This is a genomic window from Streptomyces sp. NPDC058579 (genome assembly GCF_042718575.1).
Classification (GTDB): Bacteria; Actinomycetota; Actinomycetes; order Streptomycetales; family Streptomycetaceae; genus Streptomyces.
In genome coordinates, this window is sequence record NZ_JBHXPI010000034.1 from 1 (window position 1) to 49,807 (window position 49,807).

46 protein-coding genes are annotated in these 49,807 nt (G+C 72.7%); 30 read left to right on the top strand and 16 right to left on the bottom strand.

The features are described from left to right. Window positions 1–78: 78 nt before the first annotated feature. Window positions 79–663 (bottom strand): TMEM165/GDT1 family protein, encoded by a 585-nt coding sequence (locus ACFWRO_RS28190; protein WP_384514591.1) that lies wholly within the window; start codon window positions 661–663, stop codon window positions 79–81. A 301-nt stretch (window positions 664–964) separates the two neighbouring features. Between ACFWRO_RS28190 and ACFWRO_RS28195 the strand changes: the two genes are divergently transcribed. The 3 genes from ACFWRO_RS28195 to ACFWRO_RS28205 all read left to right on the top strand — a co-directional run bounded on the left by ACFWRO_RS28195 (window position 965) and on the right by ACFWRO_RS28205 (window position 4,204). Continuing rightward, a complete protein-coding gene (locus ACFWRO_RS28195) occupies window positions 965–1,615 on the top strand; it encodes a TetR/AcrR family transcriptional regulator (RefSeq protein WP_384514594.1) in 651 nt (216 codons plus the stop codon). Next, complete coding sequence (locus ACFWRO_RS28200) at window positions 1,612–3,042, top strand: MFS transporter (RefSeq protein ID WP_384514597.1); 1,431 nt, start codon at window positions 1,612–1,614, stop codon at window positions 3,040–3,042. The genes ACFWRO_RS28195 and ACFWRO_RS28200 overlap by 4 nt, the downstream gene beginning before the upstream one ends. Window positions 3,043–3,130: 88 nt before the next feature. After that, entirely contained in the window at window positions 3,131–4,204 is a 1,074-nt protein-coding gene (locus tag ACFWRO_RS28205; RefSeq protein ID WP_384514600.1) for a PP2C family protein-serine/threonine phosphatase, read from the top strand. Window positions 4,205–4,264: 60 nt separating this feature from the next. On the opposite strand, the gene ACFWRO_RS28210 is transcribed toward ACFWRO_RS28205, so the two are convergent. Further along, a complete protein-coding gene (locus ACFWRO_RS28210) occupies window positions 4,265–5,095 on the bottom strand; it encodes a hypothetical protein (protein ID WP_384514603.1) in 831 nt (276 codons plus the stop codon). Between the two features lie 370 nt (window positions 5,096–5,465). On the opposite strand from ACFWRO_RS28210, the gene ACFWRO_RS28215 reads away from it, so the two are divergent. Together ACFWRO_RS28215 and ACFWRO_RS28220 are read left to right on the top strand one after the other, a co-directional pair. Continuing rightward, on the top strand, window positions 5,466–7,340 hold the full coding sequence (locus tag ACFWRO_RS28215; RefSeq protein ID WP_384514606.1) for an alpha/beta fold hydrolase: 1,875 nt from the start codon (window positions 5,466–5,468) through the stop codon (window positions 7,338–7,340). 41 nt (window positions 7,341–7,381) lie between these two features. Continuing rightward, on the top strand, window positions 7,382–9,181 hold the full coding sequence (locus ACFWRO_RS28220; RefSeq protein ID WP_384514609.1) for an alpha/beta fold hydrolase: 1,800 nt from the start codon (window positions 7,382–7,384) through the stop codon (window positions 9,179–9,181). 39 nt (window positions 9,182–9,220) lie between these two features. On the opposite strand, the gene ACFWRO_RS28225 is transcribed toward ACFWRO_RS28220, so the two are convergent. Continuing rightward, complete coding sequence (locus ACFWRO_RS28225) at window positions 9,221–9,643, bottom strand: cupin domain-containing protein (protein ID WP_384514612.1); 423 nt, start codon at window positions 9,641–9,643, stop codon at window positions 9,221–9,223. Between the two features lie 52 nt (window positions 9,644–9,695). On the opposite strand from ACFWRO_RS28225, the gene ACFWRO_RS28230 reads away from it, so the two are divergent. After that, window positions 9,696–10,733: a GlxA family transcriptional regulator gene (locus tag ACFWRO_RS28230; RefSeq protein WP_384514615.1), complete on the top strand. Its 1,038-nt coding sequence runs from the start codon at window positions 9,696–9,698 to the stop codon at window positions 10,731–10,733. A 23-nt stretch (window positions 10,734–10,756) separates the two neighbouring features. Here ACFWRO_RS28230 and ACFWRO_RS28235 read toward each other — a convergent pair whose 3' ends face one another. After that, the gene (locus ACFWRO_RS28235; RefSeq protein ID WP_384514618.1) at window positions 10,757–11,341 is read right to left on the bottom strand and encodes a nucleosidase; all 585 of its coding nucleotides are present in this window, start codon (window positions 11,339–11,341) and stop codon (window positions 10,757–10,759) included. Window positions 11,342–11,420: 79 nt separating this feature from the next. On the opposite strand from ACFWRO_RS28235, the gene ACFWRO_RS28240 reads away from it, so the two are divergent. After that, window positions 11,421–11,624 carry a cold-shock protein gene (locus tag ACFWRO_RS28240; protein ID WP_384514621.1) on the top strand — a complete coding sequence of 68 codons (204 nt, stop codon included), beginning with the start codon at window positions 11,421–11,423 and terminating at the stop codon, window positions 11,622–11,624. A gap of 24 nt (window positions 11,625–11,648) precedes the next feature. Here the strand turns inward: ACFWRO_RS28240 and ACFWRO_RS28245 are convergent, their stop codons facing one another. The 3 genes from ACFWRO_RS28245 to ACFWRO_RS28255 form a co-directional block, all read right to left on the bottom strand. Next, the gene (locus ACFWRO_RS28245) at window positions 11,649–12,017 is read right to left on the bottom strand and encodes a hypothetical protein (RefSeq protein WP_384514624.1); all 369 of its coding nucleotides are present in this window, start codon (window positions 12,015–12,017) and stop codon (window positions 11,649–11,651) included. Between the two features lie 91 nt (window positions 12,018–12,108). Beyond that, a complete protein-coding gene (locus tag ACFWRO_RS28250; RefSeq protein ID WP_384514626.1) occupies window positions 12,109–13,503 on the bottom strand; it encodes a VWA domain-containing protein in 1,395 nt (464 codons plus the stop codon). Then, a complete protein-coding gene (locus ACFWRO_RS28255) occupies window positions 13,500–14,369 on the bottom strand; it encodes an AAA family ATPase (RefSeq protein WP_384514629.1) in 870 nt (289 codons plus the stop codon). The genes ACFWRO_RS28250 and ACFWRO_RS28255 overlap by 4 nt, the downstream gene beginning before the upstream one ends. Before the next feature lie 297 nt (window positions 14,370–14,666). Here ACFWRO_RS28255 and ACFWRO_RS28260 point away from each other — a divergent pair, with 297 nt between their 5' ends. Both ACFWRO_RS28260 and ACFWRO_RS28265 read left to right on the top strand, forming a co-directional pair. After that, window positions 14,667–15,866: a PP2C family protein-serine/threonine phosphatase gene (locus ACFWRO_RS28260; RefSeq protein ID WP_384514632.1), complete on the top strand. Its 1,200-nt coding sequence runs from the start codon at window positions 14,667–14,669 to the stop codon at window positions 15,864–15,866. A 182-nt stretch (window positions 15,867–16,048) separates the two neighbouring features. Continuing rightward, window positions 16,049–16,417, top strand: coding sequence for a luciferase family protein (locus ACFWRO_RS28265; RefSeq protein WP_384514635.1), 369 nt, complete (start codon window positions 16,049–16,051; stop codon window positions 16,415–16,417). Window positions 16,418–16,424: 7 nt separating this feature from the next. Here the strand turns inward: ACFWRO_RS28265 and ACFWRO_RS28270 are convergent, their stop codons facing one another. Next, the gene (locus ACFWRO_RS28270; protein WP_384514638.1) at window positions 16,425–16,913 is read right to left on the bottom strand and encodes a PaaI family thioesterase; all 489 of its coding nucleotides are present in this window, start codon (window positions 16,911–16,913) and stop codon (window positions 16,425–16,427) included. A 243-nt stretch (window positions 16,914–17,156) separates the two neighbouring features. Between ACFWRO_RS28270 and ACFWRO_RS28275 the strand changes: the two genes are divergently transcribed. The 4 genes from ACFWRO_RS28275 to ACFWRO_RS28290 all read left to right on the top strand — a co-directional run bounded on the left by ACFWRO_RS28275 (window position 17,157) and on the right by ACFWRO_RS28290 (window position 19,560). After that, window positions 17,157–18,041 (top strand): YhjD/YihY/BrkB family envelope integrity protein, encoded by an 885-nt coding sequence (locus ACFWRO_RS28275; protein ID WP_384514641.1) that lies wholly within the window; start codon window positions 17,157–17,159, stop codon window positions 18,039–18,041. Window positions 18,042–18,139: 98 nt separating this feature from the next. After that, window positions 18,140–18,640, top strand: coding sequence for an NUDIX domain-containing protein (locus ACFWRO_RS28280; RefSeq protein ID WP_384514644.1), 501 nt, complete (start codon window positions 18,140–18,142; stop codon window positions 18,638–18,640). 146 nt (window positions 18,641–18,786) lie between these two features. After that, the gene (locus tag ACFWRO_RS28285) at window positions 18,787–19,005 is read left to right on the top strand and encodes a hypothetical protein (RefSeq protein WP_384514646.1); all 219 of its coding nucleotides are present in this window, start codon (window positions 18,787–18,789) and stop codon (window positions 19,003–19,005) included. A gap of 57 nt (window positions 19,006–19,062) precedes the next feature. Continuing rightward, window positions 19,063–19,560, top strand: coding sequence for a peptidylprolyl isomerase (locus tag ACFWRO_RS28290; RefSeq protein ID WP_384514649.1), 498 nt, complete (start codon window positions 19,063–19,065; stop codon window positions 19,558–19,560). Window positions 19,561–19,658: 98 nt separating this feature from the next. On the opposite strand, the gene ACFWRO_RS28295 is transcribed toward ACFWRO_RS28290, so the two are convergent. Both ACFWRO_RS28295 and ACFWRO_RS28300 read right to left on the bottom strand, forming a co-directional pair. Then, entirely contained in the window at window positions 19,659–19,913 is a 255-nt protein-coding gene (locus ACFWRO_RS28295) for a type B 50S ribosomal protein L31 (RefSeq protein ID WP_384514652.1), read from the bottom strand. A gap of 91 nt (window positions 19,914–20,004) precedes the next feature. Then, on the bottom strand, window positions 20,005–22,536 hold the full coding sequence (locus ACFWRO_RS28300) for a SpoIIE family protein phosphatase (protein ID WP_384514810.1): 2,532 nt from the start codon (window positions 22,534–22,536) through the stop codon (window positions 20,005–20,007). A 91-nt stretch (window positions 22,537–22,627) separates the two neighbouring features. Here ACFWRO_RS28300 and ACFWRO_RS28305 point away from each other — a divergent pair, with 91 nt between their 5' ends. From ACFWRO_RS28305 to ACFWRO_RS28315, 3 genes are read left to right on the top strand one after another with little or no spacing between them, the layout of a single operon-like run. Beyond that, window positions 22,628–22,921 (top strand): hypothetical protein, encoded by a 294-nt coding sequence (locus ACFWRO_RS28305; protein WP_384514655.1) that lies wholly within the window; start codon window positions 22,628–22,630, stop codon window positions 22,919–22,921. Window positions 22,922–22,961: 40 nt separating this feature from the next. Next, window positions 22,962–23,471, top strand: coding sequence for a DinB family protein (locus tag ACFWRO_RS28310; protein ID WP_384514657.1), 510 nt, complete (start codon window positions 22,962–22,964; stop codon window positions 23,469–23,471). 52 nt (window positions 23,472–23,523) lie between these two features. After that, window positions 23,524–23,790 (top strand): hypothetical protein, encoded by a 267-nt coding sequence (locus ACFWRO_RS28315; protein ID WP_384514659.1) that lies wholly within the window; start codon window positions 23,524–23,526, stop codon window positions 23,788–23,790. A 12-nt stretch (window positions 23,791–23,802) separates the two neighbouring features. Here ACFWRO_RS28315 and ACFWRO_RS28320 read toward each other — a convergent pair whose 3' ends face one another. Further along, window positions 23,803–24,021, bottom strand: a complete 219-nt coding sequence (locus tag ACFWRO_RS28320) for a DUF4287 domain-containing protein (RefSeq protein ID WP_384514662.1) — start codon at window positions 24,019–24,021, stop codon at window positions 23,803–23,805. Between the two features lie 124 nt (window positions 24,022–24,145). Further along, on the bottom strand, window positions 24,146–25,333 hold the full coding sequence (xylA, locus tag ACFWRO_RS28325; protein ID WP_384514665.1) for a xylose isomerase: 1,188 nt from the start codon (window positions 25,331–25,333) through the stop codon (window positions 24,146–24,148). 143 nt (window positions 25,334–25,476) lie between these two features. Here xylA and xylB point away from each other — a divergent pair, with 143 nt between their 5' ends. Further along, window positions 25,477–26,964, top strand: coding sequence for a xylulokinase (gene xylB / locus ACFWRO_RS28330; protein WP_384514668.1), 1,488 nt, complete (start codon window positions 25,477–25,479; stop codon window positions 26,962–26,964). A 28-nt stretch (window positions 26,965–26,992) separates the two neighbouring features. On the opposite strand, the gene ACFWRO_RS28335 is transcribed toward xylB, so the two are convergent. Then, window positions 26,993–27,916 (bottom strand): universal stress protein, encoded by a 924-nt coding sequence (locus ACFWRO_RS28335; protein WP_384514671.1) that lies wholly within the window; start codon window positions 27,914–27,916, stop codon window positions 26,993–26,995. Window positions 27,917–28,010: 94 nt separating this feature from the next. Then, window positions 28,011–28,622: a hypothetical protein gene (locus ACFWRO_RS28340; protein ID WP_384514674.1), complete on the bottom strand. Its 612-nt coding sequence runs from the start codon at window positions 28,620–28,622 to the stop codon at window positions 28,011–28,013. A gap of 132 nt (window positions 28,623–28,754) precedes the next feature. Here ACFWRO_RS28340 and ACFWRO_RS28345 point away from each other — a divergent pair, with 132 nt between their 5' ends. The 3 genes from ACFWRO_RS28345 to ACFWRO_RS28355 all read left to right on the top strand — a co-directional run bounded on the left by ACFWRO_RS28345 (window position 28,755) and on the right by ACFWRO_RS28355 (window position 31,495). After that, window positions 28,755–29,675, top strand: a complete 921-nt coding sequence (locus tag ACFWRO_RS28345) for a carbohydrate kinase family protein (protein ID WP_384514677.1) — start codon at window positions 28,755–28,757, stop codon at window positions 29,673–29,675. A gap of 118 nt (window positions 29,676–29,793) precedes the next feature. After that, entirely contained in the window at window positions 29,794–30,756 is a 963-nt protein-coding gene (locus tag ACFWRO_RS28350) for a tellurite resistance/C4-dicarboxylate transporter family protein (RefSeq protein ID WP_384514680.1), read from the top strand. A gap of 142 nt (window positions 30,757–30,898) precedes the next feature. Further along, entirely contained in the window at window positions 30,899–31,495 is a 597-nt protein-coding gene (locus ACFWRO_RS28355; protein WP_384514683.1) for a hypothetical protein, read from the top strand. Between the two features lie 40 nt (window positions 31,496–31,535). On the opposite strand, the gene ACFWRO_RS28360 is transcribed toward ACFWRO_RS28355, so the two are convergent. After that, window positions 31,536–32,894 carry a serine hydrolase domain-containing protein gene (locus ACFWRO_RS28360; protein ID WP_384514686.1) on the bottom strand — a complete coding sequence of 453 codons (1,359 nt, stop codon included), beginning with the start codon at window positions 32,892–32,894 and terminating at the stop codon, window positions 31,536–31,538. 178 nt (window positions 32,895–33,072) lie between these two features. Here ACFWRO_RS28360 and corA point away from each other — a divergent pair, with 178 nt between their 5' ends. Together corA and ACFWRO_RS28370 are read left to right on the top strand one after the other, a co-directional pair. After that, window positions 33,073–34,158 (top strand): magnesium/cobalt transporter CorA, encoded by a 1,086-nt coding sequence (corA, locus tag ACFWRO_RS28365; RefSeq protein WP_384514813.1) that lies wholly within the window; start codon window positions 33,073–33,075, stop codon window positions 34,156–34,158. A 295-nt stretch (window positions 34,159–34,453) separates the two neighbouring features. Then, window positions 34,454–35,635, top strand: a complete 1,182-nt coding sequence (locus ACFWRO_RS28370) for a Cmx/CmrA family chloramphenicol efflux MFS transporter (RefSeq protein WP_384514689.1) — start codon at window positions 34,454–34,456, stop codon at window positions 35,633–35,635. On the opposite strand, the gene ACFWRO_RS28375 is transcribed toward ACFWRO_RS28370, so the two are convergent. Continuing rightward, window positions 35,571–36,947: an NAD(P)/FAD-dependent oxidoreductase gene (locus tag ACFWRO_RS28375; RefSeq protein ID WP_384514692.1), complete on the bottom strand. Its 1,377-nt coding sequence runs from the start codon at window positions 36,945–36,947 to the stop codon at window positions 35,571–35,573. The two genes, ACFWRO_RS28370 and ACFWRO_RS28375, sit on opposite strands and share 65 nt — an antisense overlap. Window positions 36,948–37,122: 175 nt before the next feature. Between ACFWRO_RS28375 and ACFWRO_RS28380 the strand changes: the two genes are divergently transcribed. From ACFWRO_RS28380 to ACFWRO_RS28415, 8 genes are all read left to right on the top strand, one after another. Then, window positions 37,123–39,633, top strand: a complete 2,511-nt coding sequence (locus ACFWRO_RS28380) for a SpoIIE family protein phosphatase (RefSeq protein WP_384514696.1) — start codon at window positions 37,123–37,125, stop codon at window positions 39,631–39,633. 81 nt (window positions 39,634–39,714) lie between these two features. Beyond that, the gene (locus ACFWRO_RS28385; protein WP_384514699.1) at window positions 39,715–41,238 is read left to right on the top strand and encodes a carboxylesterase/lipase family protein; all 1,524 of its coding nucleotides are present in this window, start codon (window positions 39,715–39,717) and stop codon (window positions 41,236–41,238) included. An 83-nt stretch (window positions 41,239–41,321) separates the two neighbouring features. Continuing rightward, window positions 41,322–41,666 carry a hypothetical protein gene (locus ACFWRO_RS28390; RefSeq protein WP_384514702.1) on the top strand — a complete coding sequence of 115 codons (345 nt, stop codon included), beginning with the start codon at window positions 41,322–41,324 and terminating at the stop codon, window positions 41,664–41,666. Window positions 41,667–41,839: 173 nt separating this feature from the next. Further along, window positions 41,840–42,628, top strand: coding sequence for a hypothetical protein (locus tag ACFWRO_RS28395; protein ID WP_384514705.1), 789 nt, complete (start codon window positions 41,840–41,842; stop codon window positions 42,626–42,628). A gap of 139 nt (window positions 42,629–42,767) precedes the next feature. Beyond that, a complete protein-coding gene (locus ACFWRO_RS28400; protein ID WP_384514708.1) occupies window positions 42,768–44,192 on the top strand; it encodes a serine hydrolase domain-containing protein in 1,425 nt (474 codons plus the stop codon). Window positions 44,193–44,480: 288 nt separating this feature from the next. Then, a complete protein-coding gene (locus ACFWRO_RS28405) occupies window positions 44,481–45,191 on the top strand; it encodes a tRNA-dependent cyclodipeptide synthase (protein ID WP_384514711.1) in 711 nt (236 codons plus the stop codon). Continuing rightward, a complete protein-coding gene (locus tag ACFWRO_RS28410; RefSeq protein ID WP_384514714.1) occupies window positions 45,181–46,365 on the top strand; it encodes a cytochrome P450 in 1,185 nt (394 codons plus the stop codon). Before ACFWRO_RS28405 ends, ACFWRO_RS28410 begins: the two co-directional genes overlap by 11 nt. 200 nt (window positions 46,366–46,565) lie before the next feature. Continuing rightward, entirely contained in the window at window positions 46,566–49,646 is a 3,081-nt protein-coding gene (locus ACFWRO_RS28415; RefSeq protein WP_384514717.1) for a phosphocholine-specific phospholipase C, read from the top strand. Window positions 49,647–49,807: the final 161 nt, after the last annotated feature.

Genomic DNA, 49,807 nt, shown 5'->3' on the forward strand with positions numbered 1-49,807 from the left:
CCCCCGGATCGGGGCGATCCGGGGGCGTCGCGCGGTCAGAGGTGTGGTGCGGTCAGGGGTGTGGTGCGCCCGGGAGTGTCAGCCGACGAAGATCTCGGTGAGCGACCAGATGGCCAGGGCGGCCATGCACAGGCCGCCGATGCGCTGGACGGTCTTCAGTGGGACGCGCTTGGCGATGAACCGGCCCGCGACGAGCGCGAGGGCCGAGACGCTCATCAGGGCGGCGGCGGAGCCGATCGCCGTGGACCAGGTGCCGTTGGTGGCGGCGAGGTTGGCCGTGGTGATCTGCGTCAGGTCGCCCCACTCGCTGATGAACACGGCCATGAACGCGGTCGAGTAGACCGGCCAGAAGCCGGTCACCGTCTTGCCGCCGGCCTCGTCCGCATCGTCGTCGCCACCGGCGCGCAGCAGCATGAACGCGCCGAAGCCGAACATCAGGGCCGAGACGAGCTTGACGATCCAGTCGGGCAGCAGGCCGAGCAGGCTGCCGGCGCCCACGGCGATGGCCACGTGCACGAGGAACGCGGTCGAGGTGCCGAACCAGACGTACAGCGGACGCATGCGCGTGCCCATGGCGAGGGACGCGAACATCGTCTTGTCGGGAAGCTCGGCGAGGAAGATCAGCCCGAAGGCGGTGAGAATCGCCAAGGGATCGAGGTGCATGTACCGGGGGCTCTCTGCTCGTTCCGGGCCCGGGATCCGCACGGCACCACGGTGGGCGACGGGGAGAACCACTCGGCCCGGCATGACGGACCACGCCCACGGAACGCGGACATGGCGAATGCCTGGCCGAAGGTCTCGCCCGTCCGCGCTGTTCGCGTGGACCCGGTCACCGGGAACCCGAGGGCTCCAGTGTGTCGACGACCGGTTCGCAGGGCTACTCCCCTTCGCTGTCGAACAGTGTAGCGGAGACCTGTGTCGATCTTCATAGACACTGTCTACGATGACCTGGTAGACAGTGTCTATGACTGAGGAGACACAGACGGGGACGCAGGCAGGGGCAGGAAGCGGGCGCGGGATCGATCCGGAGGCCGGGGTGCGCGACCGGCTGGTCGACGCCGGGGTCGAGCTCGTGCACGCGGAAGGCGCGCAGGCGCTGTCCCTCCGGGAGATCGCCCGGCGCGCCGGGGTCTCACACGGAGCGCCGCGCCGGTACTTCCCGACCCACCTCGACCTGCTGTCGGCTATCGCCCGCGAGGGCTTCGCGGAGCTCGCGGACCGGGTGGCGGCCGTGGTGGGGGAGGAGGCGCGGGAGCGTGCGGGCGCGCGGACGCAGCTCGACGCCCTCGCCCGGGTCCACCTCGACTTCGCGCGGAGCCGGCGCGGGATGTACGAGCTGATGTTCCGGCACGACCTGCTTGAGAGCGGCCGCCTCGGGCTGCGCGAGACGAGCCTGCCGCTCTTCGACCTCCTCGGCCGGCTCGTCGCCCGCGCCCGCCCGGGGGCGGACCCGGAGCCGACCGTCGTCGCGGCCGCCCTCTGGGCGAACCTGCACGGCATCGCCCAGCTCCGGGCCTGGGGGAGCCTCCGGCTCGCCACGCGCACCGACGACATCGAGCCGCTCCTGCGGGCCGTCCTCGACGCGCACCTCGGCCCGGCCGGGGGCGCACGGTGATACGTCAACGGCGGGTGACCCTCGCCTGCAGCGTCGTGGGCGCCGCCGTCGTGGCCCTCGACGGCACGGTCCTGACGATCGCCCAGCCCACGCTCCAGCGCGACCTGGGCGCGGACTTCGGCCAGGTCCAGTGGACCAGCACCGGGTATCTCGTCGCGGTGGCGAGCCTCCTCGTCTTCGCGGGCCGGCTGGGAGACGCGTACGGGCACCGGAGGCTCTTCGTCCTCGGCACGCTCGGCTTCGCCGCGACCTCGGCCGCGATCGCCCTCGCGCCCGACATCGGCTGGGTGATCGCCCTGCGGGTCCTCCAGGGCGTGGCCGGGGCGCTCCTGCAACCGGCCACCCTCGGCATGCTCCGCGCGGCCTTCCCGCCCGACCGCCTGGCCATGCCGATCGCCCTCCGGATGAGCGCGATCGGCCTCGCGGCCGCGGTGGGCCCGCTCGTGGGCGGCGCCCTCGTCACGGCCTACGGCTGGCGCTCGGTCTTCGCCCTGACGGCAATTCCCGCCCTGGCCATCGCCCTCCTGGCGGCCGCAACCCCGACACGCCCGCCCGCGCGGGACGAGGCCGCGCCGGGCGTTGCGCCGCAGCCCCGAGCGGCGGCCTCGGCCGCCTCCTCGCTCGACCTGCCCGGCGCCGTGCTGCTGGCCGTCACGCTCGCCGGTCTTGTCCATGTGCTCGTCGCGGTCCCGGAGCCGGGCTGGAGCCCTGCGACCGGGCTCGCCCTCTGCGCCGCCGTCGCGGCCGGGGCGGTCCTCGCGCGGCACGAGCGGCGCGCCGCCCACCCGCTCCTGCCGCCCGCCCTCCTGCGGTCCCGGCCCGTCCTGGCGGGGCTCGCCACCCTGCTGGCGTCGTCGTCGGCCCTGTTCGGCGCGCTGTTCGTGGCGACGTACCTGCTCCAGGACGTCCGTGGACTCGACCCACTCTCCAGCGGCCTGTGGGTCCTGCCCCTCGCCGTGCTGATGGTGCTCGGCGCGCCCGCCGCGGCCGTCCTGCAACGCCGCTTCGGGCCGCGCCGTACGACGGCCGGAGGAGCCGCCCTGCTCGCCCTCGGCGTGCTCCTGCTGTCCCGGCTCGACGCGACCGCGACGGCGGTGCCGACCGGAGTCTGCTTCGCCCTGCTGGGCGCAGGCTTCGGTACGGTCATGGCCACGGCGACCGCCGTCGTCGTGCACCGGGCCTCCGTGGCCGACGCCGGGGTCGCGGGCGGGCTCCAGCAGACCGCCATGAACGTCGGCCCCGCGCTCGGCGTCGCCGCCGCGACCCTGCTGATGACGGTCACCGCGCCCTCGGGCGTCGTCCCCGCGATGGGCACCACGTTCCTGGTCCTGGCCGCCGTCGCCGCCCTCGGCGTCGCCGCGGCGCTCGGGCTGCCCGGACGCGCCGCACCCGCGAAGAGCCCCGACGTGCCCGCGCCCCTGCCCTGACACGCCAGAGGGGCGGCGAGACCGAGGTCGCGCCGCCCCGGCCTCGTACGATCACGCAATGCCCTCCGGTGATCCACGGGGCCGCCCCATGCGGCGGTCGCGCACGCAGATCAGCATCGGCCGGGCGCTGCCGGTCCTGGTCATGGTCCTGACGGTGCTCGCCGACCTCCTCTCCGAGAACGAGGAACGCTACGACCGCCTCCTGGCCGCCGCGCCCGCCCTCGCCGCCGTCACCTGGAGCGTTCGGGGGACCGTCGCCATCGGCGTGGTCGCCATGGTGCTCGGCGTGATCCTCGGGACGACCAGCGGCGACCCCTTCCTCCCCGACATCACCACGAACGAGTCGGCGCTCGGCGTGGTGACCCTGGTCGCCGCCTGGGTCAGCCGGGCCAGGTCACGCTACGAGCGCGAACTGCGCGAGGTCACCGCCGTCGCCGAGGTCGTCCAGCGCGTCGTCCTGCGCCCCCTCGCGCCCCGGCTCGGCCCCGTCGACCTCCATCTGCTGTACGTCGCGGCCGCCGCCAAGGCCCGGATCGGCGGCGATTTCTACGAGGCCGTGCACGTACCCGGCGCCGTACGCCTGATGCTCGGCGACGTCCAGGGCAAGGGGCTCGGCGCCGTGGAGACCGCGTCCGTCCTGCTCGGCTCCTTCCGCGCCGCCGTCAACGACGCCCCCGACCTGCCCGCGCTTGCCGACCGCCTGGAGGAGGGCCTCGGCCGGTACGGCGCCTGGGACCCCGACACCGACGCGGCCGAACGCTTCGCCACCGTCGTCCTCGTCGAGATCCCCGACGACGGGGCCGTCGCCCGCCTCCTCAGCTGCGGCCACCCGGCGCCCCTGCTCCAGCACGGCGACCGGGTGCGGTTCGTTCCGTTCGAAGACCCGTCCCTGCCGATCAACCTCTCCGGCCTCCTCGACTCCCACCACCGCGTCGAGGAGGTTCCGTTCGTTCCGGGGGACCGGCTGCTCCTGTACACCGACGGGGTGAGCGAGACCCGCGACCGGGCCGGCACCTTCTACCCGCTCCAGGACCGGATGACCCAGTGGGTGCACGAGCCGGGCGAGCGCGTCCCCGCCCTGCTCCACGACGAGCTGGACGCCTACGGCGCCCACGGCGTCGACGACGACGTGGCCGCGATGCTCGTCGTACGCCGCGAGTAGTTCGCGCGGCCGCCCTGCTCCGCTGGACCAGCCGCCCCGGTCCGCCGGGACCCAGCCGCGCTAGTACGCCGGGACCGACTCGTACAGCACCGTGTGGAAGCGGCCCGCCGCCTCCCGGCCGGTCGGGTCCGCACCCAGTCTCCGTACCGCCTCCACCGCGAAGCGCTGCTCACCCGGGTCGGTGAAGAGCCGCTGCGGGTAGGTCCGCGAGGGGTCGTGGGCGGTCCGCAGGCCGTGGGTCGCGAGGCAGTCGGCGATCGGCCGGTACGAGACCGTCCGCAGGACGAACGCGCTCACCCGCAGCGGTCGCCCCGCCCACCCGAGAAGCGCGTCGAACGTACGCCGGGTGAGATAGCTGCCGCCCCCGGTCAGCGTGATCAGGCCGACGTCGGCCATCGCGGCGCGCAGCCGTGGGCTCGGCTGTACGCCCAGCTCCAGGTTCTCCGCGAACGCGTCGTCCAGGAGCCCGACCGCCCGCGCGTACCGCACGGCGTTGTCCGCGACGTCGAGGCCGATGACCGGGGCCGCGTCCGGCCGGCGCCGTGCCGCGTAGAACTCCTTGTCCCGTACGGCGAGTTCCGCCGAGGTCAGCCCGCTCACCTCGGGGTCGGTATAGCGCGCGTACAGCTCGGCCAGCGTGACGTCGTGGTTGAGCAGCGCCGCGTTGATCCCGTACGAGCAGCACAGGTCGAGCACCGTACCGCCGTCACGCTCGGCCGCCGCGCGCCGGAAGGCGGCCTGGGCCTGCTGCGGGATCTCGTACTCCAGCGGTGCGAGGCGCCGGAAGTACGCCCGCGGGTCGGGCCGGTCGTAGATGTCCTCGAACCGTGTCTTGCCGCCGATGCCCTCCGTGTCCCCCGTGCCGGACCATTCTGTGCCGGACTCGCTCATGCGTCCCGCCTCCCTCCAAGGCCCCAGGTGGGCATCGTGCGCGGACCCCGACCCGGCGCTCGCGTCCTCATCGGGGGCGCATGGGCGCACCACCCGCACCGAGGGGTGGCTGCGGGACGGTGCCCATGCCTCCAGGATGGTCCCGGCGTCGGCCAAGCGGCGAGGACGGCCGGCGGCCACGCGCGCGTGGGCACACGGGGCCGCCCGTCCGAAACGTGGAAATCCGGGCAAGGAGTGTCGTTGACGACCGGTTCGGTGCCTCGTGCGCTGTTCCTGCGCTCTCTGGTGGCTCTGTCCGCAATGCGTTTGGCTGGGGCGGCCGTCCGCACAGCGGACACTTCGGCAGATCAGACGAGAGGAACGGGTGCTCGTGCCCCAGGAGAATTCCTTCAGCCCGGAGAATTCCTTCGGCTCGTTCGACGGATCCGGCTTCGCCACAGACAGTCAGGGGATCACTTCGGCGGAGATCGCCCAGCTCGCCGACGAGGGGGTGTGGGCCGCCGACGGATCGGTCCATCCCGTGGCCGCCCGGCTGGGCCAGGCCCTCGCGAACGCCGTCAGGAACGGGGGCGGCGACGGCCTCCTCCCCGGTGACCTCGACGAGACCGTCCGCCAGGTGCTCGCACTGGCCGAACCCGGCTTCCCGCGGATCGTGACGTCCGAGGGGTACCGGCTCTCCACCTTCAGCCTCAAGCAGCGCGGTGCCGGACCGCACCCCCTGGTCGTGGTCCCGGCCGGCTGGCACCCCTTCGGCTGGCCGCTCTTCATGTGGGCGTACCTGTCCCTGGCCCGCCGCGGCTACCACGTCCTCGCGTACACGCCCCGGGGACTCGGCTTCCCCTTCCTGCCCTCCACCTCCGAGGGCTTCGTCGATGTCGGCGGCCCGAACGACTGGGCGGACGGCTCCACGGTCATCGACCACGCCGTCGACCACCTCGCGCCGAGCACGATCGGCTTCCTCGGGGAGTCCTACGGGTCGGGCATCAGCCAGTTGGTCGCCGCCCACGACGAGCGGGTCGACGCCGTCGTCGCGCTCTCCACCTGGGGCAACCTGGCCACCAGCCTGTACGACCACGGCACCCGGCACGTCCAGGCCGTACAGGCGCTGCTCGGCCTCACCGGTGGCACCGTCGAGGACAAGTTCGACCCGGACAACCGCAGGATCCTCACCGACTTCCTGGCCGACCGGAACATGGACGACGTCGTCGACTGGGGAAACCGGCGCGCCCCCGAGTCGTACGTCGAGAACACCAACCGCTTCGGCACCCCGACGTTCGTCTCCAACACCTGGCACGAGAGCCTCTTCCCGGTCAACCAGCTCCTGACGACCTTCAACCTGCTCCAGGTGCCCAAGCGCCTCAACATCTGGATCGGCGACCACGCCGCCCCCGAAGGCCCGGGCCTGATCCGCCCGGTGGCCGACAACACGCCGCTGCGCGAGGCGTACGACTGGCTCGACCACCACCTCAAGGGCGAGCGGAACGGCGTGGACAGCTGGGACCGCGTCAGCAACCAGGTCATGTTCACCTACGTGACCGTGCCGGTCCTCGACCCGGTGACGGGCGAGCCGACCGGCAAGAACACGATCGTCGAACAGGCGCGGCGCGAGTCCGTCGCCGACTGGTCCGACGTGACCACGGGCACCGAACGCTTCGGCCTGACGGGCACCGGCGCCGGCGGAGGCGGGCAGGGAGCCGACGGCCGGCTCGTCCCGGGCGGCGAGGCGCCGGGCCAGGAGACCGGCTGGGAGCTCGGCTTCGTCGCGGGCGTCGACACCGAGGCCACCGCCATGGACGCGCTGATGAAGACGGGGCAGGCGGAGTACGCGGGCAACCCGAAGATCTACGACACCCGGAAGATCGACCGCGCCCACGCCGCCGTCTGGACGACCGAGCCACTCGCCGCACCACGCCGCGTCCGCGGTGTCCCGAGGCTGCGCCTGACGGCCCGCTCCACGGCCACCTCCGCGAGCCTCTTCGCCCACCTCCTCGACGTCGCCGAGGACGACACGGCCCGCATCATCACCCACGAGCCGGTCAACCTCCATGGGCTGACGCCCGATCAGGAGACCGCGGTGGAGTGGGAGCTGCAGGCGGCGGCGTACGACGTCCCGGCCGGACACCGGCTGATGCTCGTCATCGACAGCAAGGACCCGCTGTACGGAGACGCCTCCGTCGCCTGGACGCAGACCGTCGTCGGCTCCCCGGAGGGCGACCCCGCCCACCTCGACCTGCCGCTCGGCTGACGCCCCGCAACCGGCCACCCGTACCCAGCGAAGGAAGACACATGCAGGACGAGCACCAGCAGCAGGTCGACCCGACGCTCCTTCCCGCCGACCCCACCGTGGCCCTCAGCCGGATCGGCGCCCCGCAGGAGGCATGGGAGCCGCTCCTCGCGGCCCTGAGGCCCGGCGCGCGAGCCGCTGCCTCACCGTCGGCAGGCCTCCCCGACGAACTCGCCGCCGACATCGCCGGCTTCACCCGCATCGCCGTCTGGGAACGGGCCTCGATCCGGCGCGAGGACGGCGTCGTCCTCGACGGCGGGTTCTGGCACCACCGCGACGGACTCCCGCGCCCCCTCGTCGTCATCCCGTCCGCCTGGGGCGCACCCTGGCAGGCGTTCGCGGTCCTCGCCTTCAAGCTCTCCCTCCAGGGCTACGACGTCCTCGCCTACCAGCCGCGCGGCTTCTTCCGGTCCGGCGGGTTCATCGGCGTCTGCGGGGAGGAGGACTGGCGCGACGCCTCCGCCGCCATCGACTGGGCCGCCCGGCGGACCGGCTCCGAACCGACGAACGTCGGCTTCTTCGGCGACTCCTACGGCGCCGGCATCAGCTGCATGGCCGCCGCCCACGACCCGCGCGTGGGCGCGGTGGTCGCGCTGAGCGGATGGTCCGACCTGGCGGCGTGCATGTACGGCAACAGCACGCGCCGTATCCGTGCCTTCCAGGCGCTCCTGGCGGCCACGAAGAACCAGGACGGCGAGACGATCGGCCACCTCGACGCGGCCACCCGGGCGCTCCTCGACGACTTCTTCGTCCACCGGAACATGGACGAGGTCACGGCGTGGGCGGCGGTGCGCTCGCCCGTCACGTACGTCGACGCCATCAACGCCCGCCGTGTCCCGATCCTCATCGGCGGGCACTGGCACGAGACGCTCTGCCCGGTCGGGCAGACGCTGGACATGTTCGAGCGGCTCACCGGCCCCAAACGGCTGCTGCTGTCCATCGGCGACCACAGCGGCGCCGAACTCCCCGGCCTTGCCGGCCTGCCGAACCGGGTCGTGGACGAGGGCTATCGCTGGCTCGCCCACCACCTCCTCGGCGAGGAGAACGGGGTCGACACGCTGCCGCAGGTCGCCAACGAGGTGATGTTCACGTACACCACCGTTCCGCTTCCGGTGCCCATCACCGTGCCGGGCCTGCCGCCGATCTCCCGGCAGATCGTGCGGCCCGCCGAGGTGGAGGAGCGCAAGGCGTGGGCGGACGTCACCGGCTCCACCGAGCGGTTCCACCTCAAGCCAGCCGCCCGGCCGGACCTCCTCCACCCGCGGGACGGGGAGCTGTCCCCGGGCGTCGCGCCCACCTGGGAGCGGCCGTTCACCGCCGGCGCGGACGCCGGGTTCACCGCGGCCGAGAACCCTGTGACGACCGGGACCGCCGAGGTCTACGGCGCGCCGGTGACCTACCGGACGCGCTGGTTCGAACGGAAGAACGCGGCGATCTGGAAGACGCCCGTCCTGCCCGCGGTGAAGAGCGTCCGGGGAACTCCGCGGCTGCGTCTCACGTTCACCTCGTCGGCGGTCTCGGCGACGCTCGTCGCGTACCTCTTCGACGTGGACCCGGTCCTCGGGACGGCTCGGATCATCACCCACGAGCCGAGGACCTTCCTCGATCTCACTCCGAACGAGCCGATCACCACGCACATCGACCTCCAGGCGGCGGCGTACGACATTCCGGCCGGCCACCGCCTGATGCTTGCGGTGACCAGTCGCGACCAGCTGTACGCGGACGCGAGCATCGACCGCACGGAGATCGAGGTCCACTCGACGGCGGAGAATCCGACGTATCTGGATCTGCCGCTGTCGTAGCGGGCTCACAGCGGGCCCGTAGCCCGGCCCGTAGCGGGCTCACACCTCCAGTGCGTGGCCCGTAGTCGCGTCCACGTGGTCCGGTACGGCGTCATGGCGGTCGCCGACCGTGAGGGTGCCCGTCGGCTCGAAGAGGAGCAGGGACGCGCCGGAGGGGGCGTACGGGCGGTGTTCCACGCCCTTGGGGACGGTGAAGGCCGAGCCCCGGGGGAGGGACACCGTCCGTTCCGTGCCGTTCTCGCGCAGCGCGATGTGCAGCTCGCCCTCGATGACCAGGAAGAACTCGTCCGTGTCGTCGTGGGCGTGCCACACGTGCTCGCCCGCGACCTTCGCCACGCGCACGTCGTAGTCGTTCACGCGCGCCAGGATGCGCGGGCTCCACAGGTCCTCGAAGGACGCGAACGCGGTGGCGAGGGCGATGGGGGCACGGGAAGCGCTGGTCACAGCGGGGTTCTGGGTCATGCGGCCATCGTGCTCCGCGCCCGCCTCCCGGCGTGAGTGCTAGAAATAGCATATGCCGCAAGGATCCTCGCAACAGCCCTCGCAACAGCCCTCGAATCGGGCCGCGCAGCACGGAGCGCATCGCGTCGTCGTCATCGTCGACGAGAACTCCAACCCCTTCGAACTAGGCTGTGCCACCGAGGTCTTCGGCCTGCGCCGGCCCGAACTCGGGCGCGACCTGTACGACTTCCGGCTCTGCTCGCCCGAGCCCCGCACGCTCATGCGCGACGGCTTCTTCACCCTCACCGGGGTCGCCGAACTCGACGCGGCCGAGACCGCCGACACGCTGATCGTCCCCAACCGCCCCGACGTCGAGGTGCCCCGGCGCCCCGCCGTGCTCGACGCCGTCCGCCGGGCCCACGCGCGCGGTGCCCGGCTGATCGGCTTCTGCAGCGGCGCCTTCACCCTGGCCGAGGCAGGCGTGCTCGACGGCCGGCGGGCCACCGCCCACTGGCAGTGGGCCGACGCCTTCCGCGCCCGCTTCCCCTCCGTACGCCTCGAACCGGACGTCCTCTTCGTCGACGACGGCGACATCCTCACCGCCGCCGGCAGCGCCGCCGCCCTCGACCTCGGGCTCCACGTCGTCCGCCGCGACCACGGCGCCGAGGCCGCCAACGCGGTCAGCCGCCGCCTGGTCTTCGCCGCCCACCGGGACGGCGGGCAACGGCAGTTCGTCGAGCGGCCGGTCCCCGAGATCCCCGACGAGTCCCTCGCCCCGATCCTCGCCTGGGCCCAGGAACGCCTCGGCTCCCCGCTCACCGTCGCCGACCTCGCGGCCCGGGCGGCGGTCAGCCCGGCGACCCTGCACCGCCGCTTCCGCGCGGAGCTCGGCACCACGCCGCTCGCCTGGCTCACCGGCGAGCGGGTGACCCTCGCCTGTCGGCTGATCGAACGCGGCGAGACCCGCTTCGACGTCGTCGCCCGCGCCAGCGGCCTCGGCACGGCAGCCCATCTGCGCGCCCTGATGAACCGTGAGACGGGCCTCTCCCCGTCCGCCTACCGCCGCCGCTTCGGCCCGACGACGTCCCCGACGGTCGGGCCACGCTCCTGACCCTCACGAGCGCACCTGACGCCTCACGAGCGGTACGGAGTGTTCTCCTCCGCCCACCGCGCGAGCGCCCTGGCGCACTCCGCGACCGACTCCCGCCAGGTCCTGGCCGCGCCGTCGCCCGCCTCGTCGCTCACGTGCTTGACGATCCGGATCGGCACCCCGGCCAGGCCCGCGGCGGTCGCGAGGGCGTAGCCCTCCATGTCGACCAGCGCGGCGCGGGCGGCGAGCCGGGCCCGGGCCGCCTCGTCCGAGATGAAGGCGTCACCGGTGGCCAGGGTCAGGTCGCCGCCGTCCGGCAGGAGGACCGGGGCGCCGTACGTCTCGCCCGTCAGCGTCTCCAGCAGCTCTCCGTCCAGATCGTGCTGGATCACCGTGCCCACCACGTGCGTCCCCGTCCACCCCGGACGCAGCGCCCCGGCGGTCCCCAGGTTCACCACGCCGGACGGGCGCGGTCCGCGCCCCAGGACGGTGGCGAGCGCCGTCGCCGCGTTGACCTTGCCCATGCCGGTCAGCAGGACCGGCAGATCCGTGTCCAGGAACTGGGCCTCCTCCTTGACGGCAAGGACGAGCAGGGGCCGGTCGGCCGTGATATCTCCGATGAGTTCCATGGCGGCCACGCTACCCGCCGGGACTTCCCGCCCATCCCGAGAGACCATGGAGGTGTAGTCAAGAGCCGAGGAGCTCGTCATGGCAACTGGAACAGTCAAGTGGTTCAACGCGGAGAAGGGCTTCGGCTTCATCGAGCAGGACGGCGGAGGCCCGGACGTGTTCGTCCACTACTCGGCCATCGCCAGCACCGGCTTCCGCGAACTCGCCGAGGGCCAGAAGGTCGCGTTCGACGTCGTACAGGGCCCTAAGGGCCCCCAGGCCGAGAACGTCACCCCCAGCTGATCGGCGGGAGCAGTCACCAGCGCCTCACCCCAGCAGGTCCGTGGGGACGTGCGGGCGCAGCTCATTGAGCGCCCGTTCCGGGTCAGGGTCGGAGACGGCCAGCCGACGGAAGGGCGCGTCACCGCGGAGTTCGACGCAGATCACGGGCGTGCCGGGCTTCACCACGGCGAAGTCCCGGCCGTCCGGCAGTACGCGGACGCCCACGCACAGCCGGTCGGGGATCCACAACCCCCGTCCGCGCCGCCCGCGCAGCGCCCGCCACCAGTCGGGTTCGACCCGTACCTCGCGCAGGGCGGTCACCGGCACGCGCACGTGCCCACGGCGCGCGGCGAGCCGCTCGCGCACGGACAGCCGGACCACGATGTCGGCGCCGTCCACCGTCACCCGTGCCATCACACCTCACCACCCGTCCCATCCGTCCCGCTGGTATCCATGCCCTCCATCGTCGGGCCGAGGCGGGCGAGGTGCCAGGCGGGTCACATGGTCACACCGGCAGCAGGCGGCCGATCAGCTCGCCGAGCTGTCGCGCGTTGCGGCAGGAGTGCATGGAGACCAGTTCGGCGTACGCGAGCGCGACGGAGTCGCCCGTCGACCACAGCGCGGGTTGCTCGGGGTTGAGCCAGTGGACCCGGCGGGCCCGGTCGGCGATCCGCTTCAGCGCCGGGAGGTTCGGGTCGCTCATGTTGGTTCGGGCGTCGCCCAGGACGAAGACCGCCGTACGCGGGCCGAGGGCGTCGGCGTACCGCTCCGCGAACTCGCCCAGGGCCGTCCCGTAGTCGCTCTGCCCGTGCCAGCCCGTCACCACGGCCTCGTCGAGGATGCGCGCCCCGAGGCCGGCCGGGTCCGCCGCGCCCCGCGCGATCAGGTCGGTCACCTCGTCGACCCGGTTGACGAAGGCGAACACCCGCACCCTGCTGAACTGGTCGTGCAGCGCCTGCACCAGAAGCATCGTGAAGTTCGCGAACCCCGCGACGGAGCCCGACACGTCACACAGCAGGACGAGTTCCGGGCGGGCGGGCCTGCGGCGCCGCAGCACCGGCCGCATCGGTACGCCTCCGGTCGACAGCGAGCCGCGCAGCGTGCGCCGCAGGTCGATCCGGCCGCGCGCGGCGCGCCGCCGCCTGGCCGCGAGGCGGGTCGCGAGCTTGCGCGCCAACGGCCGTACCGTCGTGCGCAGCTCGTCCAGCTGGGCCCGTCCCGCGAGCAGGAAGTCGACGCCGTCCGGGGTGCCCGCCACCGCGCGCCGCGCGACCCGGTCCCGGCCCTGCCGCTCGGCGACCCGCTGCCTGGCCTCCGTCCGTACCCGTTCGCGGAACGCCTCGATGCGCCGCCGGATCTCGTCGTCCGTCAGCCGGTCGGTGAAGGCCGGCTCCGCCCCGCCGCCGGCCTCCCGGAGCATGGCCCGGACCCGGGCGAGCAGCGTCTCCGGGCGGAGCCGGGCGAGGGTCTGGTACGAGGACCAGCCGTCCGAGCCCGGCGCGGAGCCGTACCCGCCGAGGCCACCCACCGCCTCGCCCGCCAGCCGGGTGAGCGCCGAGCCGTCGTCGGCGGCCAGAGCGGCGGCGAGCCGCTCCCGCAGCGCCGCCGTGTCGAACGCCTGCGCGGAATCCGGGGAGGAGGGATCATCCCCGTCCGAGGCGGCCGCGGCCAGCGGGAAGTACAGGTCGAAGACCCGGTCGAAGAGCGGCCGCTGCCCCGCCTTGTGGAGCAGCGTCGCCGCGAGCGCCTCCCGCGCCCGCTCCCGGTCGGCGAACCCCACCGCCTCCAGGGCGTGCCCCGCGTCCACGCTCTCGCCCGTGCCGATCGACAGGCCGTGCGCCCGCAGCGCGTGCACCAGACCGGTGAGCCGGTCCGTCACCCCGCCCGGCGAGGTGGTCACACCGCGTCCAGGTCGAGCTTGGCGGCCGCCTTCTGGATGTCGTCCTGATGCTTGAGGATCACGCCCAGGCTGTCGCGCACCACCGTCTCGTCCAGTTCGTCGGCGCCCAGGGCGAGCAGGGTCCGGGCCCAGTCGATGGTCTCCGCCACCGAGGGTGCCTTCCGCAGGTCCATCGCGCGCAGCGCGCCCACCACCCGTACGACCGACGTCGTCAGCGCCGCGCCGAGCCCCGGAACCTTCGTCGCGACGATCCGGCGTTCCAGCTCCTCCTCCGGGAAGTCGATGTGGAGGAAGAGGCAGCGGCGGCGCAGGGCCTCGGACAGCTCGCGGCCCGCGTTGGAGGTGAGGACGACGAAGGGGCGCCGGGTCGCGGTGATGGTGCCCAGCTCGGGGACGGTGATCTGGAAGTCGCTGAGCACCTCCAGGAGGAACCCCTCCACCTCGATGTCGGCCTTGTCCATCTCGTCGACCAGCAGCACGGTCGGATCGGCGGAGCGAATGGCCGTGAGGAGCGGGCGGGGGAGCAGGAACTCCTCGCTGAAGATGTCCGTGCGGGTCTCGTCCCAGGTCTCGTCGCGGCCCGCCGTGATCCGCAGCAGCTGCTTGGCGTGGTTCCACTCGTACAGGGCGCGGGACTCGTCGACGCCCTCGTAGCACTGGAGCCGTACGAGCCTGGCGCCCGCGACCTCGGCGACGGCCTTGGCCAGCTCGGTCTTGCCGACACCGGCCGGGCCCTCCACGAGGAGCGGCTTGCCCAGCCGGTCGGCGAGGAAGACGGTGGTGGCGACGGCGGGCGAGGCCAGGTAGCCGGTCGCGGCGAGCCGCTCCGCCACATCGTCGACGGAGCTGAAGTACCCGGTCGTCATGGTTGTCTCCCCCGGAGCCTCGACATCCTGTACTGGCGAGTAGCCATGCGCGTACTCGATCAGCTCCCACCCCGCTCCACAACCGTCCGGACCATCAGTGCGGCCAAGCTCACGGGGGATTTGGTGAAGATCGGACGAGATCACCGTCGCGGCGTAGCGTGGGGGCGGAAGATCTGGCTACGGGGTCACGGAATGTGATGGACTCCTGGTCCGGCCGGTGTGGCGGGCGGGCGCGTCGCCCCGCTGGTCCAATGGATGTGTGCGCTGCTCGGGGCCCGAAGCGGCGGTGGAGGTGTCTTGTCGGAGCGAGCGGGGGAGCAGGCCTCCCTGGTCGAGGAGCAAGCGGCGGTCCTGGCCCGGTTGATAGCCGTGACGGACGCGATCGACGAGATCGGGTCGCACCCCGACGAGCAGGGCATCTGTGAGGACCTGGCCCGGTTCCTCCGCCGGCACGGGTACGAGGCGGTGGCCGTGGACGTCCGCCCCGAGGACGGGCCTGGCTGGGTACGCGCGGCGGTGGCAGGAGACCCGAAACTGATCGACCGGGTGGACCCCCCGCACGAGGGCGGAGCGCCCCTCGCGTACGCCGACGTGGCCCCCGGCGGTGTCCACGTCCAGGTGGTCGTGGCGCCCCTGGAGTCCCAGGGCCGGGCCGTCGGGTACGTGAGCGCCGTCAGCGCCCGGGCCGATCCCCTCGGCGAGCACGCCACGGCCACGGTCCACGACGCGGCGCGGCTCGCCGCCGTCCACCTGGGCCACGCCCGCCGGCTCGCCGCCACCGAGCGGACCGCCTTCCACCTCCAGCAGGCCCTCGTGGCCGAGCCGGGGCGGCCGCACCCCAATCTGGAGGTCGCGGGCCGCTATCTGCCGGTCGGCGCCAGGACGCTGGTGGGCGGCGACTGGTTCGAGAGCGTACGGCTCCACTTCGGCCGCAGCCTGCTCGTCGTCGGCGACGTGATGGGCCACGGCCTCGACGCGGCCGTCGACATGAACGCGTACCGCTCCGCCCTGCGCGACGTGGCCTCCACCGACCTCCCGCCGCACCGCGTGCTCCGCCAGCTCGACTCCGTCGTCGCCGGCGACGGCGGGCTGCGGCCCGCGACCTGCCTGCTCGTCCAGGTCGACCCGGCGCGCGGCTCGGCCACCTTCGCCAGCGCCGGCCATCTGCCGCCCGCGGTCTTCGCCGCGGACGGCTCCGCCGACCTCGTCGAACTCCCCGTCGGCCCGCCCCTGGGCACGGGCGTCGGCGGCTACGAACCCGTCACCCGTACCCTCGCCCCCGGCGACACGCTCGTGCTCTTCACCGACGGCCTGGTCGAGCGGCGCGGCGAGGACATCGACGTCTCGCTCGCCCGGCTGTCCTCGCTGCGGGTACGCCCCGGATCCGACCCCGAGGAGCTCGTCGAGGAGGTCCTGCTGCGCCTCGACGCCCACCACGCCGAGGACGACGTCGCCGTCCTGGCCGCCCGGATCCGCGAGCGCCCGGCCGCCCAGTGAACGTGGGGTGAACCGGCGAGCGGTCGCCACCGGGGCGCCGCAGTCCCACCCTCCGTCGCGCAAGGGGCTTTTGGGGCGTCGTACACGCCCTGCGTCACCCCGGTCAGGCCTGTTTCACGCCTGGGCGCGATTAATTGCGCAGGACGCTTGTGCACGGCCCTCACTCCCGGCACGCTCCTGGTATGAACACCGCCCGGCACGCCAGTGAACGTCTGATGAGCTGGCCCTCGCTGGCTCCCGGCCGCGCCCAGTGCGGCGCCGAGCTCGGACTGCACACGGCGACGCACGACATCGTGCACTTCCACGGCGAGCACGAGGCGGACGTCCACCTCACGCGCGCCATGATCGCGAAGCTCCGCCCGGCACTCCTCGGGTCGAGCGCCCTGCGCCTGCGCGCCGGCTCGGGCTGGGTGACGGTCCGGCTCGACATGGGCTCCGACATCGACCTGCTGGCGACGCTCGTGAGCGCCGCGCTGCAGGCCTCCACCGGCCGCCCGGACACGGCACCGGACGGCTGCACCCGCTCCTGCCTCGCCTCCGCGCGGATCTGACCGCCCGTCAGTCCGTCGGGAAGAGCATGCAGGTGCTCGTGGCATGCCCGAGGAGCCGGTCGGAGGAGTCGTACAGACCCGCCTCGGCGAGCGCCGTGCGCCGGCCCCGGCTCATGACCGTCCCGATCGCGCGCACCTTGCCCGTGTCCGCGGTGATCGGGCGCAGGAAGCGGGTCGAGAGGTCGAGCGAGGTGTACGCCATGCCGCGCGGGAGCGTCGAGTGCACCGCGCACCCGGCGGCCGAGTCCAGCAGCGTCGCGTACACGCCCCCGTGCACACTGCCGATCGGGTTGTAGTGCTCTTCGGCCGGTTCGAAGCCGAAGACCGCGCGGCCGTCCTCGACCTCCTCCAGTGCGAAGCCCATCAGGGAGCCGAGCGGGGCGGGAGCCAGCCGCCCGGCCACGATCTCCCGCAGGAAGTCGAGCCCCGCCATCGTCCCCGCCGCCTTCGCGGTGGCGGAGGCGTCCTCCCACTCGACCGTCCGTGACCGCTTCATGCCCACTACTCCACTCCTCGCCCTCGCCCCGAACAGACCCTGGTGTCGAACCCGACCCTCAACCTCAACTCGACGCTCACTCTGAGGCTGAGCCTGAGGTTGACTCTCTCGGCACTCGCGCCGCGCACCGACGCGAAGATCGACGCTAGACCCCCCGCCACTCCCTGTCCACGACGGCCCCCACCCCCCCGTTCGGCGGCATGACGGAGGTGTCCGACCGCCTGGGCGGGTACTCCCCGTGGCATGCCCCCCACTTCCGGTGCGCCCCACGACGGTGCCCCCGCCGAGCACGGCCACTGGTTCCAGAGGCTCCACCGGTCCCTCCTCACGTCGGTCGTCGGGCTCGCCTGGAACCGAGGCCGCGAGGTGGAGCTCATGCACCGTGCGATGGGCTTCGCGGCGCTCAGCCTCCTCACCCTCGTCCCGCTGCTCATCGTCGTGGCCGCCGCCGACCTCGCCAGCGGCCAGGGCTTCGCCCGCTGGCTCATCCAGGGGCTCGGCGTCTCCGAGGTGTCGCAGGAGGAGGTCGAGATGCTCTTCGGCCAGCCGGGCGAGGCGCTGCAGCGCACCACCGCCTTCGGCCTCGCCGCCCTCGCCGCGTTCGGTGTGACCTTCGGATCGGCCGTCCAGACCGGTTACGAACGGGTCTGGGACCTGCCGACCGCCCGCTGGCACACCATGTGGCGCCACGTCGTCTGGCTCGCCGTCCTCGTCGCCGCCCTCCTCCTCTTCATCGCCGCCCCCGTCCCCGCAGAGTCCTCGACCGCCGTCACCCTCGGGGTCGCCGTCTGCGACGTCCTCGGAGCCTTTCTCTTCTTCTGGTGGTCGCAGCGCTTCCTCCTCTGCGGACGGATCCGCTGGCGCGCGCTGGCCCCAGGAGCGCTGTGCACGGCCCTGGGGCTGTTCGGGCTGCGGATCTTCTCGCAGTTCGTGTTCTCCCCGCTCATCGCCTCCAACGCGGTCACCTACGGACCCTTCGGCACCGTCCTCGTCCTCCAGTCCTGGCTCGTCGGCGTCGGCTTCGTGGTCTACGGCGGCGCCCTCGTCGGGCGCCTGCTCCACGAGCACCTGGTCCTGCGCCGCATCGACCGGCTGCCGGCCGAACTGGCCGGCGACGAGACCCCGTGATCACACGATCCGGTGGACGTGATCGTCGCGGGCGGGGCCGAGCCGCGGCGACCGATTGGATGGAGGTTCCACCCGCCCCGTCGAAGGAGAGCCGACCCATGGCGAACACCTGGCTGCCGCCCGCCGAGTACATCGCGACGCTGCCGAGGGCGACGGCGTACGCCTGCCTGTACTTCACCGACACCGACGGCCGGCCCTTCCAGCTGCGCGCCTCCTACGCCACCGAGCTCTGGCAGTGGCCCGGCGGCAACATGGACCCGGGGGAGACGCCCTGGCAGACGGCCGTCCGCGAGTGCCACGAGGAGACCGGGATCGTCTTCCGGGGCGAACCGAGGCTCCTCGGCACCCACTTCGTCTCCCACCGGGGCGACGACTGGCCGGCCAACCACATCGGCTTCATCTTCGACGGCGGTGTCCTGACGGACGAGCAGCTCGCGGGCGTCGTCCTCGACCCCGACGAGCACAGCGAGTTCCGCGTGCGGACCATGGCCGAGTGGGAGCGGGAGATGACACCGAGGAACTTCGCCCGGCTCGCCGAGATCGACCGCGCCCGGCGCTCCGGCACGACGCTGTACGTGGAGACGGGCACCGACCTCTGAGCGGGCCGGTGAGCAGGTGCGAGCGTGGGCCGTCCCCGCGACGGCCTACGCGCGGGGCGCACGCGCGCGTGGAGCGCGCTCCCGGCGATTCCGGTCACCTGGCCCGCAGGCCGTAACCCCGGAGCGTCCCGGCAGTTGACCAGGGCATGAAGAAGCGCAGCATGCTCGCCATCGCCTCCCTCGCCGCCGGTGTCGTCACGGCCCTCGTGACCCCGCCGCCCCACGCCTCCGCCGCCGACCATGGCCTGGCCAGCCCCACGGGTCTCCTGCAGAACGACAACCCGGTCACCCCGCTCCTGGACGGCGCCGCGCCGCTGGTGAGCGAGGCGCTTCCCCAGACGCCGGACCTCGGCGGGGTGGCGTGACCCTCCGACAGGGAGCCCGTGCGCGCGCCACGTGAGCGGGAATGCCAGAATGTGCCCATGAGCAACAATGTGTACTTCGACATCACGATCGACGACGTACCCGCAGGTCGGATCGTCTTCCAGCTGTTCGACGAGGTCGTCCCCAAGACGGCCACGAACTTCCGTGAGCTTGCCACCGGCCAGCACGGCTTCGGCTACGCCGGTTCCTCGTTCCACCGCGTCATCCCGTCGTTCATGCTTCAGGGCGGCGACTTCACGCGGGGCGACGGCACCGGTGGCAAGAGCATCTACGGCGAGAAGTTCGAGGACGAGAACTTCAAGCTGAAGCACGACCGGCCGTACCTGCTGTCCATGGCGAACGCGGGCCGCAACACCAACGGCTCCCAGTTCTTCGTCACGACCATCGTGACCGACTGGCTGGACGGCAAGCACGTCGTCTTCGGTGAGGTCGTCGAGGGCCAGGACCTGGTCAAGAAGATCGAGGGCTACGGCTCGGCCGCCGGCCGCACCAGCGCCAAGATCACCATCGCCGAGTCCGGCGTCATCGAGGGCTGAGCCGTACAGGCTTAGCAGCACCCCTCCGCACGACCGCCCCCGCAGAGCACCACGTGGGGGCGGTCGGCCGTTTCTGTCGGCAGTGTCGGAAAGCCGATTCAGGAGGGCGGGTCCTCCCCGAAGCGCCGCTCGAACTTCGCGATCCGGCCCTCGGCATCCACCGTCCGCGCCTTGCCCGTGTAGAACGGGTGGCTCTCGGAGGAGATCTCGACGTCGACCACGGGATAGGTCTTGCCGTCGTCCCACTCGATGGTCTGCTCGCTCGTCGCCGTCGACCGGGTCAGGAAGGCGAACCCGGCGGAGCGGTCACGGAAGACCACGGGGCCGTACTCCGGCTGCTTGTCCTGCTGCACACGTCCTCCTCGGGATGCCTGCTCGATGGCCCCAGCCTCCCCGGCCGCGGACCCGCCGACCAGCGCCACGCGGCCGACCGGGTGAGGGCGGTCAGTCCGTCCAACGGGCGGCGAGCAGCAGCGCGATGTCGTCCGGCCGGTCGCTGGCCTGCCGGGCGTCCCGGATCAGCCGGTCCGCCGTCTCCGCCAGCGCGATCGACCCCGTCACGGAGAACGTACGGCGCAGCCACTCGGTCCCCTCGTCGATGTCGTGGCCGGGCCGCTCCACCAGACCGTCCGTGTACAGGGCGAGCACCGCCCCGGGTTCCAGGTGCAGTTCCGTGACCGGATACGTGGCGTCGGCATCGATCCCCAGGACCAGACCGCCCGCCAGCTCCAGGATCTCCGCCGTCCCGTCCGGGTGCCGCAGCAGGGGCTGCGGATGCCCGGCGCGTACGGCCTCGGCCACGCCCGTCGCCGGGTCGAGCACCACGTAGCAGCAGCTGGCGAACTGCCCGGGGTCGAGGTCGATCAGCAGCCGGTTGGTGCCCGTCAGCACCTCCTCCGGAGCATGGCCGCCGAGGGCGAAGGCCCGTACCGCGCTGCGCAGCTGACCCATCGTCGCCGCCGCGGCGACACCGTGCCCCTGGACGTCCCCGCACACCAGGGCCAGCAGCCCCCGTTTGGTCTCCAGGACGTCGTACCAGTCGCCGCCCACGTCCATGCCCTGCGTACCCGGCAGGTAGCGCGCCACCGTGTCGACGTGGTCGCGGACCGGCAGCCGGGCGGGCAGCAGCGCGTCCTGGAGTCCGCGGGCGAGCGCCGCCTCGCTGTCGTACCGGCGGGCCCGCTCCAGCGCCTGGGCGATCAGCCCGGCGAGCGCCGTCAGAACCGTGCGCTCCTCCGGACTGAAGCCGCGCGGCCGGTCGAAGCCGAGGATGCACGAGCCGACCGGCCGGCCCGAGGCGATCAGCGGCAGGAAGGCGCGCGCACCCGAGAGCGCGTCCAGGGGGAGCTCCGGATAGGCCCGGCTCATCTGGTCGATCGATTCGAAGAACAGCGGGCGGCCCGTCGTCAGCGCCTCGACACCCGGCATGTGGGCGTCGAGCCCCACACCGTCGAACGGCTCAAGAAACCCGGGAGGGAAGCCGGTCTCCCACGCCAGGTACAGATGCCGGTCGCTCAGCAGGTAGATGGCCAGCTGCCGGCCGCCGAACGCGGGCAGCAGCTCGTCGGTCACCACCGCCGACACCTGGCGGGCCGTGATCGCCTCGGTCAGCGCGATGGCGAGCGCCACGGGCCGGTACAGCGCCGACGCCTTGTCCGCCGGGGAACCGAGCCCGACGTCCGGCCGGGAGACCGAGGGAGGCTCGTAGGCGGGATCCCCTTCCGGTACGAGCACCAGGGTCACCCCGTCGTGCCCGGGATAGAGCGAGACCGACAGCCACTCCTTGTGGGCCACGTGGACCAGGAAGTGCACCGGCTCGTCGGAGAGCAGCGCGGCCCGCAGATGCTCCTCGTGGGCGGGCTGGCTGAACCAGGGCAGCACCTCCCAGACGCTCCGCCCGGCGAGGGAGGCGCGCGGGACGCCGAGGAGTGCCTCGGTCAGATGGTTCACGTACGTGACCCGGCCAAGCCGGTCGATCGCCAGGATCGCCCGGGGCAGCCGGTCGACGGCGTCGGAGCCGACCAGACCCGTGCCCAGGTCGACCAGGGATCCGGCCAGCCGCCCCGCGCGCCCGCCCGGCGCGGCGCGGGCCGAAACCTCCAGCAGGTGGAGCCCCCCGTCGGGGCCCCTGAGCCGGATCCGGCGCGCGACCCGGGAACCGGACTCGGCCGCCCGCCGCGCCATCGTCCACAGCGCGTAGGCGTCCTCCGGGGCGAGGCGCGCCGTCAGCGCCTCGATCGTGCCGGGGACGGTGTCGTCGTCGCCGAGGATCGCTCGCAGTCCCTCGTCGGCGAGAACCTCGCCGGTGTTCAGGTCCCAGTCGAAGGTGCCGATCCGCACCGGCTTCGTGCCCCCTGACGGGAGCTGGACGCACACCGGCTCATCGGGCCACTCCACGGTCGTACCGGCGTCCGCGAGATCCTTCAGGGCCGCCGCGAGCCGCTGGGCCTCCCGCGCCATCCGGCTCCGGTCCCGGGCGTTCACCGGCACACCGGGGCTCGGCGTACGCAGCACCACGAGCACGCCGAACCGCTCCCGGCCGCTCACGATCGGCGCGTACAGGGAGGCGAAGGGGAACGGCAGACTGGCCACGAGCTGCGGAAACTGCCGCATGGCCTCCTCGACGTCGGCCAGGTGCACCGGCTGGCCCGAGCGATGGGCCTCCGCGACGGGGAACGGCCGGTTCACGTGCATGCGCCACCAGGGGCGGAACAGGGAACCCGGCAGCCCGGCCAGCACGGTCATCCGCAGCAGCCCCGGGTCCCCGGAGCGCAGATACACGCATCCCGCGTAGCCGCCAACCGCCTCGATCGTCCGCAGCGCGGCCTCTGCGACGACCAGCGGCAGCGCGTCGAGCAGCCTCCCGTCGGTCTCCACGCTCCCGGGCGCTTCCTCGTTCTCGGTCGACGGGTCCTGTCCGGCCACGCCGTGCGGGATCACAATGCCAGCATGCTCCCCGGCGAAGGGGCCCCGCATCTCGGGCTGCCGGGGAGGCGTCGCACGTCCGTCGTGCGATCCGGCGCGAAGCAGGCCGGTCTGCGCGACGATGGTCGGGGAGGGAGAACGCATGGACCCGTCCGTGATGACCGCGGTGCTCGCCGCGCTGGCGCTGGTGTGCCGCGCGGCGGTGCTCGAGATGCGTACGCCCGGCGCAGGCCGACGGGCCTGGGCCTTCGTCACCGACCGGCGGGCACTGGGCACAGGGCTCGGCGTGGCGTGCGTGCTCGGCGCCGTGGGCTGGGCGACCGTCGGCGGTGGCGCGGTGCTGGTGTGGGCGGGCCTGGCCGGCGTACTGGTCGCCTCCCTCACGGCGGAGCGAGGGCGCGCGAACGAAGGGCGCCCGCCTGGGGAGCCGAGGTAAGTTCGGGGCCCGCGAAGGATCTTGACGAGGAGCCATGCCCGTGACCGTCGACCCGCGCGTCTCGCCGCCCCACCTCGGCGATGAACGCGAGACCCTGCGCGCCTTCCTCGACTACCACCGCGCGACGCTCGCGAGGAAGTGCGAGGGGCTCGACGACGACCAACTGCGGGAGCGGTCGATGCCCCCGTCCACGCTGACGCTGCTCGGCCTGGTCCGGCACATGGCGGAGGTGGAGCGGGCCTGGTTCCGCCGCGTCTTCGAGGACGGCGAGGCCCCGATGGTCTGGTCGGACAAGGTCGACTTCCAGGCCGCGTACGACGCGAGCCGCTCGACGCGGGCGGAGGCCTTCACCGCCTGGGAGGCGGAGGTGGAGAACTCCCGGCGGATCGAACGGGAGGCGGGCTCCCTCGACCTCGCCGGGTACCAGCCTCGGTGGGACCAGGAGGTCTCGCTGCGGATGGTCATGGTGCACGTGCTGCTGGAGTACGGGCGCCACAACGGCCACGCGGACTTCCTGCGCGAGGGCGTGGACGGGACCGTCGGCGCCTGAACGGACCTCCGTGACGGGGCGAGTGTCAGTGCCGGGTGCGATGCTGCGGAGTATGGACGAGCTGATGCGAGGCCGCGTGTACGGCGCCGACCATGACGACCCCTACCCCGGCCCCCGACCCGGCCACGACTACCGCGAGCTGGTGGCCGGCCCCCTGGACGGCCTCCTCCTCGACGTCACCGGCTGGACCCGCGCGCAACAGGACGAGGGCGCCGCCCTCGCCACCGAGATAGGCGCGTACGGCCCCGGGGGCCACGCCCGCTACGGCCCCCGGGAGGGCGACGACGTCCACTGGGACTGGGAGGGCGACACGCGCTAGGGGCGGGGCGCGTCAGCGGTCCTTGGACGCGGTCTCGGCGAGCGTGTGGGCGACGAGGGCGTTGGCGTGGCCGTGACCCAGGCCGTGCTCGGTCTTCAGCCAGGCGACCAGCTCCATGTGCTTGGTGAGCGGCGAGGCGTGGATGAGCTCCTTCCACTCGGTGATGGGACGTCCGTACTTCTTCTCGATCGAGGGGAAGTAGCTCGCGGGGCCCTTGACGGTCTCGGTCATGGCTGGTGTTCCTTCCGGTGCGGTGTGCTCTCGTAAGGAAGACGGTGGGCAGCCCTCGGAATCATCGGCGCGGCGGCGTGATGTGGATCACGCGGCGCGAGGTACGCCGTTGCAGGGGGTGTGGTCAGCGGCGTACGCCCAGCAGGTGTTCCAGGGCGAGTTGGTCGAGGCGCTCGAAGGCCATCGACCGCTCGGCCGCCGCCGTGACGTCGAAGTCCTCGAAGGCGCCGGTGTCCGAGAGCAGGCCGGCGAGGCCGTCGGGGGCCGTGGGCAGGGCGAGTTCGGGCAGACGGGACGCGGCCAGTGCCTCCTGGACCTCGGGGTCCGCGCGGAATCCGGCGGCGCGCTCCTTCAGGATCAGGTAGTTGCGCATGCAGTTCTTCGCGGACTCCCACACGCCGTCGAAGCCGTCCGTGCGGACCGGCTTGAAGTCGAAGTGCCGAGGACCCTGGTACCCGGCCGTCTCCAACAGGTCCACCAGCCAGAACGCCTGGCGCAGATCCCCGGCCCCGAAGCGGAAGTCCTGGTCGTACTTGATGCCCGACTGGCCGTTGAGGTCGAGATGGAAGAGCTTGCCCGCCCACAGCGCCTGGGCGATGCCGTGCGGGAAGTTGAGCCCGGCCATCTGCTCGTGGCCGGTCTCCGGGTTCACGCCCACCAGGTCGGGCCGCTCCAGACGCTCGATGAACGCAAGGGCGTGACCGATCGTCGGCAGCAGGATGTCGCCGCGCGGCTCGTTCGGCTTCGGCTCGATCGCGAAACGCAGCGCGTAGCCCTGCTCGGTGACGTACTGGCAGAGGAGGTCGAAGGCCTCCTTCATCCGGTCGAGGGCCACCTGTACGTCCTTGGCGGCGCCCGACTCGGCGCCCTCGCGGCCGCCCCACGCGACATAGGTGGTCGCGCCGAGCTCGACGGCGAGATCGATGTTGCGGATCGTCTTGCGCAGGGCGTAGCGCCGCACGTCACGGTCGTTGGCCGTGAAGGCGCCGTCCTTGAAGACGGGGTGGGTGAAGAGGTTGGTCGTCGCCATCGGCACGGTCAGGCCGGTGCGCTCCAGGGCGGCGCGGAAGCGCTTGACCACGGCCTCGCGCTCGCCCTCCGAGGCGCCGAAGGGGATGAGGTCGTCGTCGTGGAAGGTGACGCCGTACGCCCCGAGGGCGGCGAGCCGCTCGACCGACTCGACGGGGTCGAGCGCGGGGCGGGTGGCCTCGCCGAACGGGTCGCGGCCCTGCCAGCCGACGGTCCACAGGCCGAAGGTGAACCGGTCGCCGGGGGTGGGGGAGAAGGGCTCGGGGGAGAAGTCTTCCGTCATGATCTGTCCCTCTTCTGCGCGTCCACGGGGAGCAGAGGGGCGCGGCGAGGTCTGGCCCCTCTATTTGTTTTCTGAGATAACTAATACGGCACGGGGCGATCCCGCGCCAGAGTGGTCACGCGGTTCGACGAAAGGTGACACCCATGGCGGCGACGCGCACCGCACCCCCGGTCGTGATCGGCGTGGACAGCTCTACGCAGTCCACCAAGGCGGCCGTCGTGGACGTGGCCACCGGCGCCGTACGCGCCGTCGGGCGGGCCGCGCACACGGTCACGGGCGAGGACGGAGCCCGCGAGAGCGACCCCGAGCAGTGGTGGTCCGCGCTCCGCGAGGCGGTCGCGGCGGCCCTCGCCACCGCTGACGTACCCCCGAGCGCCGTCACCGGCATCGCCGTGGCCGGCCAGCAGCACGGCCTCGTCGTCCTCGACCGCGCGGGCCGCCCGCTCCGCCCGGCCGTGCTCTGGAACGACACCCGGTCGGCGCCGCAGGCCGCCGAACTGACCGCCGCGCTCGGCGGCCAGGACCGCTGGCTCGCCCGCACCGGCTCGGTGCCGGTCGCCTCCATGACCGCCACCACCTGGCAGTGGGTGCGCGCTCACGAACCCTCCGTCGCGGAGGCCACGGCGGCCGTCCGGCTGCCCCACGACTACCTGACCGAGCGCCTCTGCGGCGTCGCCGCGACCGACCCCGGCGACGCCTCCGGCACCTGCTGGTACGACACGGCGGCCCACGCCTACGACCCGGAGATCCTCCGCCTCCTCGGCCTCGACCCGGGCCTGCTGCCCGTCGTCGCCGCGAGTGGCGCCACCCCTGTCGGCACGCTCACCCCGGACGCGGCCCGCGCACTCGGGCTGCCGGCCGGCGTCGCCGTCGCCGCCGGAACGGGTGACAACATGGCCGCGGCCGTCGGCATCGGCCTCGGCGGCGCGGGACTCCTCGACCACCCGGTCGTCAGCCTCGGCACCTCGGGCACCGCCTTCGCCGCCACCCGTACCCGTCCCGCCGCCGCGGGACTGGCCGGGTTCGCCGCCGCCGACGGCACGTACCTCCCGCTCGGCTGCACCCTCAACTGCTCGCAGGCCGTGGACCGCTTCGCCGGCCTCCTCGGCCTCGACCGCGAGGACACCGCACCCGGTGACGGCGTGGTCGTCCTGCCCTACCTCGACGGCGAACGCACCCCCGACCTGCCGCACGCCAGCGGCCTCGTGACCGGCCTGCGCCACACCACCACCCCGCGCGCGATCCTCGGCGCGGCCTACGAGGGCGCCGCGTTCACCGTGCTGCGCGCCCTCGACGACCTCCTCGTCGCCTGCGGCCTCGATCCCTCCGAACCGGCCGTACGGGACCGCCCGCTGCGCCTGATCGGCGGCGGCGCCCAGGGCCGCGCCTGGCGGGAGACGATCCGGCGCCTCTCCGGGCGGCCCCTGGTGATCCCCGCCGCGACCGAACTCGTCGCCCTCGGCGCGGCCGCCCTCGCCGCCTCCGCCGCGACGGGCGAGGACCCGGTGAGACTTTCGGCGATGTGGGGCACGGGCCACGGCGAGACCCTCCCGCCGGTGGCCCGCGACGAGGAGACCTGGAACCGGATCGACTCGGTCCTGACCCGCGCGACTCCGAGCCTGCTGAGCTGAGGCTCTATCGCGAGACGCGTCGGCGTCTTCAGTCAGCCGTCGGCGACGGGACCACCGCGACCGGGCAGTGGGCGTGGTGCAGTACGGCGTGGGCGACCGAGCCCATGAGCAGCGACGCGACCCGGTGCCTCCGATGGCGGCCCACCACCACCAGGTCCGCGGTGCGGGAACCCTCCACCAGCCGCCCCGCCGCGTCCGCCGGTACGACGGTGGGGGAGACCTGGACGTCCGCGTACCGCTCGGTGAAGGGCCGCAGCCGCTCCTCCTGGAGGCCCGCGGTGTCCCGGACGAGCTCGGGAGTCTCGTCGTCCAGGGGGATCGGCGGCGGCACCTGCAGGGCCGGCGCGGGCGGTCCGACCATCAGGACCGGCGAGGGCGGCAGCCGGTAGGCCGTCACCACCTCCAGGACCACGCCCCGTTGCAGGGCCGCGTGGTACGCGAAGTCGAGGACCTCGTCCGCGGTCTCCTCCGGGTGGAGCCCCACGAGGACCCGGCCCGCCTCCGCCTCGCTCTCCGGCGGCACGGTCCGCTCCTCGTGCGGCACCACGACGACCGGGCACGGCGCGGACGAGGCCAGCGACCGGCTGACGGAGCCGAGCAGCAGGCTCGCGAAGCCGCCGCGCCCACGCGAGCCGACCACCAGCAGGCGCGCCGACCGGGCCATGTCGAGGAGGGCGTCCGACACCGTGCCGTCGAGCGACTCGTACCGCACCGGCACGCGCGCGTCCTGCCCCTCGATCCAGGCGCCGACACCGTTGAGGACCGTGTCGGGGATGTTGGGGCTCGGGCCGAGGGAGGCGATCCGGGCTTCCCCGAGCTGGAGCGCCTCGGAGCGCACATGGGCGACGACCAGGGGCGCGTCGAGCCGCTGCGCGACGCCGAGGGCCCAGGTCAGGGCGAGGCGGCTGTGCTCCGACCCGTCCACACCGACGACAACCGGCTTTTCATCCATAGGGGAATGATCACCCTGATATCGGATGTTCGCGCCCGGACGTGGCCGGGCTCGGCGAGTGCGGACGAGGCAGGTGAACCCGGGGGCGTGCCGGCTAGCGCAGGCCGGAGACCTTGAAGACGGTCTGCGCGGTCTCCCGGTCGATGCGCCGCGAGAGTTGGTCGAGGGCGGTCGCGCCGCAGAGCAGCGTGCCCTGGGCCGAGGAGATCCGGGCGTCCGCCGCCACGCGGTGCCAGAGCGCGGGGTTGGCGATGAGTACGCGGGGGTCGATCTCGGCCCTGTTGTCCTCGGTGTCGCGCAGCACCAGGCGCTGGGAGACGCCGTTCGACCAGCGGACGGACCGCAGGCGGTCGGTGCGCACGGTGTGCCGGGTCCACAGGCCGCGGACCGTGAGCACGCCGGGGGCGGCGGACACGCGCGAGGGCATGAGTATCACGAACAGCAGGGCCGCGAGCCCGATCCAGAGCACCACGCGGGCCGTGTTCAGGGAGCCTGTGCCGGCGTCGATCGTCAGGGACAGGGCCAGCAGCAGCGCCGCGCATCCGGCGGCGGCGCGGGTCTCGCCGGCCCACTCGTCGTCGTGCACCTCGTGCACGTGGTGCGTCGGCTGGGCGTTGTGCGCTGCGGGCATGGCGTGCGCCGCGTACGCGCCGTGCGCGACCGGGGTATGTCCGTCGGGGGGCGACGAGGGTTCAGGAGGTTCCATAAACGAACGGTAGGTCCGGCGCCCCGCCCCGTCGGAGCTCTTTGACGACCCGTATACGCGCTCCTGACGAGCCCCTTGCTCCACCTGTGCACCGCTGCATACTGGGCGCGGCGGGACCGAGAGGCGGCAGAGGTGAGTCGACAGAACGACCGGTACGACATCGTGGTGGTCGGGGGAAGCGGGGTGGACACGGTCATCCGTGTCGACGCCCTGCCCGTCCCCCTCGCCGACTCGGTCCACGTCGGACCGATCGAGGAGTGGCCGGGCCACACGGGCGGCAACGTGGCCCTGGGGACACGGGCCCTCGGCCTGCGCGTCGCCCTGCTCGACTGCGTGGGCGACGACGGGATCGGCGCGCTCGTACGGCAGCGGATGGCCGACGGGGACGTCGAGTTCCACCCGGTGATCTCGCCCGCCGGGACCCGGCGGGCGGTGAACCTCGTCGACGCGACCGGACGCCGGATGTCCTTCTACGACAGCCGGGACCCGGCGGACTTGCGCATGCCGAGGGAGCACTACCTGCCCCGGCTGCGCCACGCGCGCCATGTCCACGTCTCGATCATGAACTTCGCGCGCTTCCTGTACGACGACCTCGAGGAGCTCGGCGTGCCCGTCTCCACGGACCTGCACGACTGGGACGGCCTCGCGGACCACCACCGGGAGTTCGCCCTCCGCTCCGACCTCGTCTTCCTCAGCGCGGCGGGCGCGGGCGACGGTACGACAGCCTTGATGCGGGAGATCCTCCGCGAGGGCCGCGCCCGGACCGTGGTCGCGACGGCGGGCGCGGACGGCTCGTACGTCCTCACCCGGGACGGGGGCTCGACGCCGCGTCATGTCCCTGCCGTCGCCCCGCACGCGCCGGTCGTGGACACCAACGGCGCCGGCGACGCGTACGTCAGCGGCTTCCTCTACGGCCGGCTCGCCGGTGAGCCCGTCCTGACCTGCGCCCGGCTGGGCGCGATCTCCGGAGCCCACGCCTGCACGGCCCCCGGCTCCACGGCGCTCATCACCCCCGAGGCGCTCCTGGCGACGGCAGCAGGCGCAGGAGGCTGACCAGCGGCGTGCGGCCCGTTCCGGCTGACGCACCGCCCGTTCCGGCTGACGTCCCGGCCGTCCGTGTCCTCCCGTGTCCGAGTGGCGGGGACGGCGGCCAGCCGGTGCGATAGGGGGCATGAAGGAGCGCGTCGCCCGTTGGTGGGCCGAGTTGCCGCCCGCCGCGGGCGCCGCCGTGATGGCCACCGGCATCCTCTCGGTCGGCTTCCACCTGACCGGCCTTGAAACGGTCTCCCGCGTACTGCTCTGCCTCGCGGGCGTGGTGTGGGTAGTGCTCGCGGGCGACTTCGCCAACCGGCTGCTGCGCAGCAGGCCCCGCTGGGTCGCCGAGGCCGACACCCCGCCCGCCCTGACCGCCGTCGCCGCCACGACGGTGCTCGGGGTGCGCGTGGCGCTCCTCGGCTGGACCACGGCGGCCGCCGCCCTCCTTGCGCTGTCCGCCGTGCTGTGGGCACCGCTGCTCACGGCGGTGCTGAGGCACGTGGGGCGCCGGATGCCCGGCGGTGTCTTCCTGATCTGCGTCGCCACCCAGGGACTCGTGGTCCTCGGAGCCGCCCTGGCCGTCCCGGCGGAGGAGTGGCTCGCCCGGACGGCCCTGGTCTTCTTCGTCCTCGGCCTGCTGCTCTACGCGGCCGCCTTGTTCCGCTTCGACTTCCGCCAGGTCATCGAGGGCGCCGGTGACCAGTGGGTGGCGGGTGGCGCCCTCGCCATCTCCGCGCTCGCCGGTTCCAAGCTCCTCGCCACCGGCGTGTGGGCAGGCACGGGGGCCCACACCGTCCTGCGGACGGTCACCTTGATCCTGCTGGCCGCCGACCTCGCCTGGTACGTCATCCTGCTCGGGGCCGAGCTGCTGTCGCGCCGCCCGGGCTACGACGTACGACGCTGGGCGACCGTCTTCCCGATGGGGATGACGGCGGTCGCCTGCCTGTCGACCTCGACGGCGACCGACATCCGCTGGCTCGACGGCCTCGGGCAGGTGCTCCTGTGGATCGCGACGGCGGCCTGGCTCGTCACGCTGGTCATGATGGTCCGCGCGCTGCCCGGGCGGGCGGTCGCCCCGTCGGGACGGTACGGGCCTTGAGCGCCGGGCTTTGAGGACCGGGCCTTGAGGGCCGGGGCATGCGATCCGTTCGTCTTCCCGGGAAGCGACTTTCGATGACTGCGGCGGGTGTTCCCGGCGGGCGACCATCGTCGAGAAGGAATCGACGAGCGTGGAGCACACCATGGGTCTCGAGCAGGCGCAGCAGCAGTTTCACATCAGCCAGAAGATCACGCCCATGGCCAACCGCTACGTGGTCCACACGGCCGGACCGGACGGCGCCGAGGGCGAGATGGTCGCGTTCGCGCACCAGAAGCGCATGGCACTGAAGGAACAGATCACGTTCTACACGGACGAGTCCCAGAAGCAGGTCCTCTTCACCTTCCAGGCCCGGCAGATCGTGGACCTCGGCGCGACGTACGACGTCCGCGCGGCCTCGGGCAGCCAGGTCGGCACGTTCCGCAAGAACTTCGCCGCCTCCCTGCTGCGCAGCACCTGGCACATGAGCGAGGAGCGGGCGACGGCCGAGTCGACGGGCGTCGAGCGGAACATGACCGTGGCCGTGCTGCGCCGGGTCTGGGACATCATTCCCTTCGTCGACATCCTGCCGTTCGCCTGGCCGTACCACTTCGACTTCGCCCGGTCGGACCGCCCCGTCATGTCCGTGCGCAAGCGCCTCGGCCTGCGGGACAGGTACGTCCTGACGATCCACGACGAGCACCTCGACCGCCGCCTGGCGATAGCCCAGGCCGTCGCTCTGGACGCCCTGCAGTCCAGGTGACGGCCTGTCCGCCACACCCCGACGGGGGCGGTGGCGGGTGCTACCGGAGGGACGCCTGGTGGAGTGCGTCCGGGCCGATCGGCAGCGCGGGCAGCGCCTGCGTCCCCGGCGAGCGCTGGGGCGTCACACCGCGCGGGGGAGCGGGGGTGCCGGCGAGGGCGCCGTCCACGTGGGCGTACAGCGCGTCGGTGACGGGGTCCGGCAGCGGACGGCCCTCGGAGTCGAAACGCTGGTACTTCATCAGGTTGTAGCCGATGGCGACCTGGCGACGGCCGTCCTCGGACGACAGGGCCCAGGTGCCGGCGCCGAAGACACCACCGTCATGACCCCAGTACCAGCCGCCGCTCGGCATCTTCAAGGTGTAGATGCCCAGGCCGTAGCCCATGCGCACCTCCTCGCCCGGCTCGGTCTCGTAGGCCGGGACGGTGGTCTTCATCTCGCGCAGCTGCGCCGCGCCGAGCAGCCGGCCGCTGAGCAGCTTCCGGTAGAAGTCGTTGAGGTCGCTCGTCGTCGACACCAGGGCGCCGGCCGTGCCCGCCCACGACATGTCGTAGGCGCTGTAGTCGCGCGCCGGGTCGATCAGGCCGAAGAAGGACTCGTACATCCGCGCGTGCGGGCCCTTGATCGCCGGCGAGCTGGGGAAGTAGGTGTGCCGTAGGCCGGCCTTGCGGATGACATTGCGGGTGATGTACGCCTCGGCCTTCTGGCCGGTCACCCGCTCCAGGATCAGCCCGGCCAGGATGTAGTTGGTGTTGGAGTACGAGTGGGTCCCGCGCTCCGCGACGGGCGGGGCGGCGAGACCGAGGCGGGCGAGTTCCTCGGGGGCGATCTTGCGCAGCCGGTTGTCGTCGAGGGTCTTGCCGGGGTTCTCCAGGATGCCGGGGAAGGCGGGCAGGACGTAGTCGGCTATGCCACTGGTGTGGTTGAGCAGCATCCGGACGGTCACCTGCCGTCCCCGTTCGTCGGAGACGATGTCGGGGATGTAGCGGGCGACCGGAGCGTCGAGGTCGATGCGTCCGGCGCCGGCCTGCTGGAGGACGGCGACGGCCGTGAAGGTCTTGGTGATGCTGCCGACCCGGTGCTCGAAGTCCGGCCGAGTGGGGCGGTTGGTGTCGATGTCGGCGAACCCGGTGGCTCCCCGCCACTGCGCCGAGCCGTCACGCACGGCCGAGTAGGCGCCGTACATGCCCGCCTTGTGGAAGGCGTCGAGCGAGCCGCGCAGCGCGGGGCGGTCGAGACGGTGGCTGCCGACCCCGGCCGCCGAGGCGGCGGAGACGGCGGTCGTGGGGGAGCCGGGTTCGGCGGTGACGGCGGCCTGCGCCGGTAACGCCGTGACGGAGAGCGCGACCAGCGTGGCGGCGGCGACGACGGAAAGGGGGGCCCTGCGGGACGAATGCATGGAGAGATCCTGTTTCGCTCGATCGGCAGTGGTCTCATACTCGTCGCGTGCGTCCGGCCCGCCCTCAGCCCTCGGGAGGATCTTGCGCACAGGAACGGGTGACATTTGTCAGGAGTCCCGTCCGCGGTGCGTCGGTGGCAGACTGGCCGCTGATCGTTCCAAGGAGTTCCGCGTGCCCATAATCCGCAACCTGAGGCGCACCGTCCGCCGTGCCTACCGCCGGACCGTCGACCTGAGCCACCCCGCCCGCTCGCCCCTGGGCAGCTCGGTGGTCAACTGCGTGCTGTACGAGGACGGGGCGCGGCAGCGCGGGTCCTGTCCCGCGGACGAGGCGGTGCGACGGGTCCGCAAGTCGGGTGACGGGTTCGTCTGGATCGGTCTGCACGAGCCGTCCGTCGAGGAGTTCGCCGGGCTCGCCGAGCTGTTCGGACTCCATCCGCTGGCCGTCGAGGACGCCGTCCACGCCCACCAGCGGCCCAAGCTGGAGCGGTACGACGACACGCTCTTCGCCGTCTTCAAGACGGTCCGCTACGTGGAGCACGAGGAGCTCACGGCCACCAGCGAGGTGGTCGAGACCGGTGAGCTGATGGTCTTCACCGGGCCGGACTTCGTGATCACCGTCCGGCACGGCAGCCACGGTTCGCTCGGCCCGCTGCGCGAGGCGCTGGAGGCCGACGCCGAACATCTCGCCAAGGGCCCCGCGGCCGTGCTGCACGCCATCGCCGACCATGTCGTGGACGACTACCTGGCCGTCGCCGACGCCGTGCAGGACGACATAGACGCCGTCGAGACGGCCGTCTTCAGCGAGCAGGCCTCCCGCGGTGACGCCGGCCGCGTCTACCAGCTCAAGCGCGAACTGCTCGAACTGAAGCGAGCGGTGGCCCCCCTCGACCGTCCGCTGCAGGCCCTGGCGACCGCGCAGCCCCTGGCCCTGGTCTCGGCGGAGATACAGCCGTACTTCCGCGACGTCGCCGACCACCTCTCGCGGATCACGGAACAGATCACCTCCTTCGACGCGCTCCTCGACTCGATCCTCCAGGCCCACCTGGCCCAGGTGACCGTCGCCCAGAACGAGGACATGCGGAAGATCACGGCCTGGGCCGCGATCATCGCCGTCCCCACGATGGTCTGCGGCGTCTACGGCATGAACTTCGACCACATGCCCGAACTCCGCTGGACCTACGGCTACCCGCTCGTCGTGAGCGTCATGGCCACGGCCTGTTTCCTCCTCCACCGCAGCTTCCGCCGCAACGGCTGGCTGTGAGGCGACGGGGCGGCGCTTTCGGGTGGACCGGCCGAGGGCACGCCCCGTACGGTGGCCCCATGTCGAGCCCCGAGTCGGACAGACTCCGGCCACCGGCCCTCCGGTGGCTTCCCGAGTCGACCCGCTGAAGCACCGCGGCCCCTGAGGGGCCGTCCGTCGTGCTGGGCGTGAGCGTGACCGAGGCCAACGGACCGGCCGTCTCCCCTGCCCGCGCGTGACCGCGCGCCGGCCCACCGCACCCCCTGTTCCGGCACCGGGTGCGGCTCACGCCGCTGTTCGATCGTGGAGACTCTCGATGCCCTTCGCCCTCTATCTGCTCGGCCTGGCCGTCTTCGCCCAGGGAACCTCCGAGTTCATGCTCTCCGGCCTGCTGCCGGACATCGCCGCGGAGCTGGAGGTGTCGATCCCGCTCGCGGGAACACTCACCTCCGCCTTCGCGGTCGGAATGATCGTCGGCGCGCCCCTGACGGCGCTCCTGGCCAGGCGCTGGTCGCGACGGTCCGCGCTGACCGTCCTCCTCGGCACCTTCCTGCTCGTGCACGTGATCGGCGCCCTCACCCCGCACTTCGGGATCCTGCTCGCCACTCGGGTGATCGGCGCCCTCGCCAACGCCGGATTCCTCGCGGTGGCGCTCGTCGCCGCGACCGCCATGGTCGGCCCGGAATCCAGGGGCCGGGCGACCGCCGTACTGCTCGGCGGCACGACGCTCGCCTGTGTCGTGGGCGTGCCCGGCGGGGCGCTCCTCGGCCAACTGTGGGGCTGGCGCGACGCCTTCTGGGCCGTCGCCCTGCTCTGCGTACCGGCGCTCCTCGCCATCGCCCGCTCGGTACCGGCCGAGGACGGCGACCCGACCTCCCGGCCCCGTGACGCGTGGTCCGAAGCGCGGGCGCTGCGCAGCCCGCGGCTCCTCGTGACGCTCCTGGTCTGCGCCCTCGCGAACGGCGCCATGTTCTGCGGCTTCACCTACCTGGCGCCCGTCGTCACCGACGTGACCGGCCTCGCCCCCGGCTGGATCCCCGCCCTCCTCGCCCTGTTCGGAGCGGGCTCCTTCGCGGGCGTGGTCCTTGCGGGCCGCCTCTCCGACGCCCGCCCCGGCCTGCTCGTGGCCGTGTGCGGCACGGGTGCGGCGGCCGGCTGGAGCCTGTTCGCGCTGACGGCCGGGAGCGCGCCGGCGACGATCGTCCTCGTCCTCGCCCTGGGCGCCCTGTCGTTCACGGTCGGCTCCACCCTGATCACCCGCGCGCTCCGTACGGCCACCGACCAAGCACCCACCCTGGCCGGGGCCTTCGCCGTGGCCGCGCTCAACGTGGGCGCGGCCCTCGGACCGTGGCTGGGCGCCGCCGTCCTCGCGGCCGGGCACGGCTATCGCGCGCCCCTGTGGACCAGCGCCCTCCTCACGGTTCTGGCGCTGTTCACGGCCCTGGTGACACCTGAGCCCGCAGCGCGGCGGTGTGGGCCCGTACCTGATCGGGTGTGAGGTACGCGTCCGTGTACTCGAAGTCGGCCAGCGTCCCGGACCGGGACGACAGGAAGCCCGTACGGACGAAGTCGTCCCCGGCCACGGCGTTGAGCAGCCAGTTCGTCATCACCCGGGTCTTGGCGACATTGGTCCGCAGCGCCGCCCAGTGATACGCCCGGGCCACCGCCTGCGCGGGCGTGCCGTGCAGCTCGATGCCGAACGGCTTCGAGACGGCGTCCCGCCCGCCCAGGTCCACCACCAGACCGAGATCCCGGTGGTGGTACGGGTACGTCGGCTCGCCGCGCAGGATCGCGACGAGGTTGTCGGCGACCTGCTTGCCCTGGCGCATGGCGTGCTGCGCCGTGGGCGGGCAGATCGCGCCGGGTTCGTTCTTCGCCAGGTCCGGTACGGCGGCGGCGTCACCGAGGGCGTGCACGCCGTCGAGACGCGGCACCACCATGTCGGGCCCGACCACCAGACGGCCCCGGTTCGTCTCCGCCTCCAGCGTGCCGATCAGTGGGCTGGCGGCGACCCCGGCCGTCCAGATCAGCGTGCGGCTCGGGAGCACCCGCCCGTCGGTGAGCGTCACCGCCTCGTCGTCCACGGAGGCCACCGACACGCCGAGCGAGACCTCGATCCCGCGCCGCCGCAGGATGTCGAGCGCGGCGGCGCCCAGCTTGTCGCCCAGCTCGGGCATGAGCTTGGGCGCGAGGTCCACCAGATGCCACTTGATCAGCGCCGGGTCGAGGCGCGGATAGCGCTGGACCGCGTTGTGGGTCAACAGCTGCAGACAGGCCGCCGTCTCGGTCCCCGCGTAGCCGCCGCCGACCACCACGAAGCAGAGCCGCGCCGCGCGCTCCGCGTCGTCCTGGCTCGCGTCCGCCAGATCGAGCTGGGCGATGACGTGGTCGCGGATGTAGGCCGCCTCGGCGAGCGTCTTCATGCCCCGCGCGTGCTCGTTCAGGCCCGGGATGTCGAAGGTGCGGGTCACACTGCCGGGCGCGAGCACCAGGTGGTCGTACGGCTCGTCGATGATTTCGCCCGAGATCGTCCGTACCAGGCAGACCTTCGCCTTGGTGTCCACGCCGACCGCTCCGCCGGGGATGATCCGCGTCCGGTGCCGCTTGCTGCGTCGCAGCGACAGGGCGACCGACTGCGGGGTCAGCACACCCGACGCGACCTGGGGGAGGAGCGGCAGATAGAGCTGGTACGAGAAGGGGGAGAGGAGCGAGATCTGCGCCTCGCGCCCGGTGAGCCGCCGCTCAAGACGCTGTACGCAGCCGACCCCGGCGAAGCCGGCGCCCACCACCAGAATCCTCGGTCGAGTCACGGAGCCCGCCTCCAGGGTCGTCGGTCCTTGAGACCTCACTAACCTCTCCGGCCGATCCGGAACCCGGTCTGTCCGCCGAAGGAGTGATGTCGAAACGGGATCCAACGGTAACAATCCGGGCATGCTGTGATAGAAGGGACAGGCAGGGTGGGCTGTGAGAACGGAGCCGACGGCCGTGGGGAGACCCGAGGACCCAGACACCAGCGCGCACGAGGCCGTGTTCGGTGTCGCCGATTCCGTCGTTCTCCTCTTCGACGAGCGCGGGACGGTCGTAGGCCGCCCCTACGCCGCCGAGCGGCTGCTCGGCTACCCCGCGGCGGAGCTCGGCGGCCGCCGCGTCGGCTCGCTCCTGGCGGGCGACGAGAGCGACCGGCTCGCCGACATCCTGGCGACCGCGGAGCGTGACGGCGGCTGGTCGGGCGTCCTGCTCGCGCGTCACCGGGACGGACGTACCATCGCCGTCGACGTCACCGTCCTGCCCCTGCCGGGGGAGGCGGGACCGGCCCGCTGGCTCGTCGTCGCCGTGGGCGCGGCGCCGTCCCGGCAGTGGACCATGGGCCCCGCGCTCCTGGAGCGCATGGTCACCGAGATGCCCATCGGGCTCTGTTTCGTCGACGCCGAGCTCCGGTGCGTATGGTCGAACACCGCGCTCGAACACTTCGGTGGCGGCACGGTCGAGCAGCGGCGCGGCAAGCGCCTCGCGGAGATCCAGCCCGGGATGAACGCCGACATCGTCGAGTCGAAGATGCGCCAGGTGCTGGCGACCGGCGAACCCGTCGTCGGGTACGAGCACGTGGGCCGCACCCGTTCCCACCCCGACCGGGACCACGCCCACGCCATGTCCTTCGTCCGGCTCGACGACGACAACGGCCGTGCCCTCGGCGTCTGTTACGCCGTCGTCGACATCACCGACCGCTACCGCGCCCGGCTCCGCCTCGCCCTCATGGCCCGCGCCAGCGAACGCATCGGCCGCAGCCTGGACGTCATGGGCACCGCCCAGGACCTCGCCGACGTCGCGGTCCCCGCCCTGGCCGACTTCGTCGCCGTCGACCTCCTGGACGCCGTCCTGAGAGGCGCCGAGCCGTCCCCCGGCCCGACGGCCGCCGCCACCGCCCTGCGCCTGGTCCGAGGCGGCGCGCAGAACGTACGTACCGGTGGGGTGAAGGAGGTCCTGGAACCGGGGCAGCTGTCCGGGTACCTGCCGTCCTCACCCCAGATGGACGCCCTGGCCCACGGCCGCTCCTGGCGGGCGGCCCACCTGGACGCCCAGACACGCGAAGCGGCGATCCCGACCGCCTTGGCCGAGACGACGGCCCCGGCCGAGGCGAGCGGGGCGGCCGACGCCGTACCCCACACGGCGGTGATCGTGCCGATCCTCGCCCGGGGAGTCACCCTCGGCGTGGCCACGTTCCTGCGCACCCGGCGGGACGAGGCCTTCGACGAGGACGACCTGCGGCTCGCCGAGGAGATCGTCGCCCGCGCCGCCGTCTGCCTCGACAACGCCCGCCGCTACGCCCGCGAGCAGGCCGCCGCGCTCGTGCTCCAGCGCAGCCTGCTCCCGCACGGCGTCCCGGCGCAGGAAGCCGTCGACGCGGCCTCCTTCTACCGCCCCGCCGACGAACTGTCCGGCCTCGGCGGCGACTGGTTCGACGTCATCCCGCTGTCGGGCGCCAGGGTCGCCCTGGTCGTCGGCGAGGTCCTCGGCCACGGCATCGAGGCCGCCGCCACCATGGGCCAGCTCCGTACCGCCGTACGCACCCTCGCCGACCTGGACCTCGGGCCCGAGGAACTCCTCGCGCACCTCGACGACCTCGTCGTCCAGGTCAGCCGCGAGGGCACCGCGACGGACCTGAGCGGCGCACCCAACCCCGCGGGCGTCGGCGCCAGCTGCCTCTACGCGGTCTACGACCCGGTCAGCCTCCGCTGCGACCTGGCGAGCGCCGGCCACCCGGCACCGGCGATCCGCGCGCCCGACGGCACCGTCACCTTCCCGGAACTCCCGCCCGGACCGGCCCTCGGCATCGGCGGGCTCCCCTTCGAGTCCGTCGAACTGCCCCTCGCCGAGGGCAGCGTCCTCGCCTTCTACACCGACGGACTGATCGCCGCGCCGGGAGCGGGCCGGGCCGGACTGCGCCGGGTCCTGGAGTCCCGGGACCTGCCGCTCGACGAACTCTGCCGCAGCGTCGTCGACGAACTCGCGCCCAGCAGGCCGTACACCGACGACGCTGCCCTCCTCCTGGTCCGCACCCGCGGCCTCGCGGCCGGACAGGTCGCCTTGTGGGACCTGCCCGCCGACCCTGCCGTCGTCGCCCGCGCCCGGGTGATGGCAGCCCGCCAGCTCGCCGCCTGGGGCCTGGAGGAACTGGCCTTCACCACCGAACTCGTCGTCAGCGAACTCGTCACCAACGCCATCCGGCACGCCTCCGGACCCATCCGGCTGCGCCTCATCCTCGAACGCACCCTGATCTGCGAGGTCTTCGACGCCAGCAGCACCTCGCCGCACCTGCGCCACGCCCGCACCACCGACGAGGGCGGCCGAGGGCTCTTCCTGATCTCCCAGTTCACCCGGCGCTGGGGCACCCGCTACACCGCCGAGGGCAAGGTCATCTGGGCCGAACAGCCCCTTGAGCTGGACGAATCCGCACTCGGGGCCGCCCTGGACCCGGCCGCCTTGGAAGATCTTTAACCGATTGTCCGGTCCGGGCCGCACGTGCGAGGGTGTGCTGCCGCGCGGAAGGGCCGACGGCGTCGAGAAGGAGTTCCACCTGTGCGTACGGGCGTCGCCGACCACACCGTCGAGACGGACAAGGGCCCGGTGCGCGGCGCCGTCGCCGACGGGCTGCGGATCACGCTGGGCATTCCGTACGCGGCGCCGCCCTTCGGCGCCGGGCGCTTCCGGGCACCGCGGCCGGCGGCGGCCTGGGACGAGGTGCGGGACTGCACCCGCTTCGGCCCGGTGGCCCCGCAGTCGGCGGAACTGCCCGGATCCCCGGTCTGGAACCCGGACGACGAAGGCGTTCTCACGCTCAACGTCTGGGCACTGGAGGAGAGTTCCGGACCTCTGCCCGTTCTGTTCTGGATCCACGGAGGTGCCTACACCTTCGGTTCCTCAGCCCAGCCCGACTACGACGGCTCCGCCCTGGCCAGAGCCGGCACGGTCGTGGTGACCTGCAACTACCGCCTCGGCTTCGAGGGCTTCGGCCATGTGCCCGGCTTCCCCGACAACAGGGGACTGCTCGACCAGATCGCCGCGCTGGAGTGGGTGCGCGAGAACATCGCGGCCTTCGGCGGCGACCCGGACAACGTCACGGTGGCGGGGCAGTCCGCGGGCGGCGGCTCGATCGCCTGCCTGATGAGCGTCGCGCGAGCCGAAGGACTCTTCCACCGCGCCATCGCGCACAGCGTCCCCGACGCGTTCTTCCCGCCGGAGTTCGCCGCGCGCTTGGCCCGCGAGGTGGCCGAGGCCGCGGGCGCGGCGCCGACCGCCGAGGGCCTGCTCTCCGCGACCCCGAAGGAGCTCGTGGAGGCATCGGACCGCGTGGTGGCACGGTACGCGGGCGATCCGTCGGCCGGATTCCTCCACTACGACACCGTCCTCTACGGCCCCGTACTCGACGGTGTCCTGCTGGACCGGGACCCCCTCGAAGGCCCGCCCGTCGGCGGTCACGTCGACCTCCTCGTCTGCCACACCACCGAGGAGTACTGGCTCATGCGCCAGGTGGGAGCCATGCCGCCCGTCGCCACGGAGGACGGACTCGCCCGGTTCGCCGCCGCCTACGGCATCCCCTCCGACCTCGTCGCCGCCTACCGGACCCTCATGCCCGGAGCGCCGGTGCTCGACGTCTTCCTCGCGCTCGCGGGCGACGCGGTCTTCACCCTGCCCACCGTCCGCCTCGCCGAGGCGCACGCCCGCGCGGGTGGCGGGCGCACGTTCCTGTCGCGGTTCGACCGGCGCCGTACCCGGCCCGACGGCAGCCCGGTGCGCGCCTGGCACGCCGCTGACGTGCCCTTCGCCCTCGGCACCCTGGACGCCACGGGCGTCGACTTCCTGACCGGAGGCCCCGCCGACGCCGACGACCGTGCCCTGTCCCGCCGGATGGTCGACGCCTGGTCCGCCTTCGCCGCCACCGGCGACCCGGGCTGGGCCCCACTCGCCGGCCCCTCCGACCTCGACGTCCCGACCATCCCCACCGTGCACGTCTGGGACGTCCCCCGGGACCGCACCGAGGGCCCGATCCCCGCTCACGCGCTCTGGCGCGGCGCGCGGATGGCCCCGCCGTCGCTCCCGTGACGCGCACGGGATAATGACGGTGCAGACGCGACTCACCCCGACGCGACCCCCGTCGCGCCCCCGACGCAGGAGATGAGAACCCGATGGACGTGCGGCACTTCGAGCGGATCACCGCTTTCATCGAGGACCGTCTCCGGCCGCTGTTCGACCCCGCGAACGGCAGCGACCACGGATTCGGCATGGACGACACCTCACGCGCCCTGCGGGCCCTCCTCGGCACGGTGAAGGCCGCCGCGGCCGTCAAGGGCCTCGCCGAGCAGCGGGCGGCCGCCGACCAGGCGCTCCGCCACATCATCGACCAGGCCCTGGAGCACAACTGGGACGTCCTGCGCGGAGTCGCCCGCAACTGGGAGGACCACCCCGACTTCGCCCGTGACTTCAAGCGCCACGCCTGGGAACTCGACGAGACCCCCACCGCCACGGCCTGACACTCCTGGCACCCTGGCACTCCTGACGGGGCTTCAGCGGGCCACCGTAGCCCGGGCGATCGGCCTCCGCTCTGCACCGGTCGGGTGAGTGCGCGGCTCTGCCGACAGGCGCGGGCGCGGATCGGGTACGTATCACGGCATTGCCGTCCGCGAGCGTCGGAGGATGCCGCCCCATGCATGTCAGGAACGTCCGCCCCGGCCCGCGCGTGCTGACCGCCGCGCTCTGCGCGACCCTCGCGCTCATCGGATACCTGAAGGTGTCCGACCAATCCGCCTCCCCGGACGCGTCGAGCGGCGCCCGGGCCGCCGCCAAGAACACCGGGGCGCAGGCCCCGCCCCTCCCACCGCGCGCCCCCAAGCCGCAGGTGCCCGCCGCGCCGCCCGGGGTCGGCCCCGCGACCCTGACGCGGATCCCGGACGGCACGAGCCAGGTGTTCGTCGTGACCGGCGAGTCCCAGGACTCCACCGTGGCCACGGCCTCTCTCTACGAGCGGGACACGGCGGGGAAGTGGCGCCGTACCGGCGGGCCGTGGACCGCGCACAACGCCCTGCGCGGCTGGACCGACGACCACTGGGCCGGCGATCTGCGCTCCCCGACCGGGGTGTTCCGGCTCGGTGACGCGGGCGGAAGGCTGCCCGACCCCGGCTCGAAGCTGCCCTACGACGAGGACGAGCTGTTCGTCTCCCCGGGCGTCGGGTTCCTCGGCGAACCCCTGGAGGGCTCCTTCGACCACGTGATCGCCATCGACTACAACCGAGTCCCGGGCACCACCCCCTTGAACCAGGAGCGGCCGCAGGGCATGGAGAAGGGCGGCGGCGTCTGGGTCCACGTCGACCACGGCGGACCCACCCAGGCCTGTATCTCCCTCACCGCCGACGTCATGCGAGAGCTCCTGCTCGCCCTGGACCCGGCCAAGGAACCCGTCATCGTCATGGGACCGGCGGCCAAGATCGCGGGCTGACCGCCGGCCGCGGTGGCGTCGCTGACAGCACCGGCCGCCGCCGGTCAGCCGCTGTCAGCGCGCGGTCGGCACGCTGTCAGCGCGCCCGGGCATCGTCGTGGTCATCGAGAACGACGACACCCGATATGGAGCACACGCCATGAGCGCCAACAGCGTCGAGCAGTCCCAGGCCCAGTCCTCTTCCCCGTCCCAGCTGGCCGAGTTCGTGGAGCAGATGGGCGTCAAGCACAGCATCCCCGGTGGCATCGTGGGTGTGTGGGCCGACGGCCGGGAGGCCTTCGCGAGCCACGGCGTGACGAGCCTGGACAACCCGCTGCCGGTCGACAAGGACACGCTCTTCCAGCTGGGTTCCACGAGCAAGACCTTCACGGCGACCGCCCTGATGCGGCTGGTCGCCGACGGCCGGATCGAACTGGACGCGCCGGTGCGCCGGTACGTTCCCGAGCTCGTCCTCGCCGACGAGAAGGCCGCGGCCGAGATCACCGTCCTCAACCTGCTCAACCACACCTCGGGCCTCGACTGGAACATCATCGTCGACACCGGTGACGGCGACGACGCCCTGGCCGGCTTCGTGGCGAAGATGGCCGACCTGAAGTTCATCGGCGCGCCCGGGGAGCGCGCCTCGTACAGCCAGGCCGCGTTCAACCTGCTCGGCCGCGTCCTGGAGAACGTCACGGGGCTGACGTACGAGCGGGCCGTCGCCTCGCTCCTGTTCGAGCCGCTGGGGCTGACCGACAGCTTCTTCGGGACGGCGGAGGTCATGACCCGTCGGTTCGCCGTGGGCCACAACCCCGACGAGGACGGCGACCTGGCCGTCGCGAGGGAGTGGCGGCTCACCCGGGGCAACAACCCCGGCGGTGGTCTCGCCTCCTCGGCGACGGACGTCCTGCGCTGGGCGCGGTTCCAGATCGGCGACGGCCGTACGGAGAGCGGCGAGCGGCTGATGCCGACCGAGGTGCTGCACCGGATGCGCGAGCAGACGGTCGAGCTGCGCGGCAGCAACCTGGGCGACGGCTTCGGCATCTGCTGGTTCCTGCGCGAGGTGGACGGTGTGCGGACGATCGAGCACGGCGGTTCGACCAACGGCCAGTTCGTGGAGCTGGTGATCGTCCCCGAGCGGAACTTCGCCGTCGTCGCCATGTCCAACTCCGGCGCGGAAGGCATCCCGTTCAACCGGTCGGCCGTCCGCTGGGCCCTGGAGCACTACCTGGGCGTCGTCGACAAGGACCCGGAGCCGCTGCCGTACGACGAGGCGGGGGCGCGGGACCTCGTCGGGGCGTACGAGAACGACGGCATGATCCTCACCGTCGGCACGGACGCGGCGGGGCTGACCCTCGGGGCCGTGATCAAGCCGGAGATCCGGGCGGCGGCCGACTTCGAGATGCCCGCGGACTACGAGCCGGCCGCCATGGGGCTCCTGCCCGGCGACGGCGACGAGTTCATCGTGACCGCCGGCGGCCTCGCGGGGCAGCGGGGCTTCTTCTCCCGTGACGAGAACGGCGCGATCGCCGGAATCGACCTCGGCGGCCGGGTCTTCGGCCGGGTACCCACCGGCTCTATGTAGCGCCCGTTCCAGGCCACCGGCCTCGCCGCTCCGAAGACTTCGACGCCTTCGGACAGGCGAGGCCGGTCGCCGTGCGTCCGGTCAGCGGTGAAGCCTGTCCGGAGTGACCGGAATTCATCGCTCCCTGCCGGGATGGTGCGTCAAATCACGTCACGTACCGAAAGTATCCAGCCACCTCAGGCGCAGAATCGTCACTCTGTGGAGATCGCCGGTAACTTCATGCCGTCGCCGCCACACCAGGGGCACAAGGCCCCGACGGGACTAGCGGCCCGAAGGACATCTCTTCACTTGACGACGACAGCGACCGACAGCTTCAAGGTCCAGCCGTACACGCAGCACTGCCAAGTGATCCACACCGAAGGCGACCACGCGGTCATCGGCATCTCCCCGGGCAACGGCTACTTCTCCGCCCAGCGGGTGGCCGACCTCGCCGCCTGGGGACTCCGCGGCTTCGAACAGGTCGACCTCATCTACACCGACCTGCACGTCGCCGACATGTACGAGGCTCTCGGCTACCCGCCGGACGAAGCCCGCCGCAAAGCGGTCAAGAACCTCCGCGGCGTCCGCGCCAAGGTCAACAACGCCGTCGCCGCCATCGACCCCGGTGGTGAACGGCTCCGAGGGCGCCCCATGTCCGCGCTCCTCGACATCCCGGCCTACCGGCACCTGCGCAAACACCTGGACGATCTGCTCGCCACCGACGCCGAGTTCCTCGCCACCTGCGACCGGCTCGTCGGGGCGTTCCTCTCCTCCAAGGTCCTCGAAGGACAGACCCCCACCGCCCGCCAGCGCGAGGTCTGCCTCCAGTACATCTGCGCCGAGGCACCGCTCTTCCTGGACACCCCCGCGATCCTCGGTGTCCCCTCCTCCCTGAACTGCTACCACCAGCTCCTGCCGATGGCCGAACTCCTCTACTCCAGGGGCTCCGGACTGCGCGCCTCCCGCAACCAGGGCCACGCCATCGTCACACCCATGCTCGGAGACCACGATGACCACTGACACGCTCCTCGACTTCCCGTTCTCCGCGCGCGGCGACCGCCTGCCGCCCGAGATCGAGTCCCTGCGCGCCGAACCGGTCAAGCGGGTCCGTACGATCGCCGGCGACGAGGCATGGCTCGTCTCGTCCTACGAGCTCTGCAAGCAGGTCCTCGAAGACCCGAGGTTCTCGCTCAAGGACACCTCGGCGCCCGGCGCGCCCCGGCAGTACGCCCTGACCATCCCGCCCGAGGTGGTCAACAACATGGGCAACATCACCGGCGCCGGACTGCGCAAGGCCGTCCTCAAGGCCATCAACCCCAAGACGGACGGCCTGACCGACTGGATGCGCGGCCACGCCACCGCGCTGGTCGACGACCTCCTCGCCTACGGAGCGCCGGTCGACCTGCGCTCCCGGTTCACCAGCCCGTACGCCGAGCACCTGCACTGCCGGATCCTCGGCATCCCCGAGTCCGACGCGCCGCGCCTGGCCGCCAGCCTGGACATCGCGTTCATGAACTCGGCCTGCCCCGTCACCGGCGCCCGGCTCAACTGGGACCGTGACATCGCGTACATGGTCGAGCGGCTCGACGACCCGGCGACCACCGGGCTCATGGCCGAACTCGCGGCCCTGCGCGGGAATCCCGACTACGCCCACCTGACCGACGAGATGCTCGCCACCGTCGGCGTCACCTTCTTCGGCGCGGGCGTGATCTCCACCATGGGCTTCCTCACCATGGCCCTCTTCTCCCTGCTCCAGAACCCCGACGTCTGGGAGCGGCTGCGCAAGGAGCCGGAGCATCTGTCCTCCGCCGTGGACGAACTGCTCCGGGTCAACCTGTCCATCGCCGACGGGCTCCCGCGCCTCGCCCTCGAAGACGTCACGCTCGGGGACGTCGAGGTGCGGAAGGGAGAACTCCTCCTGGTCCTGGTGGAGGCGGCCAACACCGACCCGGCCGTCTTCCCCGACCCGCACACCGTGGACATCACCCGGCCGAACGCCGGTACCCACCTCTCCTTCGGCGGCGGCGGCCACTACTGCCCGGCCACGGCCCTCGGCAAGAAGCACACCGAGATCGCCCTGGAGGTCCTGCTCGAACGGATGCCGGACCTGCACCTCGCGGTCCCGGTCGACCAACTCGTCTGGCGGACCCGCTTCATGAAGCGCATCCCCGAACGCCTTCCGGTCGCCTGGTGACCACCGCCTGACCGGCCCGTTCCGAACCGTCGCCCCCGGCCACCCGCGGGGGGCGACGGCGTTCCCGTACCCCCGAGTAGCGCGGAGTGTGTTCGTCCGCCGTTCACCGAAGACGCGGAATCCGGACCCTCATATCACCTACACATAACGGGTCTGGACCGAAGCGAGGTCCCGAAGCGACACCCGAAGGAGCACCTGCCATGCCCTCGCCCCCCGACGTCTCCCGCCGCACTCTGCTCGGCGGCGCCGCCGGAGCGGCCGTCCTCGGCGCGCTGCCGCTCAGCGTCCGCGAGGCGCTCGCCGCCCCCGCCCGGCCCGGCCGGCTGAAGGACATCGAGCACGTCGTCGTCCTGATGCAGGAGAACCGTTCCTTCGACCACTACTTCGGCACCCTGCCCGGCGTCCGGGGACTCGGTGACCGCACCGCGATCCGCGGCGCCAACGGCCGGTCCGTCTTCCACCAGCCCGACCCCTCCCGCGCCGAAGGCTATCTGGTGCCCTTCGCGATGAACGCGGCGCACACCAACGCCTACCGCCAGGGCGCGCCCGCCTTCGGCTTCGTCGACTCCTTCCCGCTCTGGAACGACGGCCGCGCCGACGGCTTCGTCACCGGCCGCTCCAGCGGCTGGCTGGGCCACGGCTTCTACGAGCCCGCCGACATGCCGTTCTACAACGCCCTGGCCAGCACGTTCACCGTCTGCGACCAGTACCACGCCTCGGTGCAGTGCAACACCAACACCAACCGCGACCACTTCATGACGGGCACGAGCGGCGGCACCGTCGACGACACGGTCGTCTACAACAACAGCTACATACCCGGCGGTTACACCTGGACGACCTACGCCGAACGCCTGGAGAAGGCCGGGATCAGCTGGAAGACGTACCAGGCCCGGGACAACTACGACGACAACGCCCTCGCCTGGTTCAAGCCCTTCCAGCAGGCCAAGCCCGGCGAGCCGCTGTACGACAAGGGCATGGCCCGGGTCGGCGCGGCCGCCGACGAGAAGGACGGCCACAAGATGGGCGACGCGCTCGTCGAGGCCTTCCGCGCCGACATCGCCGCCGACCGGCTGCCCCAGGTCTCCTGGATCGTCGCCCCCGAAGCGCTCTCCGAGCACGCCAGCTGGCCGCCGCCGAACGGCGAGCACCTCACCGCCCGCCTCGTCGAGGCCCTCGCCGACCACCCGGACGTCTGGGCCAAGACCGTCTTCATCCTCAACTACGACGAGCACGGCGGCTTCTTCGACCACTGCATGCCCCCGGTCCCGCCGCTCTCCGCAGACCGGGGCAAGGCCACCATGTCCGTCGACGGCGAGGTCGTGGTCCGCGTCCAGAAGGCCGACGGCTCCACCGCGATGCGTGTCGTCGCCCAGGACGGCCGCTACCGCGTGAAGGCCGCCGACGGCACCCTGGAATGGTCCACGACCCTGCCCGCGGGCGAGACCCTCGTCTCCGGACCCCACGCCATGGGCCTCGGCATCCGGGTCCCGATGCTCGTCGTCTCGCCCTGGACCAGGGGAGGTGCGGTCGACTCCGCCGTCCTCGACCACACCTCCGTCATCAAGTTTCTGGAGCGCCGCTTCGGCGTCCACGAGCCGCAGATCAGCGAGTGGCGACGGGCCGTCACCGGCGACCTGACCTCCGTCTTCGACTTCTCCGGCGAGGAGATCGACTGGCCCGAACTCCCCGACACCAGCGGCAACGTGGCCAAGGGCCAGGCCGCCGCCGGGAAGCCGTCGATCGCCGTGCCCTCCCCGCAGTTCTTCCCGAAGCAGCAGCGCGGCACCCGGCCCGCCCGGCCCGTGCCGTACGCCCTCTCCCTCCGCTCCCGGCTCCGCGACGGCCGGATCGAACTGGACTTCCGCAACAAGGGCCGCCAGGCCGCCGTCTTCCAGGTCTACCCCGAGCCCGGCACCCGGCCCGACCACTACACCGTCGGCGCCCGTTCCGAGCTCTCCGGCAGCCGCCCCGCCGCCGACGGCTACGACCTGCGCGTCCACGGCCCCAACGGCTACCTCTGGCACCTGCGCGGCGCCGCCGACGACGCGCTGGAGGTCCGCCTCTCCGAGGACCACGACGACCGCCGCCCCGAGATCGAGATCGAGATCAAGAACCGGGGCCGCCGCGCCCGCACCGTCCTCGTCGGCGACCTCGCGTACGGCGGCGGAGTCAAGGAGGTCCGCGTGGGCGCCCGCGACGACCGCACCGTGACCGTGCGCGTGCCCGCCGCACGCTGGTACGACATCGCCGTGAGCGCCGCCGACGACCCGCTCTACCTGCGCCGCTTCGCCGGACGGTTCGCCGACCGCCAGGCCGGTGTCACCGACCCCGCGATGGGGCTGCCCGACGCCCTGGCCGTCGAGGTCACCACGGCCGCCGGGGACGAACCCGTCGTCGCAGGCGGCGGCACGGCCCGCTTCACGGCAACGGTCACCAACCGAGGACCCGTCGAACTCCACGACGTCCGGGCCCGGTTCGCCGCACCGGCCGGCTGGACGGTCAAGGCCGTCGCCGACACCCCGCCGCAGACCCTGGCGCCCGGCTCCTCATCCACCGCGAGCTGGGACGTCACCGCCCCCGCCGACGCCGAGCCGTACGGCGCGGCCCGGCTGCTCGCCGTCGCCCGGGCCCGCGCCGCCGACGGACTGCGCCTCGCCGACGGCGAGATCCAGGCCCGGATCGCCCCCGCCATGACCGGCCACCTGCTCGGTGAGGACTTCCAGTCGCTCGCCGGCAAGCTCGTCAAGCGCGGCCAGGTGCTCGGCTGGACGGCGACCGCACCCGAGGGCTGGTCGGTCGTCAACGCCGCCGCGATGCCGCAGGGCACACCCATGTTCCAGGGCTGGACCTTCCACACCCGGCGCGCCTGGTCGGGCGGCGCCCAGAACCGCCCGAACTTCACCCGGGGCCTGGGCGTCGTCGCCGTCGCCGACCCGGACGACTGGGACGACACCGGAGCGCCCGCGGCCAAGGGCCGGTTCGACTCGACCCTCGTCTCCCCGGCCGTCCCCGTCCCGGCCGGCACCACCACGCTGCGGCTCGACCTCGACTCGCACTACCGCCAGGAGGGCAACCAGAAGGCCGAGGTCCGCGCCGTCTTCGACACCGGCCAGGAGCAGGTCCTCCTGAGCTACGGCCCCGGCTCACCGGACGCGGAGAACACGGCCGTCTCCAAGGAATTCACCGTCCCGGCGGGCGCCAGGACGGTGACCCTCCGCTTCCGGATGTACGACGCCGGAAACAACTGGTACTGGGCGGTGGACCACATCCGCCTCGGCTGAGACGGCACGACCGCCCAGGCTCAGCGGCGGGGACGCAGATCCGCGGCGGGGGTCCCGCGGGGGGTGAGGGCGGGCGAAGGCGGGGCCCCGGGCCAGAATTACCCCCCCCCGGCGACGTCCGGCGGCGCGGCGGGCCCGGCGTGGGGGCGCGCGTGTCGGCC

Bases quoted from the DNA above. Each gene is read 5' to 3' on its own strand.
- ACFWRO_RS28360 (WP_384514686.1), bottom strand. From the start codon at position 32,894: ATGCATTCGTCCCGCAGGGCCCCCCTTTCCGTCGTCGCCGCCGCCACG.
- ACFWRO_RS28220 (WP_384514609.1), top strand. From the start codon at position 7,382: ATGCAGGACGAGCACCAGCAGCAGGTCGACCCGACGCTCCTTCCCGCC.
- ACFWRO_RS28240 (WP_384514621.1), top strand. From the start codon at position 11,421: ATGGCAACTGGAACAGTCAAGTGGTTCAACGCGGAGAAGGGCTTCGGC.
- ACFWRO_RS28390 (WP_384514702.1), top strand. From the start codon at position 41,322: ATGGACGTGCGGCACTTCGAGCGGATCACCGCTTTCATCGAGGACCGT.
- ACFWRO_RS28205 (WP_384514600.1), top strand. From the start codon at position 3,131: ATGCGGCGGTCGCGCACGCAGATCAGCATCGGCCGGGCGCTGCCGGTC.
- xylA (WP_384514665.1), bottom strand. From the start codon at position 25,333: ATGACGGAAGACTTCTCCCCCGAGCCCTTCTCCCCCACCCCCGGCGAC.
- ACFWRO_RS28225 (WP_384514612.1), bottom strand. From the start codon at position 9,643: ATGACCCAGAACCCCGCTGTGACCAGCGCTTCCCGTGCCCCCATCGCC.
- ACFWRO_RS28400 (WP_384514708.1), top strand. From the start codon at position 42,768: ATGAGCGCCAACAGCGTCGAGCAGTCCCAGGCCCAGTCCTCTTCCCCG.
- ACFWRO_RS28415 (WP_384514717.1), top strand. From the start codon at position 46,566: ATGCCCTCGCCCCCCGACGTCTCCCGCCGCACTCTGCTCGGCGGCGCC.
- ACFWRO_RS28235 (WP_384514618.1), bottom strand. From the start codon at position 11,341: ATGGAACTCATCGGAGATATCACGGCCGACCGGCCCCTGCTCGTCCTT.
- ACFWRO_RS28195 (WP_384514594.1), top strand. From the start codon at position 965: ATGACTGAGGAGACACAGACGGGGACGCAGGCAGGGGCAGGAAGCGGG.
- ACFWRO_RS28270 (WP_384514638.1), bottom strand. From the start codon at position 16,913: ATGAAGCGGTCACGGACGGTCGAGTGGGAGGACGCCTCCGCCACCGCG.
- ACFWRO_RS28320 (WP_384514662.1), bottom strand. From the start codon at position 24,021: ATGACCGAGACCGTCAAGGGCCCCGCGAGCTACTTCCCCTCGATCGAG.
- ACFWRO_RS28210 (WP_384514603.1), bottom strand. From the start codon at position 5,095: ATGAGCGAGTCCGGCACAGAATGGTCCGGCACGGGGGACACGGAGGGC.
- ACFWRO_RS28300 (WP_384514810.1), bottom strand. From the start codon at position 22,536: ATGCGGGGCCCCTTCGCCGGGGAGCATGCTGGCATTGTGATCCCGCAC.
- ACFWRO_RS28395 (WP_384514705.1), top strand. From the start codon at position 41,840: ATGCATGTCAGGAACGTCCGCCCCGGCCCGCGCGTGCTGACCGCCGCG.
- ACFWRO_RS28275 (WP_384514641.1), top strand. From the start codon at position 17,157: ATGCCCCCCACTTCCGGTGCGCCCCACGACGGTGCCCCCGCCGAGCAC.
- ACFWRO_RS28315 (WP_384514659.1), top strand. From the start codon at position 23,524: ATGGACGAGCTGATGCGAGGCCGCGTGTACGGCGCCGACCATGACGAC.
- ACFWRO_RS28265 (WP_384514635.1), top strand. From the start codon at position 16,049: ATGAACACCGCCCGGCACGCCAGTGAACGTCTGATGAGCTGGCCCTCG.
- xylB (WP_384514668.1), top strand. From the start codon at position 25,477: ATGGCGGCGACGCGCACCGCACCCCCGGTCGTGATCGGCGTGGACAGC.
- ACFWRO_RS28285 (WP_384514646.1), top strand. From the start codon at position 18,787: ATGAAGAAGCGCAGCATGCTCGCCATCGCCTCCCTCGCCGCCGGTGTC.
- ACFWRO_RS28255 (WP_384514629.1), bottom strand. From the start codon at position 14,369: ATGACGACCGGGTACTTCAGCTCCGTCGACGATGTGGCGGAGCGGCTC.
- ACFWRO_RS28340 (WP_384514674.1), bottom strand. From the start codon at position 28,622: ATGGAACCTCCTGAACCCTCGTCGCCCCCCGACGGACATACCCCGGTC.
- ACFWRO_RS28190 (WP_384514591.1), bottom strand. From the start codon at position 663: ATGCACCTCGATCCCTTGGCGATTCTCACCGCCTTCGGGCTGATCTTC.
- ACFWRO_RS28280 (WP_384514644.1), top strand. From the start codon at position 18,140: ATGGCGAACACCTGGCTGCCGCCCGCCGAGTACATCGCGACGCTGCCG.
- ACFWRO_RS28230 (WP_384514615.1), top strand. From the start codon at position 9,696: ATGCCGCAAGGATCCTCGCAACAGCCCTCGCAACAGCCCTCGAATCGG.
- ACFWRO_RS28410 (WP_384514714.1), top strand. From the start codon at position 45,181: ATGACCACTGACACGCTCCTCGACTTCCCGTTCTCCGCGCGCGGCGAC.
- ACFWRO_RS28305 (WP_384514655.1), top strand. From the start codon at position 22,628: ATGGACCCGTCCGTGATGACCGCGGTGCTCGCCGCGCTGGCGCTGGTG.
- ACFWRO_RS28370 (WP_384514689.1), top strand. From the start codon at position 34,454: ATGCCCTTCGCCCTCTATCTGCTCGGCCTGGCCGTCTTCGCCCAGGGA.
- ACFWRO_RS28335 (WP_384514671.1), bottom strand. From the start codon at position 27,916: ATGGATGAAAAGCCGGTTGTCGTCGGTGTGGACGGGTCGGAGCACAGC.
- ACFWRO_RS28290 (WP_384514649.1), top strand. From the start codon at position 19,063: ATGAGCAACAATGTGTACTTCGACATCACGATCGACGACGTACCCGCA.
- ACFWRO_RS28350 (WP_384514680.1), top strand. From the start codon at position 29,794: ATGAAGGAGCGCGTCGCCCGTTGGTGGGCCGAGTTGCCGCCCGCCGCG.
- ACFWRO_RS28245 (WP_384514624.1), bottom strand. From the start codon at position 12,017: ATGGCACGGGTGACGGTGGACGGCGCCGACATCGTGGTCCGGCTGTCC.
- ACFWRO_RS28355 (WP_384514683.1), top strand. From the start codon at position 30,899: ATGGGTCTCGAGCAGGCGCAGCAGCAGTTTCACATCAGCCAGAAGATC.